Source organism: Mycobacterium sp. NPDC050041 (assembly GCF_049541695.1).
Lineage (GTDB): Bacteria > Actinomycetota > Actinomycetes > Mycobacteriales > Mycobacteriaceae > Mycobacterium.
Map to the genome: position 1 here is coordinate 679846 of NZ_JBMVDG010000003.1, position 57671 is coordinate 737516.

49 protein-coding genes and 2 pseudogenes (2 of these 51 only partly in view) are annotated in these 57671 nt (G+C 67.5%); 11 read left to right on the forward strand and 40 right to left on the reverse strand.

Translation table 11 applies throughout. The annotated features are described in order from the left end of the window. From rpsG to ACPCHZ_RS13730, 3 genes and pseudogenes are all read right to left on the reverse strand, one after another. Positions 1 to 235, reverse strand: the start of a protein-coding gene (gene rpsG / locus ACPCHZ_RS13720) for a 30S ribosomal protein S7 (RefSeq protein ID WP_077077601.1). The gene continues 236 nt to the left of window position 1, outside the view; the window shows 235 of its 471 coding nt (coding positions 1–235); its start codon is at positions 233 to 235; its stop codon lies off the left edge, out of view. Continuing rightward, positions 235 to 609 carry a 30S ribosomal protein S12 gene (gene rpsL, locus ACPCHZ_RS13725; RefSeq protein WP_135126427.1) on the reverse strand — a complete coding sequence of 125 codons (375 nt, stop codon included), beginning with the start codon at positions 607 to 609 and terminating at the stop codon, positions 235 to 237. The genes rpsG and rpsL overlap by 1 nt, the downstream gene beginning before the upstream one ends. Before the next feature lie 293 nt (positions 610 to 902). Then, positions 903 to 1058: pseudogene (locus ACPCHZ_RS13730) on the reverse strand (TetR/AcrR family transcriptional regulator); the annotation flags it as partial. 109 nt (positions 1059 to 1167) lie between these two features. Here ACPCHZ_RS13730 and ACPCHZ_RS13735 point away from each other — a divergent pair. Beyond that, positions 1168 to 2172 carry a hypothetical protein gene (locus ACPCHZ_RS13735; protein ID WP_423485217.1) on the forward strand — a complete coding sequence of 335 codons (1005 nt, stop codon included), beginning with the start codon at positions 1168 to 1170 and terminating at the stop codon, positions 2170 to 2172. 4 nt (positions 2173 to 2176) lie between these two features. Here the strand turns inward: ACPCHZ_RS13735 and ACPCHZ_RS13740 are convergent, their stop codons facing one another. The 16 genes from ACPCHZ_RS13740 to ACPCHZ_RS13815 all read right to left on the reverse strand — a co-directional run bounded on the left by ACPCHZ_RS13740 (position 2177) and on the right by ACPCHZ_RS13815 (position 21767). Next, complete coding sequence (locus ACPCHZ_RS13740) at positions 2177 to 2791, reverse strand: vWA domain-containing protein (protein ID WP_423485218.1); 615 nt, start codon at positions 2789 to 2791, stop codon at positions 2177 to 2179. 11 nt (positions 2792 to 2802) lie between these two features. Continuing rightward, the gene (locus ACPCHZ_RS13745) at positions 2803 to 3408 is read right to left on the reverse strand and encodes a vWA domain-containing protein (protein WP_423485219.1); all 606 of its coding nucleotides are present in this window, start codon (positions 3406 to 3408) and stop codon (positions 2803 to 2805) included. Next, a complete protein-coding gene (locus tag ACPCHZ_RS13750) occupies positions 3401 to 4969 on the reverse strand; it encodes an Hsp70 family protein (protein WP_423485220.1) in 1569 nt (522 codons plus the stop codon). Before ACPCHZ_RS13750 ends, ACPCHZ_RS13745 begins: the two co-directional genes overlap by 8 nt. Further along, complete coding sequence (locus ACPCHZ_RS13755) at positions 4966 to 7746, reverse strand: ATP-binding protein (RefSeq protein ID WP_423485221.1); 2781 nt, start codon at positions 7744 to 7746, stop codon at positions 4966 to 4968. Before ACPCHZ_RS13755 ends, ACPCHZ_RS13750 begins: the two co-directional genes overlap by 4 nt. A 49-nt stretch (positions 7747 to 7795) precedes the next feature. After that, the gene (locus tag ACPCHZ_RS13760; protein ID WP_423485222.1) at positions 7796 to 8125 is read right to left on the reverse strand and encodes a hypothetical protein; all 330 of its coding nucleotides are present in this window, start codon (positions 8123 to 8125) and stop codon (positions 7796 to 7798) included. Between the two features lie 19 nt (positions 8126 to 8144). Then, positions 8145 to 8648, reverse strand: a complete 504-nt coding sequence (locus tag ACPCHZ_RS13765) for a hypothetical protein (RefSeq protein ID WP_423485223.1) — start codon at positions 8646 to 8648, stop codon at positions 8145 to 8147. Positions 8649 to 8953: 305 nt separating this feature from the next. Then, positions 8954 to 9100, reverse strand: coding sequence for a hypothetical protein (locus ACPCHZ_RS13770; protein ID WP_423485224.1), 147 nt, complete (start codon positions 9098 to 9100; stop codon positions 8954 to 8956). Between the two features lie 53 nt (positions 9101 to 9153). Further along, entirely contained in the window at positions 9154 to 10851 is a 1698-nt protein-coding gene (locus ACPCHZ_RS13775; RefSeq protein WP_423485225.1) for a TRAFAC clade GTPase domain-containing protein, read from the reverse strand. A gap of 2 nt (positions 10852 to 10853) precedes the next feature. Next, the gene (locus ACPCHZ_RS13780) at positions 10854 to 13241 is read right to left on the reverse strand and encodes a hypothetical protein (protein WP_423485226.1); all 2388 of its coding nucleotides are present in this window, start codon (positions 13239 to 13241) and stop codon (positions 10854 to 10856) included. A gap of 1 nt (position 13242) precedes the next feature. Beyond that, entirely contained in the window at positions 13243 to 14160 is a 918-nt protein-coding gene (locus tag ACPCHZ_RS13785; RefSeq protein WP_423485227.1) for a TRAFAC clade GTPase domain-containing protein, read from the reverse strand. 277 nt (positions 14161 to 14437) lie between these two features. Next, a complete protein-coding gene (locus ACPCHZ_RS13790; RefSeq protein ID WP_423485228.1) occupies positions 14438 to 17239 on the reverse strand; it encodes a hypothetical protein in 2802 nt (933 codons plus the stop codon). Positions 17240 to 17277: 38 nt separating this feature from the next. After that, on the reverse strand, positions 17278 to 18897 hold the full coding sequence (locus tag ACPCHZ_RS13795) for an Hsp70 family protein (protein WP_423485229.1): 1620 nt from the start codon (positions 18895 to 18897) through the stop codon (positions 17278 to 17280). Beyond that, complete coding sequence (gene grpE / locus ACPCHZ_RS13800; RefSeq protein WP_423485230.1) at positions 18894 to 19745, reverse strand: nucleotide exchange factor GrpE; 852 nt, start codon at positions 19743 to 19745, stop codon at positions 18894 to 18896. Before grpE ends, ACPCHZ_RS13795 begins: the two co-directional genes overlap by 4 nt. A gap of 219 nt (positions 19746 to 19964) precedes the next feature. Beyond that, the gene (locus tag ACPCHZ_RS13805) at positions 19965 to 20600 is read right to left on the reverse strand and encodes a TetR/AcrR family transcriptional regulator (protein ID WP_364972819.1); all 636 of its coding nucleotides are present in this window, start codon (positions 20598 to 20600) and stop codon (positions 19965 to 19967) included. Positions 20601 to 20677: 77 nt separating this feature from the next. Next, positions 20678 to 21217, reverse strand: a complete 540-nt coding sequence (locus ACPCHZ_RS13810; RefSeq protein ID WP_423485231.1) for a DUF3558 domain-containing protein — start codon at positions 21215 to 21217, stop codon at positions 20678 to 20680. Positions 21218 to 21224: 7 nt separating this feature from the next. Further along, positions 21225 to 21767 (reverse strand): DUF3558 domain-containing protein, encoded by a 543-nt coding sequence (locus tag ACPCHZ_RS13815; protein WP_423485232.1) that lies wholly within the window; start codon positions 21765 to 21767, stop codon positions 21225 to 21227. A gap of 187 nt (positions 21768 to 21954) precedes the next feature. Between ACPCHZ_RS13815 and ACPCHZ_RS13820 the strand changes: the two genes are divergently transcribed. Beyond that, on the forward strand, positions 21955 to 22305 hold the full coding sequence (locus ACPCHZ_RS13820; protein ID WP_423485384.1) for a DUF3060 domain-containing protein: 351 nt from the start codon (positions 21955 to 21957) through the stop codon (positions 22303 to 22305). A gap of 37 nt (positions 22306 to 22342) precedes the next feature. Continuing rightward, positions 22343 to 22753, forward strand: coding sequence for a DUF3060 domain-containing protein (locus tag ACPCHZ_RS13825; protein ID WP_423485233.1), 411 nt, complete (start codon positions 22343 to 22345; stop codon positions 22751 to 22753). Between the two features lie 26 nt (positions 22754 to 22779). On the opposite strand, the gene ACPCHZ_RS13830 is transcribed toward ACPCHZ_RS13825, so the two are convergent. The 19 genes and pseudogenes from ACPCHZ_RS13830 to ACPCHZ_RS13920 all read right to left on the reverse strand — a co-directional run bounded on the left by ACPCHZ_RS13830 (position 22780) and on the right by ACPCHZ_RS13920 (position 49447). Further along, positions 22780 to 23544: a crotonase/enoyl-CoA hydratase family protein gene (locus ACPCHZ_RS13830; protein ID WP_423485385.1), complete on the reverse strand. Its 765-nt coding sequence runs from the start codon at positions 23542 to 23544 to the stop codon at positions 22780 to 22782. Positions 23545 to 23598: 54 nt separating this feature from the next. Next, positions 23599 to 24285, reverse strand: a pseudogene (locus ACPCHZ_RS13835) (PaaX family transcriptional regulator C-terminal domain-containing protein); the annotation flags it as partial. A 23-nt stretch (positions 24286 to 24308) separates the two neighbouring features. Beyond that, complete coding sequence (locus ACPCHZ_RS13840; protein WP_364972832.1) at positions 24309 to 25247, reverse strand: crotonase/enoyl-CoA hydratase family protein; 939 nt, start codon at positions 25245 to 25247, stop codon at positions 24309 to 24311. After that, the gene (locus ACPCHZ_RS13845) at positions 25244 to 26875 is read right to left on the reverse strand and encodes an acyl-CoA dehydrogenase family protein (protein ID WP_423485234.1); all 1632 of its coding nucleotides are present in this window, start codon (positions 26873 to 26875) and stop codon (positions 25244 to 25246) included. The genes ACPCHZ_RS13840 and ACPCHZ_RS13845 overlap by 4 nt, the downstream gene beginning before the upstream one ends. A gap of 48 nt (positions 26876 to 26923) precedes the next feature. Then, entirely contained in the window at positions 26924 to 28078 is a 1155-nt protein-coding gene (locus tag ACPCHZ_RS13850) for a hypothetical protein (RefSeq protein ID WP_423485235.1), read from the reverse strand. Positions 28079 to 28082: 4 nt separating this feature from the next. Beyond that, complete coding sequence (locus tag ACPCHZ_RS13855) at positions 28083 to 28541, reverse strand: peptidoglycan-binding domain-containing protein (RefSeq protein ID WP_423485236.1); 459 nt, start codon at positions 28539 to 28541, stop codon at positions 28083 to 28085. A gap of 76 nt (positions 28542 to 28617) precedes the next feature. Further along, positions 28618 to 29697, reverse strand: a complete 1080-nt coding sequence (locus ACPCHZ_RS13860) for a phosphatase PAP2 family protein (RefSeq protein WP_423485237.1) — start codon at positions 29695 to 29697, stop codon at positions 28618 to 28620. Positions 29698 to 29793: 96 nt separating this feature from the next. Continuing rightward, positions 29794 to 30546, reverse strand: a complete 753-nt coding sequence (locus ACPCHZ_RS13865; RefSeq protein ID WP_423485238.1) for a deoxyribonuclease IV — start codon at positions 30544 to 30546, stop codon at positions 29794 to 29796. A gap of 47 nt (positions 30547 to 30593) precedes the next feature. Then, complete coding sequence (locus ACPCHZ_RS13870; protein WP_423485239.1) at positions 30594 to 31343, reverse strand: alpha/beta fold hydrolase; 750 nt, start codon at positions 31341 to 31343, stop codon at positions 30594 to 30596. A gap of 91 nt (positions 31344 to 31434) precedes the next feature. Then, the gene (locus ACPCHZ_RS13875; protein ID WP_364972854.1) at positions 31435 to 35385 is read right to left on the reverse strand and encodes a DNA-directed RNA polymerase subunit beta'; all 3951 of its coding nucleotides are present in this window, start codon (positions 35383 to 35385) and stop codon (positions 31435 to 31437) included. Positions 35386 to 35429: 44 nt separating this feature from the next. Then, complete coding sequence (locus tag ACPCHZ_RS13880; RefSeq protein WP_423485240.1) at positions 35430 to 38939, reverse strand: DNA-directed RNA polymerase subunit beta; 3510 nt, start codon at positions 38937 to 38939, stop codon at positions 35430 to 35432. 500 nt (positions 38940 to 39439) lie between these two features. Continuing rightward, on the reverse strand, positions 39440 to 40522 hold the full coding sequence (locus tag ACPCHZ_RS13885; protein ID WP_364972862.1) for an ABC transporter ATP-binding protein: 1083 nt from the start codon (positions 40520 to 40522) through the stop codon (positions 39440 to 39442). Between the two features lie 228 nt (positions 40523 to 40750). Next, positions 40751 to 41137 (reverse strand): 50S ribosomal protein L7/L12, encoded by a 387-nt coding sequence (gene rplL / locus ACPCHZ_RS13890; RefSeq protein WP_264011666.1) that lies wholly within the window; start codon positions 41135 to 41137, stop codon positions 40751 to 40753. Between the two features lie 44 nt (positions 41138 to 41181). Next, entirely contained in the window at positions 41182 to 41712 is a 531-nt protein-coding gene (gene rplJ, locus ACPCHZ_RS13895; protein WP_264011667.1) for a 50S ribosomal protein L10, read from the reverse strand. Between the two features lie 305 nt (positions 41713 to 42017). Beyond that, the gene (locus ACPCHZ_RS13900) at positions 42018 to 42884 is read right to left on the reverse strand and encodes an LLM class F420-dependent oxidoreductase (protein WP_423485241.1); all 867 of its coding nucleotides are present in this window, start codon (positions 42882 to 42884) and stop codon (positions 42018 to 42020) included. Positions 42885 to 42961: 77 nt separating this feature from the next. Next, on the reverse strand, positions 42962 to 43870 hold the full coding sequence (locus tag ACPCHZ_RS13905; protein WP_423485242.1) for an ROK family protein: 909 nt from the start codon (positions 43868 to 43870) through the stop codon (positions 42962 to 42964). Further along, positions 43870 to 44478 carry a DUF7158 domain-containing protein gene (locus tag ACPCHZ_RS13910; RefSeq protein WP_423485243.1) on the reverse strand — a complete coding sequence of 203 codons (609 nt, stop codon included), beginning with the start codon at positions 44476 to 44478 and terminating at the stop codon, positions 43870 to 43872. The genes ACPCHZ_RS13905 and ACPCHZ_RS13910 overlap by 1 nt, the downstream gene beginning before the upstream one ends. Further along, on the reverse strand, positions 44475 to 48662 hold the full coding sequence (locus ACPCHZ_RS13915) for an NEW3 domain-containing protein (RefSeq protein ID WP_423485244.1): 4188 nt from the start codon (positions 48660 to 48662) through the stop codon (positions 44475 to 44477). Before ACPCHZ_RS13915 ends, ACPCHZ_RS13910 begins: the two co-directional genes overlap by 4 nt. Positions 48663 to 48679: 17 nt before the next feature. Further along, positions 48680 to 49447 carry an endonuclease/exonuclease/phosphatase family protein gene (locus ACPCHZ_RS13920; RefSeq protein WP_423485245.1) on the reverse strand — a complete coding sequence of 256 codons (768 nt, stop codon included), beginning with the start codon at positions 49445 to 49447 and terminating at the stop codon, positions 48680 to 48682. A gap of 50 nt (positions 49448 to 49497) precedes the next feature. Between ACPCHZ_RS13920 and ACPCHZ_RS13925 the strand changes: the two genes are divergently transcribed. After that, positions 49498 to 50046, forward strand: coding sequence for a nucleotidyltransferase (locus ACPCHZ_RS13925; RefSeq protein ID WP_423485246.1), 549 nt, complete (start codon positions 49498 to 49500; stop codon positions 50044 to 50046). Here the strand turns inward: ACPCHZ_RS13925 and ACPCHZ_RS13930 are convergent. Further along, complete coding sequence (locus tag ACPCHZ_RS13930) at positions 50039 to 51001, reverse strand: helix-turn-helix transcriptional regulator (protein ID WP_423485247.1); 963 nt, start codon at positions 50999 to 51001, stop codon at positions 50039 to 50041. The two genes, ACPCHZ_RS13925 and ACPCHZ_RS13930, sit on opposite strands and share 8 nt — an antisense overlap. 62 nt (positions 51002 to 51063) lie before the next feature. On the opposite strand from ACPCHZ_RS13930, the gene ACPCHZ_RS13935 reads away from it, so the two are divergent. Together ACPCHZ_RS13935 and ACPCHZ_RS13940 are read left to right on the forward strand one after the other, a co-directional pair. Next, positions 51064 to 51603, forward strand: coding sequence for a DinB family protein (locus ACPCHZ_RS13935; RefSeq protein WP_423485248.1), 540 nt, complete (start codon positions 51064 to 51066; stop codon positions 51601 to 51603). Between the two features lie 4 nt (positions 51604 to 51607). Then, entirely contained in the window at positions 51608 to 52210 is a 603-nt protein-coding gene (locus ACPCHZ_RS13940; protein ID WP_423485249.1) for a DinB family protein, read from the forward strand. A 3-nt stretch (positions 52211 to 52213) separates the two neighbouring features. Here ACPCHZ_RS13940 and ACPCHZ_RS13945 read toward each other — a convergent pair whose 3' ends face one another. Continuing rightward, positions 52214 to 52813 (reverse strand): TetR/AcrR family transcriptional regulator, encoded by a 600-nt coding sequence (locus ACPCHZ_RS13945; protein WP_423485250.1) that lies wholly within the window; start codon positions 52811 to 52813, stop codon positions 52214 to 52216. Between the two features lie 93 nt (positions 52814 to 52906). Here ACPCHZ_RS13945 and ACPCHZ_RS13950 point away from each other — a divergent pair, with 93 nt between their 5' ends. From ACPCHZ_RS13950 to ACPCHZ_RS13970, 5 genes are all read left to right on the forward strand, one after another. After that, positions 52907 to 53908 carry an oxygenase MpaB family protein gene (locus ACPCHZ_RS13950; protein ID WP_423485386.1) on the forward strand — a complete coding sequence of 334 codons (1002 nt, stop codon included), beginning with the start codon at positions 52907 to 52909 and terminating at the stop codon, positions 53906 to 53908. 120 nt (positions 53909 to 54028) lie between these two features. After that, on the forward strand, positions 54029 to 55426 hold the full coding sequence (locus ACPCHZ_RS13955) for an ABC1 kinase family protein (RefSeq protein WP_423485251.1): 1398 nt from the start codon (positions 54029 to 54031) through the stop codon (positions 55424 to 55426). Beyond that, positions 55426 to 56331, forward strand: coding sequence for an alpha/beta fold hydrolase (locus ACPCHZ_RS13960; protein WP_423485252.1), 906 nt, complete (start codon positions 55426 to 55428; stop codon positions 56329 to 56331). The genes ACPCHZ_RS13955 and ACPCHZ_RS13960 overlap by 1 nt, the downstream gene beginning before the upstream one ends. Positions 56332 to 56460: 129 nt before the next feature. Further along, a complete protein-coding gene (locus tag ACPCHZ_RS13965) occupies positions 56461 to 57330 on the forward strand; it encodes a cyclopropane mycolic acid synthase family methyltransferase (RefSeq protein WP_423485387.1) in 870 nt (289 codons plus the stop codon). A 187-nt stretch (positions 57331 to 57517) separates the two neighbouring features. After that, positions 57518 to 57671, forward strand: the beginning of a protein-coding gene (locus ACPCHZ_RS13970; protein ID WP_423485253.1) for a cyclopropane mycolic acid synthase family methyltransferase. It continues 743 nt past the right edge of the window; only the first 154 of its 897 coding nucleotides appear in the window; it begins with the start codon at positions 57518 to 57520; its stop codon lies beyond the right edge, outside the window.

Below are 57671 nucleotides of genomic sequence, written 5' to 3' on the forward strand. Positions count from 1 at the left end.
GACGGCTGCGAACCTCGAGTGCGGGCTTCACGTTGTCCATCGCCCGCTTGAGCGTGACCACGGGGTCGGTGCCGGTCTTGTCGCGGGCCTGTTCGAGCGCACCATAAACAATGCGTTCTGCCAGCGATTTCTTCCCGTCCAGCAGCACCTTGTTGACCAGCTGGGTGACCAGCTGCGACCCGTAGACCGGGTCGTTGACCAACGGACGCTTGGGCGCGGGTCCCTTGCGTGGCATCAGCTCTTCTCCTTCTTGGCGCCGTAACGGCTGCGGGCCTGCTTGCGGTTCTTCACGCCCTGGGTGTCGAGCGAGCCGCGGATGATCTTGTAACGCACACCGGGCAGGTCCTTCACACGACCGCCGCGCACCAGCACCATCGAGTGCTCCTGCAGGTTGTGGCCCTCGCCCGGGATGTAGGCGGTGACCTCGACCGCGCTGGTCAGCTTGACGCGCGCGACCTTCCGAAGCGCCGAGTTCGGCTTCTTCGGGGTGGTCGTGTACACGCGGGTGCACACGCCGCGGCGCTGCGGGCTGCCCTTGAGGGCCGCGGTCTTGACCTTGGCGATCTTGTCGCGGCGACCCTTGCGGACCAGCTGGTTGATGGTTGGCATGTACCGGCTTCCTGTGTTCGTTCTCGGTTCGTTCTCGATACTTCGTTTTCAAGTCTCTGTACTGCAGTTTCGCCGCGTCCGCCCACCCCGCGACCGGGCGTGTCGCACGCGCTCGCACCGGTGGGATTCCGATGCGTGTTAGACATGCGAATTGGCCCGGCGTGCGGGCATGCGGACACCGCATGCGCCTCTATGGGCCAGGCACGGTCTCCCACGATACCAGGGTGGCCCGCGCCGAACCAAAACGTGTCCGGAGCCCCCGCGAGAGCCGGATCTGCGCGAACGCCTCGGCCTTACCGCAGGTCAGCGCCCACCCCGGAGCGGAGCTCCATTCCGGAGGCCAGCCGCAGCACCATGTCGGTGAACACGGTGTCGGTGTCGATGCCGCGCATGACGCCCGTCATCTCCAACAGTACGAACCCGTGCATCGCCGACCAGAACTCCAGGCTCTTCACGGCCCAGCTAGCGTTCGCTCGATCCCTTTCGCGAAAGCTCTTCGCACTGGTGCAAAGCTAAGCAAAATGTACTGACCGACCAGTGATCACGATTGTGGGGGCAATGACCACCGGCCATGCATCAGCCTCGTCCGCGGCATCACGGGTCCAACCGCGCCACCTCCTCATGACGTCCGTCTGCACCTCCGTCCTTATCGTGGGTGCCATGGTGGGCGCTCTGCTGAGCGCGGGGTCCGACACGAACGCAGCGGACCGCCGGCCGGGTGGCCGCACGAGCGACTGGACGAGCCAGTCCGACCAGTCCCCCGAGTACGTCGGCGACATCAGTCCCTGCACCACGCCGGTCAACGTCCAGATCCAATCCGCGAACCAGGAGTCGAGCGGCCTCGTCGTCACGACGACCCTGTTGTCCACGTGCGCGTCGGGCGACCTGATCGCTAACGATCGCTTCCGGTTGACGGCGGTCGACGATGCGGGCCGTGACGTCGCAGCCGGAGTTTTCGACCTGTCGTCGACTCCGATCGTCGTGCCAGGCGACGACGTGTCAACGACAGTCACATTCACATTCCCGGCGGGAACCTACTGGCGGACGCCCGGCGCGACGAACGGGGCGCTCACCTTCGCTGCGCACCGCGAGGGTGCCGCCTCATCGCCGTCCGCAGGCACCACCGGCGCTTCAGCGGTCACCGCGATCGACGTCGGCGCACCCGAGCACGGAAGCCTCGACGCGGCGGCGTTCTCCGCGCTCGTCGATATCGTCGCATCCGACCTGCAGTACATCGATTCCAACCTTCTGGAGGTCTGGCAACCTCAATTGAGTTCGAAGCGCCCCGGTTTGTACTACGAAGGAGTCACCTGGCAGGCCAACGACATCGTGCGCGAGCACATGCAACTGCGTCAGCGTTATCCCGATGCCAAATTGGTGTGGTCGGGCGATTGGCCCGTGTACCGCATCAAGGACTGGTGGATCACCGTTTCGGGGATTCCGATGAGTAGCGGTGCGGCGGCCAATGACTGGTGCGCCTCCGAGGGTTGGGACGCCGACCACTGCTTCGCGAAGATGCTGAGCCACCGACTCGGCGAGTCGGGTACGACCATGAATCGTTGATCCGCTAGGTGGACGACCTCTTGAGAACCTTGGCCAGAGCTGCGATGCCGTTGGCGAGTTCGCCGGAGTCGACGACGCGCGGCGCGTCGAGTCGCTCGCTGCTGATGACGTTGAGCGCCGTGGCCGCCCCCTCGCCGAGCCCAAGCGTCAGGATGCGGATCCCATTCGAATGAAGGTCGGCGGCTTTGGTCTGCGCCGACGAAGCGTTGCCGAGGTCACCGTCGCCGAAGATCGCCACCACACGGTCACCGCGGTACGTGCCCAACTCGCGCTCGCACAGTTCGAGCGTCGGGACGATGTCGTTGCCCCCGGAGGCATGCAGCCCGGTCATGAGAATTCGGTCGAGTTCCACAAGACCGGTGTTGAAACCGTAGTAGCCACTGACGCCGTGATGCCACTCGAGCAGTGCGACCCGATAACCGTTTTGGGCAGCGTCCGCCAGGAACCTGCGAGCACCGTCGCACGCCTGCCTGATCGGTGAGCCCCACATCGATCCGCTCACGTCGATGCACAGCACGACCCAGCCCGACGCCAGCTCCTGAATCTTCGCGAGGTGCGGACCAGCGGCGTGCTGAGTCAGCCCATGCGAGTCGAAGGACTCCCGTACCCAGGTGGCCACTCGCGGCCCCCCTACTTCTTCAGAACGCGGGCGAGCCCCGCGATACCGGACGAGATGTTGGATTCGTCGACGACGCGTGGCGGTTCGCCCCGCTCGGTCGAAATGGCATCGAGTGCGGCTGCGGCGCCGTGTCCGAGACCGAGCGTGATGATGCGGATGCCTTCGGCGTGCATCGCTCCGGCTCGACCCTTGGCCCCCGACTCGTCGCCCAGATCGCCGTCGCCGAATACTGCAACCACACGGTCACCCCGCAGCCCAGCGAGAATCTTATGCGAATGCTCGAGTGCAGGAACGATATTTGTGCCACCACCGTTGCGCAGACCACGCTTCAGTACAGCGTCGACCGCGCCAGCGCCCGCGTCGAATCCGTAGGACTCGATCACGGAGGTGTCCCAAGACACCAGCGCGACCTTGTAGCCGTTGGCGGTAGCTTCGGCGAGGAACTTGCGGGCGCCGGCACAGGCCTCGGTCAACCTGTTTCCTGCCATCGAGCCGCTTACGTCGATGCAGAGGACGACCAATCCCGAGGCCAGGTCCTGAATCTTGCTCAGATGGGGTCCCGGCGCATGCTGGGTGAGCCCGTGCGAGTCGAAAGTCTTGCGAACCCAGCTAGCCATGGAGGATCGTGATCCTTCCGACGACATCAGCTTGGCGCGAAGCTTCCGCCGAATCGGCGACGCCCTCGATGTAGGACTCGAGAACCAATTGGCGTCGGCTCTTCGGCTCAGTGGCCGTCACGGTGATCCGGCCGTCTCGGTCGACCCCGATCTCGACGTCGATCGGTGAACCACCCTTGAGCGATGGGAGGCCACTGAGTTCGCCATCCAGCACGCGGCGGTTGTGTTCGACCTCCGGTGACGCAGTCGCACCCGCCTGCTCGTAAACCTCGATCCGGATCTTCTCCTGGTTGTCCAGGCACGTCGAGAATCGCTTGGCTACGGGTCGCACGGGGAGCGGCGTGTTGGCTGTCACGATGTGGTCGACGATCCGTCGAGTACCCGACGGATCAAAACTGTCGAGGATCAGAATGCCCAAGCCCCTTGGGAGCACCGAACTCACCTGCGCGAGCATCAGTCCGCGCTGCGCCTTCTGGCTGAGCGGGCCACCTGCTATCCGCGTCATGCGCCCCGCCAATGCGTGCGCGTGAAGCGCGGCGCCCTTGGCGACCGCGAGATCGGGGTCGGCGAGCACCGTCTCCATCCCGTAGCGCATGGTGAGCTCACGGGCCACGGCGGGCATGCGACTGGACCCGCCCACCAGCAGGGCCTTGGTCGGAGTCGACGCACCTGCAGCACGCGCGGCGGCCAGCGCGCGGTCGACGATGTCGAACGTGCGGTCCAGGAGGTCCCTGGTCGCAACCTCGACTTCGTCGCGAGTGACTTCGACCTTGGCCGACGCGTCCTCGTGGCGGATCACGATGGGTTTCGACGTAACCGCGGTGAGACTCTTCTTGAGCTGCTCGGCGCGCAGCGATAGGTCTTGAAGCCAGGACTCGTCCTCCGGCGGATCGTCGATCCCGTTGAGCGCACAGAACCGGTCGATCAGGTGCGCGAGAATGCGCTCGTCCCAGTCCGCGCCGCCGAGTTCGTGATCCCCGTCGGTGACGAGCACCCTGGGACCGCTAGAGGTCAGCGAGATGACGGTGGTGTCGAACGTCCCGCCCCCGAGGTCGTATACGAGGACCGTGCCCGTGCCGCCCTTGTCGATGCCGTAGGCGACAGCCGCCGCAACCGGTTCAGCGATGAGTTCCAGTACGTCGATGCCTGCGATCTCCGCAGCCTGCGCTGTGGCTTCGCGCTCCGACACCCCGAAGTAAGCGGGCACGGTGATGACGGCTTTCACATCGCCGGTCCCACCCAGCGTGCGTTTGGCGGCGTCGACCAACCCGCGCAGGATCAGCGCTGAGACTCCCTCGGGCCCGACGACGTTGCCGCGAACGCAGATGTCGAAGCGTTCACCCATGCGGCGTTTGATGTGGGTCACGGTGTTCTCGGCGTCGACCGCCGCATATTCCTTCGCCTGCTGGCCGACGATCGCGGAGCCCTGTGCGTCGAAGTACACCGCCGACGGCGTGGTGAGCACACCCTCGGCGTTGGCGATTACCTCGGCCTCCCCGGAAGCATTTACATGAGCGACTGCGGAATACGTTGTTCCCAAATCGATTCCGATTACAGTCACGGCGTGGCACCTCCAGCTGAGGATAGTAGTTTCTTGACGTTGTCTTCGATTTCGACCCGGACCGAACGGTCGAGTTGAGCGTGGTGGACGGCTTGCGCGATCTGGCAGCGCTGCAGCCGCCAGGCGGCGTCCGGACCCAGCAGCACGGTGAGTACATCCAGCTCCCTGGCCACTGCGTGCTCGATGGCCGGCAGAGCCTCCCGCCTGGTGATCGTGCTCAACGAACGCAAACCCGTGCGCGTCCGCCCGGCGAGCCACAGCTGGGCAGGAACACGGACTCCACACATTTCATCGCACATATCGCAGCGGGCCAGATAGCCGCCTGCGTCGAGGCGGACCTCCCTTGCAAGCGTCGCCGCAGCGGGCTCCTTGGACGCCCATGCCGCATACGAGCTGTCCACCGATGCCTCGAAGGCGTTGGGAGATTTAAAGAACCCGAGTGCCCGCTCCGCCGAGAGCACGTGCCGTATCCCCGCCCACGCCAGGCACTCCCGGTTGAGGTCGCGGATGGACGTCTGACGCAACAGCGACTGAAAAACATACTGTCGCAGCTTGGCCCCGTCCCCGTCGCCGAACCGTACGCCCACCAGAAACAGGGCGAGGTACTGCGCTGCAGCGCCCGCCTTCTGCCACGCCAGGAAGTGGCTGGCAGGTACGCCGGCCGGGGTACAGCAGGGCCATGGCACCGGCGGTTGACTCTGCTCCGTGGCGCCCCGCACGCCGAGCGGCGGCGCCAGCCCGATTCGCGCGAGTTGCGGCGCGGGCTCGGTCCTCGTCGAGACGACCACCTGCCCGCGTTGTAGGGACCCGAGTGCGGAGTAGTCGTCCTCGTCCAGGCCGATCGAGCCGCCGAGTTGCTGTTGATCCTCGGGGTGCACGATGCGGTGTACGACCTTCAGATTCGTATTTCGCACCACGTCGGAAGCCACCTTTGCGGGACTCTGGTCGACGATGAGCACTTGCTCTCCGAAGCTTCGCACCTCGGCCAGCATCGACACCAAGAGCCCGGAAGATTCTCTTCTTGCACTTCCATTTTCGTCATTTGGAAGGCCAGGCCCGACCTCAGGGATGACGCGATGGGCCTCCTCGAGCACCAGCAGGTGCTCGATCGGCGCGGGCGACGGCCTGCACTTCGCAGCCGACCAGACCGCCATCGCGAGTAGCAGAACCACGAACGAGCGCTCTTCGTCGTCACCGAGATCGGACAGCGTGACGACCGTGGGCTTGGTCATCAGATCGAGCAGATAAGTGGAATCGGGCCAGACGAACCGGTGGGCGCGGTGCGGTGCGAGCAGCAGATTGAGCCGTGTCATCACGGCAGCGCGGATGTTCGCCGTGTTCTCGGCGGCGTAGCCGAGCTGTTGTACCAGGCCATCCAGTGAATCCCTCAGATCCGAGAGATTCGCCGCGTCGCCGACTCCGCCCCGCGCAGTAAGCAGCGAGTCGAACATCTGCATAACGACGTATGGCGCGGGCGACGGCATGGAGAAGGATCCGCGAAACGCCTGCGACACGCGCGAAACATGAACTTCGGCAGCAGTTCCCGGCCACGGCGCCAGCATGTTCATGCAGAGCGTCGAGCCCCGGACCACGGTGAGACCGCCGCGAAAGCACTTGGCGGACTGGGCGTAGTCATCCTTAACGGGATCGAGGATGAGACACGGGATGCCGTGCCGGTTCCACGCTTCAGCGAGGATGCGGGTGACGGTCGCGGTCTTGCCCGCTCCGGTGGTGCCCGCGATGAAGGCGTGGCCTTCCAAATCGTCGAGTGCGAGCTCGCAGGGGATGTCAGTGCCCCAGAACTGACCGATGGGCAGGACCGCTCCGCGCACCATACGTCGCCCGGAAGGCATCGACTTGTGCACCCGCAGACCGGGAATGGTCGTGGCGGGCGACGCCAGAATCGAGGCGACTTCGGCGGTGGTGAGAACGGACGTCGGCGCGGGATCGGCTGAGGAACCCACACCGCACACGTCGGTGGCGAAGATGCGCGCCGCCGTGACAGGCAGTGCCGCCCGACATGCCGCGATCACCGACTCGAGCGCGGGGGTATCGGGGCTGAGCGCGTGCGTCGTCACCTGCCAGAGCCCGATGCTGCGCCCCAGCGCGAGATGGTCGTGGAGCTGCGAGAGCCACCGTTCGATGCGCGACCACGAGCTCGAACTTGCCGAGGTCGACGAGGTGGTCGACGTCTGACGAGTGGAGGTCTTGCGTTGCGCGGCAAGCTCTTCAACGTGCTCGATCCGCCCCGTCACATCGTCGAGGTCACCCAGATTTGATCCGGTCAGGCGCCACGTCAGACGCCATCGCCCGTCGAGCGCACCGAGCCGCTGAAGCAGTCGTGTACCGCCGGTCCGCGGATGGTGCGCTGCGGAGTTGTCGTTGAGTAACCGGAAGACCAAACCCAGCTCGTGCCAGCCAGTCATTGGGGGCGGCGCGGTGCACGGCTGCGGGTCAACACCGGGGGCGATAATCCGACGGCCGCGTTTGACCACGTCAGCCTCGCTGCCGAGATACACCGCGAGGCCGTCGTCGTCGTGGTCGAGCACCACTTCCACGGTCGTCGACGCGTTGATCACGGCGGTCAAGAGGTTCTCGAAGGGCCCGGACTCGTCGTCGTCCACGGCGGGTAGCGCATCGAGACGAACCCAGCGCGTGCTCGCGAAGCGAGTGGCCGGCGCGCAGCGCCCCTCCGCCCAGGCGCCGTACCTCAGCAGGTAGAGCAACTCGCTGGGGTCGGAGTTCTGCGTTCGAGCCAATGACTCGACGGCGTCCATGCGGAAGAAGGACGCCAATGGCGCCGTCATATCGCGGCCGTGCGGATACTCAACGTCCGAAGTTCCTCAGGTTGATACTGCCGCTGGTCTCGTTGCGGCGATCCCAGATGTCGTAGACCTCGCCCTCCGCGTCGGTCTCGGCGCGGGCTTCGCCGGCTTCGGCGGACTCGGTCGACTCGCCCGGCACATCGGTGTACCCGTGCAGGGCGGCCTCACCGACCTCGGACTCGAGGTGGGGACGGTCGGTGTTGGCCTCGGCGCCGTGATAGACCTCGTCACCCTGCTCACGGGATTCGGCGGACAGTGGGGCGCGTTCGACCGAGTCGAAGCTCGGTGCGGCTTCGGCGCGCGCTTCCCTGGTGCCGTCCATTTCGTTCATGTTCCCTCTGTCCCCTCGATCATCGGATGACTCCACACATGGTCAGCAGTACCAGCAGGATGCAACAGCCGACCGCCAATTTGGCGACCGCGAGCGGAAGCGCGTACCGAACCCCGAACGGGACATGCGGTCGAATCACGGTACCGGTGTCGAGATTCACGACCCGCGTCACGTTGATGAGGTTGCCCGCACGAAACGAGCGTCGGCCGTGAACGCGCACGCGGTCACCCAATGCGACTTCACCACTTCGGTTCTCACCGCGCAGTACGCACTCGACGACGTCCCCCGCCGAGAGGCGCGTGCGAAACGACTGAATCTCCATTTCCGCCTCGGCTCGCTTGCGGTTCCCACCGAGCGCGCCCATCATGTTGAGTCCGGCCAGAATCCTCAGCGGCGCGAAGAACACGCCGAGGGCGATGCCGAAGGCGCGCGGTACCGCACCGGCGAGTCCGCCGCCGAGACTGGCGATCGAGTTGGCGGCGGCCTGACTTCGCGAAGTCACGCGCCGGTCCCCGACGTGCACCACCTCGCCGTCGAACGGCGGACGCAGCCGCGGCGGTGGTGGTGGCGCCCCCGCCGACGGCGCCGGCCGGACCGGCCTTCGCGGATCGCCGGCGGGCGGAACCAACGGCGGAGTCCGGGGCGGACTGGGCGGTATCGGCGCGGCCGGTGTCGACGTGGCCGGTGCCGGGGTACCAGGACGTCGAGGCCTGGTGTCGCCGGCCATCGGACTACCGCTACCGGTCGACGTGGTCGGCGGCTCTTTGAATCCGCACACCAGGCATCGTCGGCCGACCTTCGGCCGTCCGCAGTTCGGGCACAGCGGTGCTAGCCCCACGGCCACTTCCAGGCGTAGTACAGCGAGTAGAAGAGATTCTCCTGTTCGTACCGGAACTGGTTGAACCACATGGCGACGTCACCGCCCAACACTTTCGAGATCAGGAACCAGATGATCACGATGGCAACGGTGGTCAACAGGGCGATGAAGGCGAGTCGGCGCGCGAGTAGGTGACCCGTAGGTAGCTGATTCACGGTCTGCCCCAATCGGCGTTGGTGCCCGTCGCTGCCGCCGGGCTGGTTACGGATTGCTCCGCCTCCGGACGCAGCACGTTCGCCTTCACCTCGCGTAACAGCCAGGCCAAAGGACGGAACGGGCTGACCGGCGACGACGGCTGCGTCGAGTTCAACGAGTCGGCGACGAAGTACTTCACCGACTTGAAGTCGAGCCGGGTGCGATCCATCAACGCGTCGAGGTCGTGGTCGGTCAACCACTGGTGTATAGACGACTCGTCACCCGCTTGAAGGTCACCGGCGACGGGCAGGGTCAGGAGTACGTCGGCCTTCGTCAGAACGACCGCCAGGGTCTTATTCTTCAGATCGGCGTTGGCCGCGCGTAGATACTCGATGGCGCTGTCGTACGAATCGGCGGGGCTGCCACTTCCGACGGGCACGGCTTCACCTCCCACTCGGTTCAGCGAAGCCTTCGCTGCTTGGGTACTGAGCGGGTCGATGACGAAGACCATGGCCTCGGCGGACTCGAGGTAGCGGAGGTTGGCGCTGGTATTCCACTTGTCGAACAGTTCACCGGCCGCGTCGAACAGGTGCAGTTCGACCGGCCGCCCCTCGGCCGGCGTGGCCAACAGCCCGAAGGCCTGGGGAAGCGCGGCGTCGGTCCTCACGGTGTTGGCGCGCTGCGCGATGAGCCGGCTTGCATCCTCGAGCTTGCTCTGCGAGGTAGGGGTGGTGCCTGCGAGTGAACCGCCTTGCTCACTGAGGGTTTGGGCGAGCCCGACGGTGGCGGCGAGCATGAAACGGGTCTTGCCCGAGTTGGTGGTGCCGAACACCGGAACCTGGATCGTGCGGCGGCTGCCCGCTCCGGCGCTGAGGTACGCGTCGCAGTAGGGGCAGCGGGCTCTTAGTTTGGCCAGCGACGCCCTCACCACCGTCGTGGGAAGCGCGGTCCCACAGCCGCATCGCCGGACGACGACGCCGAGACGCCCCGGCCTGATGTCCCGGTGAACGTGGCCGCACTTCGCGTCGGGGCACTCGAAGCTGGGCAACGTCGTCGGTTCGTAGCACTCCGGGCATTTGGCCGAACTGCGCCGCACCGTCCGGTAGGCCGCGTCGAGACCGCGCAACCCGTAAATGGCTGACCACCGAACCAGCATGGCGACCGCGAACAGAATCGACATGGCGATCGCTGTCAATGCAGACGTGATCGCCACACCGACCCAGAAGCACGCGAAAGCGAAGCCCGCGCCGACGAATCCGACGACTCTGATTGCAGCCATTTTGATCCCGGACGTGACGGCGCCGGCAGCGTTGATCCTCACCGTGGCTGCGCGCCAGTAGCCCGCGATGAGACCGATCTGGGTGGCGTAGACCGCCTTGGCGTCCTCGGAAATCTGATACGGCAGGTAGGACGGCCACGCCCAATCCCAGCCGTAGGCCTTCGATGGCCCGGTCGGTTCACGCCGGAACACCTCTTTCGCCACGACTTTGTTCGGGTCCCTGACGAGTGGAAGTGGTGAGCCGCCTCCCCAGAGCACCCAACTCGTCGTCAACAATGAGAAGACGGCCCCCGCCACCACGGCGACGGCGGCCACGACCGGAATCACGTAGACGAGTAGTGACAAGAGCTTGAGTAATGCCACAGCAGCTGTCCACACGGCATAGACCGCAATGGCGATGCCGATAACGATCAGAACGAATACGACAAAAGGCACGCCTAACGTCCTTTCTCACGATTGAACAGTCGTCCAACCTTTTTGACGGTCGATTCGTGCTTGCGTTCGAACTCCGCTTCCATCTCGTCCCATTGGGGCCATGCCTCGCCGAGTTCGACGCCCATCTGCGCGCGGGCCTCGTCCGAGGCAGACTCGTACCACTGCAGCGGAAAGGCCTTCAACGCCTTGCCCGTCGACTTCGGCAGCTTGTGGTCCGCCAGCAGGAACACGTACTTCAGCGCTGCGGCGGGATGAAGCTTCGCGAGGGCATCAAGCTTCGCGATCAGGGTCTCCGTCGCGTCGATGCTGCAGTGCTCCAGGAACGCCGCGGTATCGTCAGTCTTGGCGTTGCCAATTAACGCCTCGATCACCTCGCCCAACCGGATTCGCAGGATTTGCGGGTCAACGCCGGCCAGTCGGCGTCCGATATCGGGTTTGTCGCGGCGGGCGATGACGCTTTGCACATCGCGGGTCAGCTCCACGTTCTGCCGCCCGAGCCGAGCCACGTTCGGAGGCAGCTTGTCCGGAGCAGCTGTGTAGATATCGCGGATGAGGCGTAACACCTGACCGCGGATCCGGCCCGCGTCGATCACGCGACCCACACCCGGTCCAATGGCCACGGCGAAGCGCGGATCCCAGACGTCCATCGGACGCACCGCAAGCCAGAACATCGCCTCGTCGAGATCGGGACTCCGGTTGCGCCACAGGGGTACCCAGCCGCCGGCGCCGGTAGCGCTGGCGATCCGGGTGATCAGGTACTCCCGCTTTCGCGGTTCCGCCTTCAGGAGCGACCGGCTGGCGATCTCCGCGGCCAATGGCCCGCCACTGCGCAGCACCCAGTCGACGTCCAGCAGCCAGTCCCACTGCCCCTGCTCGATAGCCGCGTTCACGGCGGGTGTCGGGCCCGTGGCGACGTCGCGCTGCAGGCTCTGCACCATCAGTTGCAGAATCGTTTCCGGGTGGATCCACGATGGGTGTCGATCCACCAGTTCGGGATGAGTTACCCAGTGATCGGCGAGTCGCCGGGCCGAATCCCGCACGTCCTCGGGGGTGGTCGAGACGCCGGTGCGGAGCGCGAACGCGAACACCGCGGACAGCTCGCCGTCCTCGGCTGCTGCGATGGTCGCCAACAGTGATCTCGCCGCCGTCGAATCCGCTGCGGGCGGCCGTTGCCACGCCCAGTCCAGCGAAGCGTCATCGACCAGCCTGACCGCGAAATCCCTTGCCGTCGAGGCACGTAGAAGCACATTGCTCTGTACCCGATCCGACAGCTCCGAGGTCGCACCACCGTGGCGCACGATGGCACGGCGGATGCTCGCGAACGGTTCTGGCGTGAGATCGCCCTGCTGCTCGGCGAGTTCCAATGCGTCGACGAGCGGCCCCGCGAACTCTTCGTACTCCTCGGCGTCGAAGGACTCGAAGGCCTCCGCCACCGCGTTGACGGTGTCCGCGTTCGTTAACGATTCGGAGAGCATGACCAAGCCGGCCACGGTGCGGTTCGTCGGCTCGCTCGCGGACAACCTCCCCGCCAGTTCGATGGCGTCGATGACCTCGTACGGATCACCGGCCGTGAACTTGCCCGCCCAGTACGCCGCCCGCTCGGTGACGTCGATGCGGCCCGTACGTTTGCCGTCCAGGTCGATGCCGCTGACGAACTGCAGGGTCGTGACGTCAGGCGGCCGGTTCATCGACGGCGGATGGACGGCGACGATGTGGGCGCCCGCCGTTACGGGATCTGGGACGAACACCCGAATGCTGAGCCCGAGAGCCTGCGGGGTGGGCAGCAGCATCGTGCCGAGCGCAATCCACTGCATCACGGTCTCTGGATTTCCGGACGAGATGACGACCTTGACCCAGGCTTCGGCTGTGGCGTGTTCGAACGCCGAAAGAACTTTGGCCAGAAACCCTTCCGCATCGGCACCTTGAGTCGCTATCTCGTGGAGCGCCTCGAGATCGAATTCCTCGCGGTAGATCAACGGCGCCTCGATCGTGGGCAACTGCTTGGACGGCTGCTTCTCAGCCGTCCAGAAGTCGGCGCCGAAGAGCTGTGCGGGTCGGGTCGTAGATAAATCCTCAAGGTCACTGGTGAACACCCCGTGCGTGATCTGGTTGCCCTGGCGGGCATCTCCCGACACCCGGCCCAGATACACCCCCGCCCCGACCGCGTAGCCGTCGTCGGTCTTGGCGTACGCGAAAGACGGCGGGTACTCGGTCACCGGCGCTTCGCGCGCCATCAGATCCGGGGAGGGCCGGTACATCAAGTCCTGCAGCATCACGGTCTCATCGGCCGGCTGCACATCGGAGGACGCGGCCTGAAACTGGTAACCCGTTCCACCGCTCAGGGATTCATCGGCGCGGCAATCCGTGTAGAGCAAGCTTCGAAAGGCCATCTCAGTCCTGCTTCTCGATGATCTTGTCGTTCGCCATCAGCCACAGCAGCGGTTCGGCGACCCGGTGCGGGCGCAGCCCCTGGCTATCAGCACGAGCGGTCTGATAGTCGGGCGGGGCGCCAAGCGCGGACATCGCGAAGAACCGGTACTTCGAGAAGTTCGTCCGCAACAGACTCAGCACGTCATCGCCGCCCCACGAATCGACGAGTGCCTCGACGTGATTGTGGAGATCAGCCGACTCGGCCTCGTCGAAGAGCGGAAGCTTGGAAGGCGCCTTTCGGATCGCGTGGTCGGGAGGCACGTCGTTGAAGAACGCGTCGATCTTCGAGACCACCACTGCCAGTGGCCGATCGATCTTCCTGCCCACCTTCACCGAGTCCGCGCTGCGGAGCAGTTCGGTGATGCGCGACATCACATCGATTGCCGGTCGATCTAGCGCGTCACCGTCGATGCCCAGACTGAGGCCGCGTCGCGTATTCTCCGGGAACTGGAAGGGGTCGAGCAGGACGATCAGCCCATCTGCCGCGGCGAGATAGGCCAGGCTGCTGGTGGTGTTCTGAGTGTTCAGATCTTCGCCCGCAGTGTCGTAGAACGACAGAATCGTGGACGACACGCTTGAGCGGCCGAGGAAACCGTCCTTCTCCACCTGCCACTCCAGCACGATGGGGTACTGACGTACGTCGCCCGCCTGAGCGGTCGAGGGCGGCAGCACGCCTCCGCTGTTGATGGTCTCTCGGATCTGCTCCACGGCGGCGTTCATGGGTGACTCGCCAAGGGACCGAACCGACGCTCCGAAGCGGCGGCGGACCGATGATTTTAGTTCGTGGATCAACACCGTCAGGTAAACGGTCTTCCCCGAACCCTTGACCCCGACCATGCCGAACATCGGACTCTTCGCGTGACCGAACGTACTGGGCATCACCGAATGGCACACCGAGCAGACGCGAATCTTTGTCGGTCCGCCGCATTGCGGGCAGTCCGCCTCCTGTCGCTCCGCGTAGACCTTGGCCTTGCTCGGGAAGCTCGGCGGAACGGCGGGCCCCTGGCCGAGGTGCAGTCTGGTTCGCTCGTCGACGATGGGCTTGCACGGCGTCCTGCCGGGGGCCTGGCGACCGGAGCACCGAAACTCCAGCGAGGTGAGCTTGACCTTGTGATAGCAGTACGGGCAGGTGGCCTCAGCGAGAAACTTCAACGGGTCATCGTCCTTTGAGGTCGTCGGTCGGTGGGTCGATCAGGCGGACGCCGTCGGCGCTTTCCAGGAAGCAGCGAACCCAGTAGTGCTTGGGCATCTTTGGGAGCGCCACCGTGATGGTGACCGGCTCACCGCCGTCCAGCGTCAGGGTCTCTCGCCGAAGCTCCTCGATTTGTCTCAGGAGACTCGGCATCACCCTGTCCGCGCGGTAGCCGATAATTAGGTCCGCGGCGATGACGTCGACATCGGAGACGATCTGCACGTCGAAACCGCTGGCGCTGCTGAACATTCGGGTCTGCCAGGTGACGCCGTACGTGATAGTGGCCGACGACGCCTCCACCGACAGCGTCCTGACCGGCGACTGCCAGCTGCTCCCCGCGTGGTCGATGAAGCTGGCCAGCCGGATGTCGGACCGTCCTGAACCGACCCGGATGCGCATGCCACCGTCCTTGTCGTAGGTGGGCTTGCTGATGACCTGCTCGCCGGATGTGCTGGGACCCGACCACACCGCACGAACCGAGTAATCAGCGTCCGGCCAGTCCCAGCTCAGTACGGCTTCGTCGCCGAAGCGCTGGACCTTCGGATTGCCGACGGGCTCGCAGATACCCAGCTGATCGACCTGTCCGACGACTCGCTCGGCGTCGTCGACGGTGATGGCGAGATAGTGCATGAGGCCGGACGGGACATCCGCGACCAATGTCGATACCGATGCTTTGGACCCACCCTGGCCGTGAAGCTGCCTCCCCTTGTCGCTCAAAGCCTTCGGAGTCACACGACTCCCATAGGCCAGGGGCGGTTCCTGCGGGAAACACCACAACTGCACCTCGTGGTGCGGCTGCCGACTCCACTGCGCCTCGATGCGGCACGCGCCGTCGGCAGTGGTGACCGGCTTCACCGTCAACGTCGGCACTGGCCGTGCCTCGGCCCGCGGAACGGCGTCCTTCACCACCGGTTGCGAGGCTGCGGCGGCACCGGTGCGGGACCGGTAGTGCGCGGTCACCTCGAACTGGTAGCGCTGGCCTTGCACGAGGTGGTCACTGACGAAGCTTGCACTGCTGGACAACGGAATTCGCGTGCGTGTTCCGTCGGGCGCCACCTGGACAACGGTGGCCTCGATGGCCTGCGGCGGGTTCGACCAGTGGCCGCCGACGCCGGTCGGAGTGGCCGTGAGCGTCAGTCCGCTGATGGTGGGCACGACCGTGATCGAACCCGCCCCTGGAAGCGAGAAGCCCTTGCCGCGGAAGGCGAAGACGGCGTAGTGCGTCGTGTCGACGAACTCGGGCTGATCATCGTTGATCGTCGTCGCTGCGACCTCACCGATGACCGTCCCGTCGCCGACGTGGACCGGTGGCGAACCCACCTTGCGCACAACGCGGAAGCGGGTCTCGTCGTCGGAACCCAGTCCCGCCTGCCATGCCACGCGAACGGTGGTATCGCCCGATGTCGTCACCGCAGACGCGACGCTGACGTTGATCGGGGGATCGGGCGGCAGGCTCGCCAGATCCCTGGCGATATCCTCGCTGTCGCGGTCCAGGCGGAGGGCGGCGTCCAACGCGGCACGGGCGGCGGCGATGTCATTCGCGCGAATCGCCGATGCAGCGCTGTCGCGCAGCTGTTGAACTCTGGCCCGCTGAGCTTCGAACGCGGCACGCACGGCTTCCGTTTCCGCTTTGCCCTGGTCGTCCTTGACGATCGCCTCGAGCTTGAGGAGAGCCGCCTCGGCCGCGTCGAGTGCACCTTCGGCGAGGTTGGCGTGCACCAGTTCCGGAGTGATCGCCACGCCCCTGGTTTCCGTGCCGGTTTTGACGGACAACACGATCCGGGCCGCCTCGACCGGGTCGAGGCCCGTGTCCATGAGAGCCAAGTACGCAATCTGCAGGATGCCGCCCTCAGATTTCCGCCTGGCGATGTCCGCGAGATGGAATACCGCCAGCGCGTCCAGGTCAGCGCCCCGTGCGGCCGCCTCCTTGAGCATGCTGAGCGCCCTTGTCCGCGCAGTCGCCTCCCTGCTGGCGCTTTTGGTGCTCGCCACGAGCGCCGCGCCGGTGGACGAGGCGTCCAGCCTGAGTCCCCCTGCCACGCTCAACCCGAACGGAGTCCCGTCCGCGCCGGAGCCTAGGATGTTAAAAGACGTCGGGGGGTTAACGAAGAACACGGCGTGCACGATGGTGCCGTCGGTCGCGTCGTCGAGCGCACCAACTAGCGAGTCATACGTGGCGATTCCAGAGTCAGCGGGTAGCGCGACTGGCGCTACCACAGTCAAACCGGCTTCCTTCGCCGCGGCTTCGAGGTCGCTTTCAGCTAGGACCGAGAAGCTCGCATCGTTACCCGCGATGACCGCGATGCGCTCAGGGGTAATGTACTTCAACCCTGCGTAGGGCGAGTGCTCGAGCACGCTGGCCAGCTTGGAGATAGTGCCCAGCTTGGCCGTCTGCTTCTCGGCCATCGACTTCGACCACCACTTCTCGGTGATGAAGTCGGTCTTGTTGGTGGTGACGTCGACGTTGTTTTTGTGCAGCAACTCGTGCAGTTGGCGCACGAAGTCTGCGGCAGCCCTGATCTTCGGGTTTCTGGTCTTCTGATATTCGTTGTTCCATTGCAGTTCAACGTCTTTGATTCGCGCCGCGATATCGGCGTCGGACATACCCGGCGTGACCTGGTAGACGAAAGTGAGGTCCAGGGCCGACGGACGACGTGTCCCCGGTACCTTCATCTCCGACAACGCCTCGCGCAGCGCTCTGTCGTACTTGCGCGCCATCGGCATGATGACGTCGTCCTTATAGACCTTCGGGTCGAGCGCGACCACTTACCTCACCACCCTTAACCTGGCGTGACGATCCCGCGTCATCCCACTGTGATTCGGCTGATCACCTGCTTGGCTCTGTCGACATCCTCCTGCTGCATTACGCCAAGCGAGATGGCGAACTTCAACTCCTTGCCCGAGGTGACATCCTTGGCGGCCAGGTCGGCTTCACCCTGCCGGTTGATCGCGAGCTGGATCTCGATCGGCGAATTCTTCGGAAGCGAGAGGCCCGTGATTACGGCGCCGCCCTCATGAGCAAGTCGACGGTTGTCCTCGATCGCCTCAGACTCAGTATCACCGGCCTGCTCGTAAACCTCGATGGCGACCTGCGTCTGACCGTCCGCCACGGTGTAGAAGGTGTTCGCTCCGCTAAAGGGCAGGGATTCGTTCTTAGTGATTAAGAACGAAACCGTCTGCTTGTTTGTGTGCGCACACGGCTCGTTGTCCTCGTGGCCGCACCACACGGCGATGCCGATCGCCCTGGGAATGACGGTCTTGATCTCGCGAGCCGGTCCCGCCGCCTGGTTGACGGTGTCACCGAGCCCGACTCCTTGTGGCACGGCAACTTCGAAGCCCTCAACGGGCTCGGTTTGCTTCACCGGTGTGGCGCCATAGATTGCGGCGCCCTTGGCGACCGACTGGTTGGGATCGCTGAGCTTGGGCTCCCACCCGAACCTGGCCTTGAGCGTCTCGGCCACCGCGGGCATGAACGACGACCCGCCCACCAACAACACCTCGTCGACCGTGATGCCGGGGTCCTTAACCTTGGCGGCCTCCAGGGTGCGCTCGACGATGTCGATGGTCTGGCCCAGCAGATCGGCGGTCAGTGCCTCGAACTGTTCGCGCGTCACAGTGATCTTCGCCGAACTCGACCCGTACTTCAGCGGGACCTGCCGGGACTCGAGCTTGGACAGGTTCTTTTTGAGCTCTTCGGCCTTGATCGCCATGTCCTGCAGAAAGTTCTCGTCCTCGAGATCCTCGTCGGGCAGCCCGGTTTGGGCCTGAAACTCCGAGATCAGGTACATCATCAACTTGGCGTCCCAGTCCGCACCACCGAGCTCGCGATTGCCGTCGATGACTACCACCTCGAGCAACTCGGGGCTGATCTTGAGGATCGTCGTATCGAACGTGCCACCACCAAGGTCGTAGACGAAGATCGTCTTCGTCGCATCGGTCTGCTTCATGCCGTAGGCCAGCGCCGCAGCCACCGGCTCGGCGATGATGTCGACCACCTCCAAGCCGGCGATCTCGCCGGCCTTGCGGGTCGAGTCCTTTTCGTTGGCACCGAAGTAGGCGGGCACCGTAATGACCACGCGATTGGTGTCCACGCCCGACTGCGCGACCGCATCCTGCATCAGCTGCTTGAGGACCAACGCCGAGATCGACTCCGGCGTGTACTCGGTCCCGTGATAGGTGACCTTGAAGTCCTCACCCATGCGCCGCTTGATCAGCGTCACCACGTTCTCGGCATCGATGACCGCCGAGTTCTTGGCGGTCTGCCCGACCGCGACGTTGTCCGGGGTCTCGAAGTACACGGCGGAGGGGGTCGTCGGCTGATCCTCGGCATTGGGAATCACCACCGGCATACCGAACTCGTCGATACGGGCCACCGCGGAATACGTGGTACCCAGATCGATTCCGAAGATCTCCGTGTTGGTCACTGCGCTCCTGCTTGATCTGTCGAAGGGGTGGAACTGCCTGGAGGGGCGGCATCGCCGGATACCGATTCCCCTGTGAAGCGGTAGACCGACACGCGACTGGGCACCATCGGCTTGGCCTCACCCGGTTCGATGAAGCCCTGCCGGAGTACGGCGACGATCTTGCGATCGGACGCGGGATCGGTGGTGTCGATCTTCTTGACCGCCTGGTGCAGTCGCGGCTCGAAAGTCTCGCCCGGCGCGGTTTCCAGCGGCGACAACCCGAGGTTGTCAAGGATTTGCTCGACGGCCAGTGAAAAATTCGAGAGCAGGCCGGTGAACTGTTCGACCGTGGCGTCTGGGCCGAGCGCGGACGTCGTGTCTTCGATATCCGAGTACAGCGTCACCAGCTGCGTTGACACCGGTTTAAGCCATTTCTTGGCCTCGCCTTGCTGAAGCAGCTCGATGCGACCATGCATCTTGCCAATCAGCGCTTCCTGGGCTGCCGCGCGGTCGTGGAAGGCACCGAGTTCCGCCGTGACAAGTTCGAGCGCGGCGTCCAGTCGTGTACTCACTTCCCGAATGGCGGCAAGCTCGGCCGATACCAGGCCGCCTGCGTCGGACGGCGGTTGGACCTGATGCTCATCAGCGGTCTCATCGTCGCCATGGTCATCGAACTCGGCCGCATGGTCGGGCAGCGTCTGCCTCGGCCCGGAGTTGAACGGTGAATCCATCGAGTCAAGCGGTGCGGCCGGCGAGCTCGCCCCGCGATTGCTTGCCGGCAAATTTGACCCGGAGCGCTCCGCATATTCATTGCCAGCTAAATCATGGTCATCTGTCAAATTTGCATGAAAGTGCGACGACTCGGTCATTGCGTGACCCCCACCTAGATTTCCCACCCGCACCGACGGCGGTCCGGCCATCGATGCGGCAAATATAACTGCTCCATCCGTAACTGTCTGTCGATCACCTGACCTACAGGCATTGTCGTGAGTGGCGCACGCATCGAAGCGTGGAGAAGCAGCAACTAACTACCGGCAGACGGGCTCGGTGAGCACCCAACAAAACACGCCTTCGCGAACGCCGCGGCCTTACCGCAGGTCAGCGCCCACCCCGGAGCGGAGCTCCATTCCGGAGGCCAGCCGCAGCACCATGTCGGTGAACACGGTGTCGGTGTCGATGCCGCGCATGACGCCCGTCATCTCGAGCAGTACGAACCCGTGCATCGCCGACCAGAACTCCAGTGCGGCGTAGAACGCGTCCTCGCCTTCGAGGCCGTAGGACGCCAGCACCTCGATCACCGGGGCGGCGGCCGCCCTGGTCGCCTCGGTGAACTCCGGGTCGTCGCCGCCGAGCGGCATCCGGGTGAACGCCGAGTACCGGCCGGGATGGTGATGGGCGTAGCTGCGGTAGGAACTCGCCATCGCCATCACGGCGTCGTCGCGCGTGCGGCCCTGACCGACGGTGTTGAGCATGTCGATGATGTCGCCGACGACCCGCATCCGGACCGTGCGTCGCAGGTCGTCGAGGCTGTGCACATGGTTGTACAGCGACGGGCCCTTGGTGCCGAGCTGGGTGGCGAGCGCGTTGATGGTCAGCGAGTCCCAGCCGTCACGGTCGAGGAACGTCAGCGCCGCGTTGACGATCGCGTCGCGGCTCAGCCGCGCGGTGCGGGCCGGCGGGCGCGATCGGCCGCCCGCCGATTGCGGTTCCGGCCGACCTGCCATCTGTGGAATTCCCTCCGGCTCGCGTGCGGCCCCGCAAAAGGGGGCAGCGCGAAACTAACACCTCTAGTTTCGACTGGTCAGTTGACCCGCTGCTGGCTGAGCTCGGCGAGGCGCTCGGTGATCTCGCACAGATCGGGCAGCGTGGCCGGGTTCATGGTCTGGATCGACCAGGTGATGACGTCCCTGCCCTTGGCGACGTAGATGCTGCAGGCGTTGTCGTCGGCGGCCCGGAAGCCCTTGTTGCCGTCGAGCGTCAGTTCGGTCAGGGTTCGGCCGGCGCGCTGTTCGAGGGTGCGCTCGATGTCCATGTCGCTGCCCCGGTACCACCAGGTGGAGATGCCCATGCCGGCGCCGAACGTGCCGATCAGCGAGTTCTCCTGCCAGAAACAGCCGGCATCGCCCTCGACGACCTTGGTGAACAACGACGCCCCGGTGGCCTCGGTCACGTCGGCGTCGGTGACGCCGTTGCACGCACCGCCGCGAAAGCCGCCGTCGACCGACGTCGGGGGCGCGGCGGGCGGCTCGGACTGCTCCTCCGCCCCGCACCCGGTCAGCACGGCTGCGCCGAGCACGGCGATGACCGCCGGTACCGCCCACAGCTCGGAGATCGGTTTCATGGCCGTCTCACATGTCCGACGACAGCGTGGCCGTCAGGAGTTTCTGTGCATCCCCGCAGGGGTCGCCGCCGGTCTGGTCGCGCAACTGCACCCACCAGCTCAGGACACCGGTGCCCGCGGCCGCGGTCGCGGAGCACGCCGCACCGGTGATGTCACGGCGCGCCAGGAACGCCTGGTGCCGTTCCACCAGCACGTCGGTGATCTCCGCGTCGCGCTGCTCGGCCACCTGACGCTCGCGGTCCAGCGTGCCGGTCTCGAACCACGAGTAGGTGACGTCCACCATCGCCGAGCCGCGGGACAGCACGTACTGGCACACCGCGCCGCTGTAGGGCCGCGACACGTTCTCGGCGCCGAGGGTCTCCTGGATGGACGTGTCCAGCAGCAGTCCGCACCGGTCCTCGACGTAGCCGTAGCTGCGGTCGGGGTCGGGGACGCCGGGCTGGGCCCGCTCGGCGGAGCCCGAGACGGTCTGGGCGCACCCGGCGGCAACCGTCATCGCGGTGACCGCCGCAGCCGTCGCCGCCACAACAGGATTGACACGCCGTCGCATCGCACCAACACGCTACCCAGCGCGGACGCCGCACGCGACTCGTGCCGCGGCCGCCCGGTCGCACCGAAGCGGCGAAGCACTGCCGCGAACCACGGGGTGCGACGTACGCTTCCCCAATCGGGGGTTCGGACAGCGGTGGTGTCGAGCGAAGGGGACGGGCGTGGGAGCAGTCGCGGTGGGCCGGGTACTGGCGTCATGCCTGGTCGCGATCCCGCTCACGGTGGCGGCCGGTGGCGGCGTCGCACAGGCCAAGAACGGCGACACCCATATCAACGGGATAGGCGTCGAGCGGACACTGGACTGCAACGACTCGACGCTGCACGTGATGGGCAGCGGCCACAAGATCACCGCGCTGGGCACCTGCTGGGCGGTGACCGTGCAGGGTTCGGGCAACATCGTGGTCGCCGACAACGTCGTCAACGACATCACCGTCTACGGCTGGGACCAGACGGTGTTCTTCAAGAACGGGGAGCCGGTGCTCTGGGACCGCGGGCGCGAACTGGGGATGACCAACCGCCTCAGCCGCGTGCCTGCCTGACACTCTCCCTCACCTTCGACGGATCAAGCGAGGACTCATGCGCGCGTATTTCACCGGGCCGACGCTGGCCACCGTCGCCGTGGCGGCGGCACTCGGATTGGCCGGCTGTGGTTCGGAGAGCTCGGACACCACCACCCCGACGGCGACGGCGGGCAGTTCGGGCGCACAGGTCGAGATCGGCAACACCATCAACTACGGCTCGATCGGCACCACGGCCGACGTCGACTGCGCGGACGGGAAGTCACTCAACGTCGGCGGATCGAACAACACCCTGACGGTGGTAGGCACCTGCTCGAACGTGAACATCGGCGGCACCGACAACACGATCAACTTCGACCGGGTCGACAAGGAGCTCAGTGTCGTCGGGCTGAACAACACGATCACCTATAAGGACGGCGATCCGAAGATCAACGACACCGGATCGAACAACAAGATCGACAAGGGCTGACCCCGGGCCGGTCTCCTCGCGGCAGCTCAGGCGCCCGCGCCGTGGCGCCCGGCGCCCGCGGCGAACCGGCTGGCGCCCTCCAGCGCCTCGTGTTTCACCCGGGAGATGCTGGCGAATTCGAAATCGATTGCAGCGGGCTCGGATACGCCCCACTGGTGCAGCGCCGAGAGCCGGTCCGACCGCATGCACTGCTGTGGCAGCGCCGCGAGTTCGGCCGCGAGTTCCTCGGCCCTCCTGCGCCCCTCGCCGGTCGGCACCACCCGGTTGGCGAGTCCGATCGCGTACGCCTCGTCGGCATCGACGGCACGCCCCGTGAGGATGAGGTCCATCGCCCGGCTGTGGCCGATCAGCCGGGGCAGCCGGACGGTGCCGCCGTCGATCAGCGGCACTCCCCAGCGCCGGCAGAAAACGCCCATCACGGCATCTTGTTCGACCACCCGCAGGTCGCACCACAACGCGAGTTCGAGCCCGCCCGCGACGGCGTGACCGCTGACCGCCGCGATCACCGGCTTGCTCAGCTCCATCCGGGTCGGCCCCATCGGCCCCGGTCCGGTGCGGTGCACGGGATTGGCGTCCGGAGTGCCGAACGCCTTGAGATCGGCGCCCGCGCAGAATGTTCCGTTGTCGCCGCAGAGCACCGCGACCGAGGCGGAGTCGTCGCGATCGAATTCGTCGAAGGCCGCGAACAGCGCCTCGGCGGTGGGCCGGTTGACCGCGTTGCGCGCCTTCGGCCGGTCGATGATCACGGTGGTGACCGGGCCGTTGCGTTCGACCCGTACCGGTGCTGTCATGGTTCCTCCGTCAGTTCGGCGTTGCTTCGGTCCTTGCGACGTCACCCCGGCGTCGTCACGCCGCGCGGCGAGTTCGGCGGCGAATTCCCGGTAAGCCGCCCTCAGCGAGGGGCCCGGCCAGCCCGCGGGCAGCAGTTCCTCGGGCAGCACCGGATCGGTGAGCAGATGCCGCACGATCGCGGCGGCCGCCAGGAACCGGGCGGGAACGTCGACCGCCGAATCGATCTCGTCGACCAACCGCCGCCCGGTCGCCGACCAGGCGGGCAGGTCCCACAGCAGCGCCGCGAGGCCACCGGAGTCGTCGTCACGGGCATGCAGCACGCGGGTGCGGTCCCGTACCTCGGCGGGCAGGTCGGCGTCGAGGTTGGCAGGACGGAGCCACACGCCTTCGCGTAGCTCGCCGAATCGATTGTCGTGCAGCGTGTTCCGCAGTGCAGCGCGGGTGCGGGCATCGGTGCCGACACTCGTCACCACCAGTGTGGTCCATGCGCCGTCCCACGGTCGCAGCCGCGGATCGATCGCGGCGTCCTGGCGGCGCTGCCGGGCCAGCAGCCGGTCCGACAGCCGGTAGCCGTCCTCTGAGCGCACCAGGTCGCCCGCGGTGACCATCCGGGTGAGGGCGACCCGCACCGTGGCCTCGCGAATGTCGAAATCCGCGGTGAGCCGGACGAGTTCGGCCGCGGTGGCCCAGGCCGGGTGGGCACCCAGCAGCACGCTGAGCACCACCGACCGGGCCGTCATCCGGGACAGACCGTCCGGCACGGTCACACCCCGGAGGCCTTGCGGCCGTGATCGCCGAACGGTTCGTCGCGGTGGCGGACCGCCTCGCGGAATCCGTTGTCGCGAGCATCGGCGACGAAAGCGTGACCCTCGGGGGTGTGCCGGGCGATGCCGTCGAACACCGTGCTGACCATCCTGCTGGTGGCGATCCCCTGTTGCAGCAGCGCGCTGTTCATCGCGAGCTTGACCATGATGAGCTGGTTGACCGGGACCGCGGCGATCCGCTCGACGAGACGTTCGGTGCGCTCGTCGAGATCCTGCGGATCGGGCGCCTCCACGGCGAGGCCCCACTCGGCCGCCTGGGCGCCTGTGATGCAGTCCCCGGTCAGCAGAAGGCGTTTGGCGCGCTGATCGCCGAGCCGGTGCGCCCACATCCCGGCGGCCGGCACACCCCACACCCGGGTCGGCGGGTAGCCGATCTTGGCATCGGACGCGGTGATCACCTGGTCAGCGTGCAGCGCGATGTCGGTGCCGCCCGCCACGCAGTAGCCGTGGATCTTCACCACGGTCGGCTTGTCGCAGTGCAGCAGGCTGGCGAACCCGCGGACGAAGCGGCTCATCATCTGGTAGTCGACCATCGGGTCCCAGGGCTGGTCCGGCAGGTGGTTGACGGCCTGCGTCTTACCCGAGAGCACCGTGTCGCGGTACGGGCTGCCGCCACCGGCCGACGACGAGCCTTCGGCATAGGCGCTGAGATCGAAACCGGCGCAGAAGCCTTCGCCGCGCCCGGACACCAGGATCACGTGCACGGCGGGGTCGAGGTCGGCCCGCTCGACGAGCGCGGAGAGTTCGAGCGGGGTGTCCGCGACGATCGCGTTGCCCTTCTCGGGCCGGTTGAAGGTGATGCGCGCGACCCGTCCGGTCACCTCATAGGTCATCGTCTTGAGGTTGTCGAAGTCGACGGGCCTGATCGCGTGCGTCATGCGGACTTGACCATCGCACGCTCGAGGATCGGCGCGAGATCCAGCCCGGTGGGCAGGGTGCCGAAGGCGCCGCCCCACTGTCCGCCGAGTCTGCTGGCGAGGAACGCCTCGGCCACGGCGGGATGGCCGTGCCGGACCAGCAGCGCGCCCTGGAGCGCCAGCGCGATGTCCTCGGTGACCTTGCGGCCGCGGTACTGGATGCTCTCGAGATCGCCGAGGTCCTGGTGCAGCGCGGCGACGTGCCGGTCAAGACGCGGGTCGTGGCCTGCGGTGCGGGCGAGTTCGTCGAACAGCACCTCGACGCTCTCGGGCCGGGTCGCCATGGCGCGCAACGTGTCCAGTGCGCTGACGTTGCCCGAGCCCTCCCAGATGCCCATCAACGGCGCCTCGCGGTAGAGCCGCGGCATACCGGATTCCTCGACGTAGCCGTTGCCGCCGAGGCACTCCATGGCCTCCGCGGCGTGCGGGGTCGCGCGCTTGCACACCCAGTACTTCGCGGCGGCCAGACCGATACGCCGAAGCAGCGTCTCGCGCTGGTCGCCACGCACCGCGTGATCGGTGGCGCCGGCCATCCGCATGGCCAGCATGGTCGCGGCCTCGGCCTCGACAGCCAGGTCGGCGAGCACGTTGCGCATCAGCGGCTGGTCGATCAGGTACGCGCCGAACGCCTTCCGGTGCTGGGCATGGTGAATGGCGCGGGTCAGGCCGGTGCGCATGCTGGTGGCGCTGCCCAGCGTGCAGTCCAGCCGGGTCAGGTTCACCATCTCGATGATGGTGGGCACGCCGCGGCCCTCCTCGCCCACCAGCCAAGCGGTCGCACCGTCGTACTCGACCTCGCTCGAGGCGTTGGCGTGGTTACCGAGCTTGTCCTTGAGCCGTTGCAGGAACATCCGGTTGCGGGAGCCGTCGGGCAGGATCCGCGGCAGGAAGAAACAGGACAACCCGCCAGGGGCCTGGGCCAGCACCAGGAAGACGTCGCACATCGGCGCGGAGGTGAACCACTTGTGGCCGCGCAGCGCGTACGTGCCGTCACCGTTGGGCGTCGCCTCGGTGGTGCCGGCACGCACGTCGGAGCCGCCCTGCTTCTCGGTCATCGACATGCCCGCGGTGATGCCGGCCTTGGCGGTCGGCAGTGTGAGCTCGGGGTCGTAGACCCGGCTGGTCAGCAGCGGCTCGTAGACCGCGGCCAGTTCCGGGTTGAACCGCAGGGCGGGCACCACGGCGTAGGTCATCGAGATCGGGCAGATGTGACCGGGTTCGGGCGTCCACACCGAGGTCTTCGCCGCGCGGACCACGTGTGCGCCGGGGCGGTCGTCCGCCCAGGGCGCGGCGTGCAGGCCGTGGCCGACCGCGACGGTCATCAGCTCGTGGTAGGCGGGGTCGTACTCGACGTCGTCGACCCGGTGGCCGTAGCGGTCATGGGTGTGCAGCACCGGGCGGTGGCGGTCGGCCAGCTCACCCCAGCGCTGCGCCCGGACGCTGCCCGAGAGCGCGCCGAGTTCGGTCACCTCGTCGACGCCCCACTCGCCGCCCTCGCGGATCAGCGCCTCCTGGAGCACCGGCGCACCGGCGGGATTGTGGTCGAGCAGGGGCGGCACCTGATTGGTGACGACGTGCGTGTCTGCCATGGCTCGATATTACAGTTTCACGACAGTCGCACAATAGTCGTAACAGACTCAGGTGCCGCGACCCTGCGCCTTCGCGGGCTGGTCGGCCGACCGCACACTGTTGAGCACCGACTGGCCCTGCTGGTCGATGAGCCGGGTGAAGATCTGCTGGGCGTAACCGAACACCAGCCCCCACGCCAGGATCTGCGCGGACGTGTCGAGTGCGTTGAGTCCCGGCACGAACTGCCCGCGCATCAGCAGCAGGCCGAGGAACGCGGTCAGCGCGCCGGTCGGCAGCTTGAGCGCCGCCAGCGCCACCGGGATGCCGTACCGCTCGGACGAGCCCTTCACCCGGCTGATCGCGGCCGCGGACGCGATCGCGGCGGCCGTCAGACCGATGAGTTCGACGACGATCAGATCCCAGCGGGTGGTGGTTCTCGCCACCATGACGTCGATGTCCTCGCCGTTGGGCACACCGGGCTTCTGCGCGGTGAACGGTGGCGACTGATTGGTGGGACACACCACCGTGACCTCATTGGTCTCCTCGGGCGAGAAGCACAGCGGGATCAGGTTCTGGGCGAAGACCCCGATGACCGCCACCCCGATCGCCAGCAGCGTCAACAGCACCGTCGTGACGACCACGATGTTGCGGAAACTGCGCAGCCGCAGATCTTCTCGCAGCGCCTCGGAGCTGGCCGCCCGGACCGTGGTGACGATCTTGTTGCGGTCCTCGCTGAACGGCTCGGGCCGGTCCTTCCCGCCGTCGGCACGCGCGGCGCTCAATTGCCCGGCGATCCGCTCGACCTCCCGACGCCCCGGGTCGGTCGACCGGAGATGGCGTTGCACGTGCCGCAGCAGCGATGGCATCTGGCCGGCGACGTAGCTCGCCGGCGCGAGGTTGAGCAACTGCGCCTCCGCCGCGTCGAGGTTGCTCATCGCCCGCTCGAGCAAGGGGCCGTTGCGGCGCGGCCGCCACCGCTTGCCGTCGTCCGGTGGTTTGCCCTCCGCGGCGTCGCGCGCCGCGCGCAGATGGCACTTGATGGCCTCGGCGAGCAGTCCTTCGACCGGCCCCGCGGAGTTCAGCATCATCCAGTCGCACAGCGTCTCGAGTTCGTAGGCCCGGGTCAGCGTGCCCTCACGCCAGCTGACCCGGACCGGGCCGCCCACCGGCCTCAGCACCGCGATGTCCGGCGCCGGGATCGGCAGACTCGAGATGGCGGTCATCGCGTCACGGCAGGAACGAGACGACGGCGTTGTTTCCGCCGCGGCAGGTGATGACGCCGTCGCGGGACTGCACACACGCCATGGTGTACGTCTGGTGCGTCACCGGGCTGAAGGCCTGGATCTCGCCTTCGACGAACGGCGCACTGAACCACGCCGCCCGCACATTGGCGGCGAATTCACACGAGGTGCTCGGGCTGACGAACAGCCCGTCGCCGCACGTCTTGTCCTCGCCGTTGCGCAGGGTGAGGCCCAGCCGGATCAGCACCTCGGGGCCGGCGACGCCGTCGTCGTCCAGCCCGGACCGGCGCTCGAACTCGCGCACCACAGCCTCGGTCTTCGGGCCGAAGTCGCCGTCCGTCGAGAGCTTCGAATACGCCGGGTAATCGCGGTTGAATCGCGCCTGCATCTGCCGGACGTCTTCGCCCCGGTCGCCGATGCGCAGAACTGTCGCCGTGATGGTCATGATGTGCTCCCCCTGTGGTGTCGAACCGTATGCAGGGAGCGTATTTTCGGCGCGGCAGATGATCGCGGGTAGTCGGCTACCCCTTCGGCGACGAATTCATCTCGCGTGCGGCCCGCCGCGCGTCATACCGGTTCAGGCCGACGACGATCAGCGCCGCGAACAGCCAGCCGAGCAGGATGTCCACCACGTAGTGCTCGGCGGTGTACACCAGCGTGAACGCCATGATGAGCGGATAGGCCACCAGCACGGGCCGCCACGCGCGGTGAACGCGACGCCACAGGAAGTAGGCGAGCGCCGCGGACATGCCCGCGTGCAGTGACGGGATCGCCGCCACGAGGTTGACGCTGGCCTGTCCCTGGTCGAGAAGCGCGGTGGCCGAATGCAGATTCAGCTTCCCCCAGCCGCGTCCGACGATGCGTTCGACCCACTGGTTGGCGCCGTCCTGGCTGTCCTGCATCGCACCGAGGACGCCGCCGTCGGGCACACCGCGGGCGGACCGGAACATGCACCGCGGGCCGGACGGGCCGCCTTCCACATCGGTCGCCGTGCACCTGGCGGCCGCCCACGGCGGTGCGGCGGGAAGCAGCGCGTAGATGACCAGCGCCGCCACGTTGAGTCCGACGAACAGCCGGACGAAGCCCTTCCACTCGTCGCGGTTGCGCAGCCACAGCGCCCCTGCCACGACGTACGGCAGGATGAAGAACGACATGTAGACGCTGCTGATGACCACCTCCCACCAGGGCGGCTGCGGCAGTTTGAGCCGCTCCTGCAGCCACACCGTCGGCATCGTCCCGAAGAACAGCCAGCGGTCCATGTCGGCCTGCCAGTGCCAGAGTGTGGGGCGGCCGATCAGGGTGGCCGCGCCGCGGCTGAGGTCGTAGGCGAGCAACAGCAGCGCGAACGGCAGCCAGTCGCGCAGGACGTAGAGCATCTTCCTGCCCTGGCCGATGCTCGCCGCGAGCAGACCGGTGGCGATGTAGAGCAGCAGCAGTTCCCGGTTGAACGCCAGTCCGTCGGTGGCCGTGCGGTACACCACGACGGCGGCCCATGCGGCGATCGCGGTCCGCCGCAGGAACCGGAGTCGCCGCACGCGCGTGTCGGCGGAGTCGTCGTCGACGTGCGTCAGCGCAATCGACGACTGGTCGGTCGCGGTCACATAGGCCTTTCTGACGCCGGTCGGATTCCCGGCGACAGCCTAGTTAACCTTCGCGCCACCCGGCGTTCGAGACGGGTTCGCTCACCGAAGTGTGATTCAGCCGACGTGTTCGCGCAGGAACGCGATGTCGTCCTTGCGGCCCTCGTCGGAGGTCTCGCAGATCACCGGCGCATCGGCGGCCTTGACCACCGCGGCCAGCAGTTGCGGGTCGATCTGGCCGGTGCCGAAGTTGGCGTGCCGGTCGGCGCCGGAGCCCGCGGCGTCGCGCGAGTCGTTGCAGTGCACCAGGTCGATGTGTCCGGTGATGGCCTTGATCCGGTCGACGGCGTCGATCAGGGCCTCGCCGGCGGCCCAGGCGTGGCAGGTGTCGAGGCAGAAGCCGATGCCCTTGTCGCCGATCCGGTCCCACAGCCGGGCGATGGTGTCGAAGTGGCGGGCCATCGCGTGGTCGCCGCCCGCGGTGTTCTCCAGGTACACCGCGACATCGGTCTCGAGGTAGTCCAGCGCCTTGGCCCAGCGCTCGAAGCCCGCCTCCATGTCGTTGTCGTCGGCATGGCCGCCGTGCACGATGACCGCGGTCGCGTTGATCTCGGCGGCCGCGTCGCAGGTGTCCTGCAGGATCTTGCGGGACGGGATCCGCACCCGGTTGTTCGCCGATGCCACGTTGATCAGGTACGGCGCGTGCACGTACAGCGGAATGGTCGACGCCTTGAGCACGTCGGCATCCTCGCGCGGCTTCGGCTTCTTCCAGCTCTGCGGATTGCCGAGGAAGAACTGCACAGCGTCGGCGCCGTCAGCCTGAGCGTCTGCGAGCGGATCGTCACCGTGGACATGAGAACCGATAAGCACGGAGGCCAGTCTAGGCGCGGGGTCCGACGCTCCCGCGGCGGCGGGACCTAGCCCAGCCGTGCCGTCACCGCCGACAGCACCTGCTCCGCCGCGCCGTAGAACGCGCTCAGGTGCGTCTGCCCCGGGATCTCGTCGAGCGTCGCGCCCAGCGCCGCGACGTCGGCGCGCACGTGCGGCACGATCCAGTCCCGCGACCCGACGTAGTAGATCGCCGGACAGGTGACCGATGCGGGGTCGACGTAGCGGGTGGGCGCCATCGATCCCGTGACCGCCGCGGCGACCGCCTGCGGGTCGTTGTCCGCCTCCATCATCGCCGCGAAGGCGGTGTCGGACACCCCGAAGGCCCGCCACACCGCGGCCCAGTCGCCCACGCGCAGGTTCTCCGCCAGCGGGGTCAGCGTGCGGGTGACCTCGTCGCGGTAGGCGTGCATCGCGAAGCCGCCGACCACCAGCTGCTCCACCCGCCGGGGATGGCGGCTCGCCATGCTGCAGGCCAGCCAGCCGCCGCGCGAATAACCCCAGACCGTGGCCCGCTCAATGCCTTCGGCGTCGAGCACCGCGACCAGATCCGCGGTCACGCCGTCCGCTCGGTAGGCGTCGGGATCGTGTGGCCAGTCGCTGCCGCCGTGTCCCAGCGGGTCGACGTTGATCACCCGCCGGCTGCCTGCCAACGCGTCGACGTAACCGGTGTCCGCCCAGTGCCGGGCGGCCATCATCGTCCCCGCCACGAGCATCATCGGCGGCCCGTCGCCGGTCACGGTGTAGTGGATCCCGAATCCGCGCGACGTGGTCCGCATACCGTCGAGTGTCACCGCGTCGCTGCCGATCCGGGGCCGGACACGCACACGAAAAAGCCCCCGCCGATGGCGGGGGCTTCTCCGTGTGGAACTAGCGGTAGTCGCTGTATCCGTAATCGTCCAGCGGCACCGCGGCGCCGGTGGCCTGGCCGAAGTCCGGGCTGTAATACTGATCCTCGTAGGACGGGATCGTGTACGCGGCAGCCCGCGCCTCCTCGGTCGGCTGAACCTGGATGTTGCGGTACCGGTTGATGCCGGTACCCGCCGGGATCAACTTGCCGATGATCACGTTCTCCTTCAGACCCTGCAGCTTGTCGCTGCGGCAGTTGATCGCCGCATCGGTCAGCACGCGGGTGGTCTCCTGGAACGACGCCGCCGACAGCCACGAGTCCGTGGCCAGCGATGCCTTCGTGATGCCCATCAGCACCGGACGGCCTGCCGCGGGCTCAGCACCCTCGGCCACGACCCGACGGTTCGCCGACTCGAACTCGGCACGCTCGGTGAGCGAACCGGGCAGGAACTCCGTGGCTCCCGAGTCGATGATGGTCACGCGACGCAGCATCTGGCGGACGATCACCTCGATGTGCTTGTCGTGGATCGACACACCCTGTGCGCGGTACACCTCCTGCACCTCGTTGACGAGGTGGACCTGCACCGCACGCGGGCCTTCGACACGAAGCACCTCGTGCGGATCGGCCGAACCCTCCATCAGCTGCTGGCCGACCTCGACGTGGTCGCCGTCGGACAGCGGACGCTCGGAGCCGTCCTCGTGCTTGAACACCCGCAGGCGCTGGCGACGCGGCAACTTCTCGTAGACCACTTCCTCGCTGCCGTCGTCCGGCACGACCGTGATCTTGTAGAACTTGTCGGTCTCCTCGAGCTGCACCCGGCCGGTGACGTCCGCGATCGGCGCCTTGTTGCGCGGCACGCGGGCCTCGAACAGCTCCTGGACACGCGGCAGACCACCGGTGATGTCGCCACCGACACCACCCTGGTGGAACGTGCGCATCGTCAGCTGCGTGCCGGGCTCACCGATGGACTGCGCGGCCACGATGCCGACGGCCTCGCCGATGTCCACCAGCTTGCCGGTGGCCATGGAGCGGCCGTAGCAGGTCGCACACACGCCGGTACCGGTGCCACAGGTCAGCACGGAGCGGACCTTGACGTCGGTGATGCCCGCCGCGAGCAGCGCGTCGATCGCCGGATCGCCCAGATCGTGCCCACGCTCGACGACCACGTTGCCGTTCTCGTCGACCGCGTCGGTGGCCAGCGTCCGTGCGAAGGCACTGGTCTCGACGTGCGCGTCGCGCACCAGCGAGCCGTCGGCCAGCCGCTCGGCGATCGTGACGTTGATGCCACGCTCCGTGCCGCAGTCCTCCTCACGCACGATGACGTCCTGGCTGACGTCCACCAGACGACGGGTCAGGTAACCCGAGTCGGCGGTACGAAGAGCGGTGTCCGCCAGACCCTTACGGGCGCCGTGGGTGTTGATGAAGTACTCCAGCACCGTCAGGCCCTCGCGGAACGAGGACTTGATCGGCCGCGGGATGAACTCACCCTTCGGGTTGGTCACCAGACCCTTCATGCCGGCCAGGTTGCGCACCTGCGTCATGTTGCCGGTGGCACCCGACTTGGGCAGCAGCGTGATGGGGTTGTCGTCTGGATAGTGCTCCTCCAGCGCCTTACCCACCTCGTCGGTGGCCTCCTGCCAGATGCGCACCAGCGATTCGCGCCGCTCCTCGGGGTTGAGCGCACCGCGCTGGTACTTCTTCTCGATCCCGTCGGCTTCCTTCTCGTACCGGTCGAGGATCTCGGCCTTCTGCGGCGGGACCAGCACGTCGGCCATCGACACGGTGACACCCGAACGGGTGGCCCAGTAGAAGCCGGCGTCCTTGAGCTTGTCGACGGTCTGCGCGACCACGATCATCGGGTAGCGCTCGGCCAGATCGTTGACGATGCGGGCCTGGACCTTCTTGTGCATCTGCTCGTTGACGAACGGATAGCCAAGCGGCAGCAGCTCGTTGAACAGCACCCGGCCCAGCGTGGTCTCCGCCGTCCAGGCGTCACCGGGCTTCCACCCGGCGTCGCCGAACAGCTCGGCCTCGACCTCGGCCGCCGGACGCTGCTGCGTCAGCCGGACGCGGATCTTGGCCCGCACGCTAAGCGCGCCGCGGTCGAGCGCCATGATGGCCTCGGCCGGCGAGCTGTACACACCGAACTCCGGCTGATCCTTGGCGGCCGCGACGTATTCGCCGGTGTCGCCGGGGATCTCGGTGGTCAGGAAGTACAGACCGGTCACCATGTCCAGACGCGGCATGGCCAGCGGCCGTCCCGACGCCGGCGACAGGATGTTGTTCGAGGACAGCATCAGGATGCGGGCCTCGGCCTGCGCCTCCGCCGACAGCGGAAGGTGCACGGCCATCTGGTCGCCGTCGAAGTCGGCGTTGAACGCCTCACAGACCAGCGGGTGCAGCTGGATGGCCTTGCCCTCCACCAGCTGCGGCTCGAAGGCCTGGATACCGAGGCGGTGCAGCGTCGGTGCGCGGTTCAGCAGCACCGGGTGCTCGCCGATGACCTCTTCGAGGACATCCCACACCTGGGGACGCTGACGCTCGACCATCCGCTTGGCGCTCTTGATGTTCTGCGCGTGGTTCAGGTCGACCAGACGCTTCATCACGAACGGCTTGAACAGCTCGAGTGCCATCAGCTTCGGCAGACCGCACTGGTGCAGCTTGAGCTGCGGGCCGACCACGATGACCGAACGGCCCGAGTAGTCGACGCGCTTGCCGAGCAGGTTCTGACGGAACCGGCCCTGCTTGCCCTTGAGCAGATCGGACAGCGACTTGAGCGGACGGTTGCCGGGCCCGGTGACCGGGCGGCCACGCCGACCGTTGTCGAACAGCGCGTCCACCGACTCCTGGAGCATCCGCTTCTCGTTGTTGACGATGATCTCGGGGGCGCCGAGGTCGATCAGTCGCTTCAACCGGTTGTTGCGGTTGATCACGCGGCGGTACAGGTCGTTGAGGTCCGAGGTGGCGAAGCGGCCACCGTCGAGCTGCACCATCGGGCGCAGCTCCGGCGGGATCACCGGGACGGCGTCGAGCACCATGCCCAGCGGCGAGTTCCGGTTGGACTGGAACGCCGCCACCACCTTGAGCCTCTTGAGGGCGCGAAGCTTCTTCTGCCCCTTGCCGTTCTTGATGGTGTCGCGCAGCGAGTCGGCCTCGGCGTCGATGTCGAAGTTCTCGATGAGCTTCTTGATCGACTCCGCACCCATGGCGCCCTGGAAGTACTCGCCGTAGCGGTCGACGATCTCGCGGTAGAGGTTCTCGTCGACGATCAGCTGCTTGGGCGCCAGCTTGGTGAAGGTGGTCCAGATCTCGTCGAGCCGGTCCAGCTCACGCTGGGCCCGGTCACGCAGCTGACGCATCTCGCGCTCGCCGCCGTCGCGCACCTTGCGGCGCACGTCGGACTTGGCACCTTCCTTCTCCAACTCGGCCAGGTCGGCTTCGAGCTTCTGCGCCCGGGCCTCCAGGTCGGCGTCACGCTGATCCTCGACGGACTTCTTCTCGACGACCATCTCGGCCTCGAGCGTCGAGAGCTCGTTGTGGCGCATCTCGGTGTCCACCGCGGTGATGACGTAGGCCGCGAAGTAGATGATCTTCTCGAGATCCTTCGGGGCCAGGTCCAGCAGGTAGCCCAAGCGCGACGGAACGCCCTTGAAGTACCAGATGTGCGTGACCGGTGCGGCCAGCTCGATGTGGCCCATCCGCTCGCGGCGCACCTTGGCACGGGTCACCTCGACACCGCACCGCTCACAGATGATGCCCTTGAAGCGGACGCGCTTGTACTTACCGCAGTAGCACTCCCAGTCGCGAGTAGGTCCGAAGATCTTCTCGCAGAACAGGCCGTCCTTTTCAGGCTTCAGCGTGCGGTAGTTGATGGTCTCCGGCTTCTTGACCTCGCCGTAGGACCACTGACGGATGTCGTCGGCGGTGGCAAGGCCGATGCGGAGCTCATCGAAGAAGTTGACGTCTAGCACGTAACTCCCTTTCCCCTTTCGGGACTAGAAAAAATGACCAGCTGTTAAGCGAGATCCTCGACGGAGGCGGATTCGTTGCGCGACAAGTTGATTCCCAGATTCGCCGCAGCGCGTTCCAGATCCTCGTCGTCGCTGTCGCGCATCTCGATCGCAGTGCCCTCGCTGGAGAGCACCTCGACGTTGAGGCACAGCGACTGCAGTTCCTTGAGAAGCACCTTGAACGACTCCGGAATGCCCGGCTCGGGGATGTTCTCGCCCTTGACGATCGCCTCGTAGACCTTGACCCGGCCGACGGTGTCGTCGGACTTGATGGTCAAGAGCTCCTGCAGCGTGTACGCCGCGCCGTAGGCCTGCATGGCCCAGCACTCCATCTCGCCGAACCGCTGCCCACCGAACTGCGCCTTACCACCCAGCGGCTGCTGGGTGATCATCGAGTACGGACCGGTGGAACGGGCGTGGATCTTGTCGTCCACGAGGTGGTGCAGCTTGAGGATGTACATGTAGCCGACCGTGACCGGATACGGGAACGGCTCGCCGCTGCGGCCGTCGTACAGCACGGCCTTGCCCTGTCCGTCGACCATCACGTCGCCGTCCCGGTTGGGTAGCGTCGAGGCCAGCAGACCCTCGAGCTCGTTCTCGCGGGCACCGTCGAACACCGGGGTGGCGACGATGCTGTCCGCGGGAGCCGAGCGCAGCTCCTCGGGCAGCTTGCTCGCCCAGTCCGGCACCGTGCCGCCGGAGCCGTCGGCGACCTGGATGTTCCAGCCCGCCTTGGCGACCCAGCCCAGGTGCGTCTCGAGGATCTGGCCGATGTTCATCCGTCGCGGCACACCGTGCGTGTTCAGGATGATGTCGACCGGCGTGCCGTCCGGGAGGAACGGCATGTCCTCGATCGGCAGGATCTTGCCGATGACGCCCTTGTTGCCGTGGCGTCCGGCGAGCTTGTCGCCGTCGGAGATCTTGCGCTTCTGGGCCACGTAGACGCGGACCAGCTCGTTGACGCCAGCGGGCAGCTCGTCGTCGTCCTCGCGCGAGAACACGCGGATACCGATGACCTTGCCGGACTCACCGTGCGGCACCTTGAGCGACGTGTCGCGGACCTCGCGCGCCTTCTCACCGAAGATCGCGCGGAGCAGCCGCTCCTCCGGGGTCAGCTCGGTCTCGCCCTTCGGCGTGACCTTGCCGACCAGGATGTCGCCGTCACGGACCTCGGCGCCGATGCGGACGATGCCGCGCTCGTCGAGATCGGCCAGCACCTCGTCGGAGACGTTCGGGATGTCCCGGGTGATCTCCTCGGCGCCCAGCTTGGTGTCGCGGGCATCGATCTCGTGCTCTTCGATGTGAATCGAGGTGAGCACGTCCTCTTCGACCAGACGGTTCGAGAGGATGATCGCGTCCTCGTAGTTGTGGCCCTCCCACGGCATGACGGCGACGAGCAGGTTCTTGCCCAGCGCCATCTCACCGTTCTGGGTGCAGGGACCGTCGGCGACCACCTGGCCGGACTCGACCCGCTGCCCGGCGTCCACGATCGGACGCTGGTTGGCGCACGTGCCGTGGTTGGACCGCGCGAACTTGCGCATCCGGTAGGTCTTGCGGCTGCCGTCGTCCGCCATCACGGTGATGTAGTCGGCCGACACCTCCTCGACCACGCCCGCCTTCTCGCTGACGACCACGTCGCCGGCATCGATGGCGGCACGCAACTCCATACCGGTGCCCACCAGCGGTGCCTCGCTGCGCACCAGCGGAACCGCCTGGCGCTGCATGTTGGCACCCATCAGGGCACGGTTGGCGTCGTCGTGCTCGAGGAAAGGGATCATGGCCGTGGCCACCGACACCATCTGGCGCGGCGAGACGTCCATGTAGTCGACCTCGGTCGCCGAGACGAACTCGACCTCGCCGCCCTTCCGGCGGACCAGGACGCGCTCCTCGGTGAAGCGGCCGCCGTCGTCGGTCGGCGAGTTGGCCTGCGCCACGACGTGGCGGTCCTCCTCGTCGGCGGTCAGGTAGTCGATCTGGTCGGTGACCACACCGTCGGAGACCTTGCGGTACGGCGTCTCGATGAAGCCGAACGGGTTGACCCGCGCGTACACCGACAGCGAACCGATCAGGCCGATGTTCGGACCCTCAGGAGTCTCGATCGGGCACATCCGGCCGTAGTGGCTGGAGTGCACGTCGCGGACCTCGAGGCCGGCGCGCTCACGGGACAGACCACCCGGGCCCAGCGCCGAAAGGCGGCGCTTGTGGGTCAGACCCGACAGCGGGTTGTTCTGGTCCATGAACTGCGACAGCTGCGACGTTCCGAAGAACTCCTTGATCGCCGCCACGACCGGGCGGATGTTGATCAGGGTCTGCGGCGTGATCGCCTCGACGTCCTGCGTGGTCATCCGCTCGCGGACGACACGCTCCATGCGGGACAGGCCGACCCGGATCTGGTTCTGGATCAGCTCGCCCACGGTGCGCAGCCGGCGGTTGCCGAAGTGGTCGATGTCGTCGACCTCGACGGGCACCTCGACGCCACCGGGCACCGTCATCGTGGTCTGGCCCTCGTGCAGCCGGACCAGGTACTCGATGGTCGCGACGACGTCTTCTTCGGTCAGCGTCGTCGACGACGGCGCACTCGGATTCGCCGTGATGCCGAGCTTCTTGTTGACCTTGTAGCGGCCGACGCGGGCCAGGTCGTAGCGCTTCTCCTTGAAGAACAGGTTCTCCAGCAGGGTCTGCGCGGACTCCTTGGTGGGCGGCTCGCCCGGGCGCAGCTTCCGGTAGATGTCGAGCAGCGCCTCGTCGGTGCCTGCGGTGTTGTCCTTCTCCAGCGTGCTCATCATGATCTCGCTGAAGCCGAACCGCTCGGTGATCTGCTCGTTGGTCCAGCCCAGTGCCTTGAGCAGCACGGTGACGGGCTGACGGCGCTTGCGGTCGATGCGGACACCGACGGTGTCGCGCTTGTCGACGTCGAACTCCAGCCACGCGCCGCGGCCGGGGATCACCTTGACGCTGTGCAGCGTCTTCTCGGTGGACTTGTCGATGGTGTCGTCGAAGTACACACCCGGCGAGCGGACCAGCTGGCTCACCACGACACGCTCGGTGCCGTTGATGATGAAGGTGCCCTTCTCCGTCATCATCGGGAAGTCACCCATGAACACCGTCTGGCTCTTGATCTCGCCGGTGTTGTTGTTGATGAACTCGGCCGTGACGAACAGCGGGGCCGCGTACGTCATGTCCTTGTCTTTGCACTCGTCGACCGGCGCCTTGACCTCGTCGAAGCGCGGGTCGGAGAACGACAGCGACATGGAGCCGGAGAAGTCCTCGATCGGTGAGAGTTCGGTCAGCACCTCTTCGAGGCCGCCGGACGGATTGGCGTCGCCACGCGCCTTGGCGGTCTCCCGCCACCGGTCGGACCCGATGAGCCATTCGAAGGAGTCCGTCTGCACGTCGAGCAGCCCCGGAACCTCGAGAGGCTCGCGGAGCTTGGCGAAGGAAATGCGGTTTGGGGCTCCGGGAACGGAGTTATTGGTGATAGCTTCTGCTGACTTGCTCTGGCTAGAGACTGCCAAGATGCATTCCTTCCAGCACCTCATGCGACGCCCGAGAGCCGGTGTGCCGGTTCTGTTGGCCGCGATATCTGCGTTGGTCCGGCTGACTTCAGCCTGTCCGTGCCCCTGAAGGGCACTCTCCGACGCAGGGCACGCGACTAGATCACTGAGCTAAACGGGGCTCAGGCCAGGCGGGTGTCAGGTGCAGGTGAGGTGGGCAGGATGCAGCCAGCGCAACGTCCAACAATAGCGCAGGACGGCGCATTCCTCAACAAGCCCATATCCGTCGCACGCTGGGGCTGGCTGGGCGCTGGCTGGCGTCCTCGACCCGTACAACATGCTGCCCAACACATTGGCCCGTCGGGGCCGTTCCGTCAAGGGTTCACACGCCGTTTCCTGCGTCGAATCCGGTGGTGAGCAGCAACCGGCGGGCGACGCCGGCCCCGGCGGGTCGACGATGTCCGCACAATGCAATCGCCGCGCGGTCCGACGGACCGCGCGGCGACTGCGTGAAACAGGTTCTAGCGCTCCCGGGCGACCGGGATGGAGGCGGTCGGGGCGTCGTCCTCGTGGCTCCGGTGATGGCGCGACGTCGGTTCGTCGCCGAACTCGCTCCGGCCCTGGTTCGTGCCCTCGAGATCCTCGCGGATGGCCTCCTGCGCGGCCTCGGGCAGCGAACCCATGATCTCGCGCACGCGGGCCTGACGCCGGCCGACGGCCTTGCGCTCGGGCATACCCGGGGTGGCGGACACCTGCGGCGGGACGCCGACGATCTCCTCGACACCACCGTCGTGGTGACCGGCGTCGACCATGGCCTGCTCCTCGGCCATCGTCGACTCGTCCTTCTCCTCCGACATGCCGATCGGGCCGAGGCGACGACCGTTGAGGAACTGACGCACCACCGGCTCGTCGCTGGTCAGCAACACCTCACGCGGGCCGAACATGACCAGCTTGCGGCGGAACAGCATGCCGATGTTGTCGGGCACCGTGCGGGCGATGTTGATGTTGTGCGTCACGATCAGGATCGTGCAGTCGATCTGGGCGTTGATGTCGATCAGCAACTGGCTCAGGTAGGCCGTACGCACCGGGTCCAGACCGGAGTCCGGCTCGTCGCACAGGATGATCTGCGGGTCGAGCACCAGCGAGCGGGCCAGCCCGGCGCGCTTGCGCATACCACCGGAGATCTCGCCGGGGAACTTGGTCTCGTCGCCGGCCAGGCCGACGAGCTCCAGCTTCTCCATGACGATGTTGCGGATCTCGCTCTCCTTCTTCTTCGTGTGCTCACGAAGCGGGAAAGCGGTGTTGTCGTAGAGGCTCATCGAGCCGAAGAGCGCGCCGTCCTGGAACATCACGCCGAACAGCGTGCGGATCTCGTAGAGCTCCTTGGAGGTGCACTCGATGATGTTCGTGCCGTCGACGATGATCCGGCCGCGCTCGGGCCGCAGCAGCCCGATCAGCGACTTCAGGAACACCGACTTACCGGTACCCGACGGGCCGAGCAGCACGCTCACCTCACCGGGCGGGAGGTCGAACGTGACGTCCTCCCAGATTCGCTGGGGCCCGAAGGACTTCGTCAGTCCCTCAACCTGAATGCCAATGCCCACCTGCGATCCTTCCGCCAGACCTAGTCATCGCCACGCGCTCCCCGCCTGTGGCTTGAGTCACTGTAGCGCACGCCGGAGCAGCCTACCGCGTTTGTATCCGCACAGTTACCGGCACCGACAACGCCCTCCCGGCGACATTCGCGGAGTTCGCACCGGCGGGTCAACCGGCCGTGGAAACGACTGCGGGGCCGCCCCGAAAATCGGGACGGCCCCACAGACGAAACGGTCTTACTTGACGGTGACCGAAGCGCCGGCGGCCTCGAGCTTGCCCTTGGCTTCCTCGGCGGCCTCCTTGGTGACCTTCTCGAGCAGCGGCTTGGGAGCGCTGTCGACCAGATCCTTGGCCTCCTTGAGGCCCAGGCCGGACACGATCTCGCGGACGACCTTGATGACGCCGATCTTCTTCTCGCCGGCACCCTCGAGGATGACGTCGAACTCCGACTGCTCCTCGGCGGCCTCGGCCGGGGCGGCAGCGCCACCGGCGGCGGCGACGGCGACCGGCGCGGCCGCGGTGACCTCGAAGGTCTCTTCGAACTGCTTGACGAACTCCGAGAGCTCCAGCAGCGTCATTTCCTTGAACGCGTCGAGCAACTCGTCGGTGGAGAGCTTGGCCATGGTGGTTCCTTCCTGATTTCTTTACTGGCTGGTGGGGTTGGTGGTCAGGCGGCGGACTCTTCGGCCGCTTTCTTCTCTTGTAGTGCTGCGGCGAGCCGGGCGACCTGCGATGCGGGCGCATTGAACAGGCCGGCGGCCTTGGCGAGGTTGCCCTTCATCGCGCCGGCCAGCTTGGCCAGCAGCACCTCGCGCGACTCGAGGTCCGCGATGCGGTTGACCTCGTCGACGGAAAGCGCGCGGCCTTCCATGTAGCCGCCCTTGATGACCAACGCCTTGTGATCCTTGGCGAAGTTCTTGATCGCCTTGGCGGCATCGACCGGTTCGCCCTTGACGAACGCGATCGCCGTCGGCCCGGCGAACAGCTCGTCGAGACCGGCGACGCCGGCTTCGCTCGCGGCGCGCTTGACCAGGGTGTTCTTCGCGACGGTGTAGGTGGCGGACTCCCCGAGCGAGCGACGCAGCTCGGCGAGGTGGGCCACCGTGAGGCCGCGGTACTCGGTGACGACGGTGGCCGTCGCCTCCTTGAACTGCTCGGCGATGTCGGCAACCGCCGTGGCCTTCTCAGCCTTGGCCATGCATGCCTCCTTGTGGTGGGTGTCGGGTGTTCACCCGCATACCGCCGGAGGGCCGGAAACGACGAACGCCCCGACGCAGACAGGTCGGGGCGCAGAAAGTACTGGTGCCTCGTCCTCCTGCGTGGGCCGCCGGGGGTCTGATGAACCGCTTGCGCGAGATCAACAGATCCGTCCGGACCTTCAACCGATTGCTCGGTGACCGACGGTCTTCGGTGGAACGCCGCCAAGAATAGCGCGCCGCCCGCCGATCAGCCAAAACGCCGTCTCCGCTCCCTCGGCGAGCGCCCGGACCGGTGGCGGGTGCCTCAGGCCGGGGCGTGCAGCGTCGCGAATTCGGCCAGCACCGCCAGGTGGTCGTCGACGGTGCGCAGGCCGGCGCCCATGGTGTTCACCGACAGATGGCTGGCGCCCGCCTCGGCCCAGGCCGCCAACTGCGCGCCGGCCCTGTCGGCGTCGCCGGTCCAGTTGACCCGTCCCTCCATCCCGATCGTCGAGGGGTCGCGGCCGGCCGCGATGGCGGCGTCGACGACGATGCCGAGCGCCTCGTCGAGTCGCGGCCCCGGCGCGACCATCGGGAACCAGCCGTCCGCGATACGGCCGGCCCGTTCGTAGCCGCGCTCGGACGCCGTTCCGATCCACACCGGGATCGGTTGCTGCACCGGCAGTGGCGCCAGCCCGGCGCCCGTCACCCGGTGGTGTCGGCCGTCGAACGTGACGCTGCGTTCCGTCCACAGCCGGCGCATCAGCTCGATCTGCTCCTCGGAACGCTTGCCGCGGTTTCCGAAGTCCTCGCCGAGGGCCTCGTACTCGACGGCGTTCCAGCCGATGCCGACGCCGAGCCGGAACTTCCCCTGCGTCAGGAGGTCGACCTCGGCGGCCTGCTTGGCGACGAGCGCGGTCTGCCGCTGCGCAACGATGATCACGCCGGTGACGAGTTCCAGGGCGGGCGCGACGCCGGCCAGGAACCCGAACATCACGAAGGGTTCGTGGAACGTGGTGTCGATGTCGTACGGGCCGTTCCAGTCGGTGTGCACGGCGGGATCGGCGCCTACCACGTGGTCGTACACCAGCAGGTGTCTGTAGCCGAGTTCCTCGACCGCTTGACCGTAGGCGCGCACCGCGCCGACGTCCCCGCCCAGTTCCGTCTGGGGAAACACCACTCCGACACGCATGTGAGCCCTTTCGCCGCCGCCTCTATGACACCCGCGGGAGCGGCTCTATTCCGCGTGAGGCCCCGGTGGCAGGCATCTCAGGCGTCCCGCAGCAGAGCGGCCGCGCCCACCAGCCCCGCGTCGCCGCCGAGCTGCGCGGGCAGCACCCGGACTGCGCGCAGGAAGTCCAGGCCGGCGTAGTGGGTCAGCGCCTCGCGCACCGGGTCGAAGAGCAGCGGACCGGACTTGGCGACGCCACCGCCGATGACGACGAGGTCGAGATCGCACACCGCGGCCACCGACGCGATCATCGCCGCGACGGCGGTCGCGCCGCGTCGGAAGGCCCGTTGGGCCACGGGATCGCCCGCGACGACGGCGTCGGCGAGTTCCTTCGCGTCGGCTTCGGGCGGCGCATCCCAGCCGTGCTCGCGGGCCCACCGGGCCATCCGCGGACCGGCGGCGACGGTCTCCACACAGCCGTGTCCCCCGCACGAGCACAGCGCGCCCTCCGGATCCACGACCACGTGGCCGACGTGCCCGGCGTTGCCGCTGCGACCGTCGTAGGGCGCTCCGTCGAGCACGAGCCCGCCGCCCACCCCGGTCGACACCACCATGCCGAGCAGGAACTGCGCGCCCTGGCCCGCGCCGCGCCACCGTTCCCCCATCGCCATGCAGAGGCCGTCACCTCCGAGACGCACCGGGGCGCCGGTGACGGCGGCGACCCGCTCGACGATCGGAAAGCGTTGCCACAGCGTGATGTTGATGGGGCTGACGGTGCCGGCAGGCAGGTCGATCGGACCGGCCGAGGCGACGCCGACGCCGCGGACACCGCCGCCCGCCGCAGCGAGTGCGCCGTCGATCAGTTCGTCCACGACGTTCCAGATCGCCTCGGCGTCGGTGCGTGGCGTCGGGAGCTTCGCCTGGTGCACCAGCGTGCCCTCGTCGTCGACGAGGCCCGCGGCGATCTTCGTGCCGCCGATGTCGAGCGCCATCGTCAGAGGTCCCATCAGTGGCGGTGGGTGTTGTCGGGTTGGCGGGGGTCACCGGGGTGCTCGTATCCCGGTGCGAGGCGGACGAGTTCGGCGCGCCGGGCGTCGAGCCAGTGCCGGAACGCCCTGCGCCGGGCGGCGGCCAGCAGATGCGCCTCGATCGCCGGCCTGACCGCGGACAGCGCCGGCGCCGCCGCGGGGCGGGAATGCCAGCCGGGCCCGCCCGCGGAGTCCGCGAAGCGCATCGGGTTGCGCACGTGGTAATCCGCCACCTCCGCGGGCGAAACGACGATTCCAGCGGTGACGTCGGCGAACACCGCCCGCGCCAGCGGGTCGGCCAGCACGGCCGCGGCCACGCTGCCGATGTCGAGGCGGGCCGCGTTGTCCGGCAACACATCCGCCTCGCCGGGGGCCCGGTCTGCGGTCAGCCCGCGCGCCTGCGCCTCGGCCGCCACCACCCGCTCGGTCACCAGCAGCTGGGTGAGCCAGCGGCGCAGTTGGCGGCCTTCACTCGTGCCGGGCCTCGGCAGGGCCGACGCGGGCGTGCGGGCGCGCAGCAGGGCTTCGCGCTCGTCGATCTCCTCGGTGCGCACGGTGCCGCCACCGACGGTCGCGGCGACGCTCATCGGATCACCACCTTCACCGCGGGTGTGTACAGCAGCCGACCCGCACCCGCGACGCGGATCAGCGCCCACCACCCGCCCGGGTCGACCCAGACCGGCGGTCGCACGTCGAACGACAGCTCTACCGAGCCCGACGCAGGCACGTCGGCGCCCAGCGCGGCAGGCCCCATCCACTCCCACGTCCCCCACGGACTGATCAGGTGCGCCTCGACGGACAGCCCCGCGAGCGCATTCGACCCCACGGTCACCGACAGCGTCGCGAATTCCCCCGCGACGATGTCGACCGGCGACGGTTCGACGACCAGTCGCAGCAGGCCGGTGTCCGGGACCGGGCCGACTTCGACGATGCAGACGTCTTCGACTGTCTGGCGCCATGATTCGGGTATGTGACCGACGTCCGCGCCGGTGACGGCCAGCTCGGCGCGCACCGGGTACACACCGGGCCCGGCCTCGGTGGGCACACGCACGACGACGTCGGCGGCCAGGTGCTCGCCCGCCGGGAGCACGAACGGCAACTCGGCGGGCTCGGCCGTCCAGCCGGTGGGCATGACGAGCCGGACGTGGCCGTGCAGCGCTGCGTCGGTGCAGTCGCTGGCGGCGGTGAGCCGCAGCCGCACCGCGGAGCCCGGTTCGCCGATAATGCGGTCGGGGTGCAGGTGGGCGACGGCAGGCAGCCCGCCGAGCGGAGCGGGCCCGCGGTTGTGCAGCCAGTACCTCGCGAACAGCGGCTGGGCGGCCTCGGCTTCCGACACCAGCGCCGTCGGCTCGCCGTCCAGCACCCGCGGCAGGTTGAGCCGCGTCGAGACCGTCGCGATCTCGAACCCGTGCAACCGCAGCCGGTCGCTGTCGGACGACGGGCCGAGGGGCTCTTCGAGCAGGTCGACGCGGGTGGCGTCCGACACCGTGCGCAGCCCCGAGTGCAACACCACATCCGCGGTGCCGCCGCGTGTTTCGACGAGCCGGAGCACCACACCCGTCGACGGGTCGGCAGGCCGCACGCTGCCTGCGGCCAGCGGGTTGCCCGCCGCCTTGAGCGCCCCGAGGGTCACCGAGGCTGCGGGTTCGACCGTCAGCAGCGACCCCCACGGCGGCAGTCCGCCGTCGGGCTCGCCGTGACCGGCGACGGCGAGCAGCGGGTGCGAGAACGCGGCGCTGCGAGCGGGTATGCCCGCATCGCGCCAGTCGCCGGCTCCGGATACGAGGGCGTAGTCGAACGTGTGCGTCCAGTGCTGCAGCTGGAAGTTCGAACCGTCGGGCGCGGTGCGCCGCGGCGGGTCGATCCAGGTGCCCGACGGCCAGCCGGTGCACGACCGCATCAGCGAGGTGTGCAGGGTGCCGTCGGTGTCGACGGCGAAGCCGGGAACACCGCGGTTGAGCACCGCCACGGTGTGCGACTCGAAGGGCGCCGCAGTGACGGCGGCCTGTTGCTCGACGGTGATCTCGGCGTCGTCCAGGTCGTCGACCAGTGCGGCGACGGCGCCCGGGCCCGCGACGACCAGCACCGGTAGCGCCTGCACGGCGCGCAGGTCGGCGCCGGGCACCCAGGCGGTCGTCAGCGGTTCGGCGGCGGGCACCCACACGCGCGCCGCACCCGTCGCCCGCAGCTGTCGCTCGAACTCCTCGCTGTAGGACGGGTCGGCGGCATTCAGAACCGTTGCGGTGAAAGCATTCTCGTCCGGGCCGCCGAGTGCGATCCGGGTGTCGGGCAGATTCGAGTCGACGGCCAGGTCGCCGTAGCGGGGCTTGTCGGCGCCGCTGCAGGTCGCGGTCACACCGGCGCGGGCCAGCGCGACGATCAGGTCGCGGGCGGTCCGGCCGCTGGCAGACTCGGCCGGGGTGACCACCTCGGCGACCCCGACCGGGTACACCTGCGCGCCGATCCGCACCCGTACCGCCGACGACAGGCCGAACCAGCCGTATGCCGGGTTGTCCAGCGTCCACGGATGCCGCGCGGAGTCGACGGCGGTGTCGGCGCCGCGGTCGTGCAGCAGTCCGAAGCCGCGGCCGATCACCGCGTCGGCCACCTCGCTGACCGGCAGCGCTCCGGGCACCGGGCACGGCCAGCGCAGCCGCAGCAGCTTGTCGGCACCGGTGAACTCGTCGATCGTGGTGCGGCAGTCCACCCGGGCGACACCGCGCCACAGGGTCAGCGTCTGGGTGTAGCGGAGTACACCGGGCACGTTGCCGCGCACCATGATCCGCTCACCCAGGGCACTGCGCAGCGTGGTCACCTCGGCGGACGACGCCGACGATCCGGCCACCGGTCCGCTGGGCAGCAGATGCCACGGTCCCTCACCCGATTTCGGATGCGCGGGATACTCGTCGTAGACGGCGAGTTCGTTGCCGACCGCGCCCGCCGCGATGAGTTCCCGCCCCGATTCCGTCTCGACGAGGGACGTCACCCCTCCGCCGCGCGCGGGGTCGACCCGTACCCGGTAGTGCTCGTTGCCGATGGTGTTGTCCGGCATCGCCTCCCACGTCGCGGTTGGCGCGGCGTCCGCCAGCCGGTAGGACCGCCATCCCAGCGACGGCATGTCCCGGGCGAGCCAGCTGACCGTGTGACCGCCGTCCTCGACGAGTGCCTGCACGTCGGCGCCGTCGGTGTCGAGCACGCGCACACCGGCACCGACTGGCTCGGTGAGTCGCACCGTGACCACGTCATCCCGGTTGTGGGTCAACGTGTTCCACACCACGACCGACCGCCCGTCGGGTCCGGTGTGATCGCTGACGGTCTGCGAGAGCAGCATCAGCGCGTTGTCACGCACGGTGGTGCCGAGTTGCCACGCATCGCGCCAGCCCGTCAGCAGGTCGAGGTAGACCTGGTCGGATTCCGAGCCGGTGATGGCGTCGTGGTGGGCGCCGTAGGCCAGCTGCACCCAGGCCTTGGCCAGCGCCGCCTCGGGGTAGGTCGCGCCGCCCACCAGCCCGGCGAACACCGCGAAGCGTTCGGCGTCGAGCACGGCGTCCTCGGCGGCGCGGTTGGCCTGCTTCGTGTCGATGTACGACACGTCCTTGCCGGTGTAGATCGGGTTCATGTCGCGGGTCTGCGGCGACGGTTCGACCCCGCGATCGCTCAGTTCGGCACGGACGGCGGCGAAGAACTCGCTGGGCAGGGCGCAGACGAACCGCGGCCAGCAGTAGCGGGCCGCCCAGTCGCGGTGGATCTGGGTGACCCACTTGTTGGGCGGGGTGTAGTCGGTGCCGACGGGCAGTAACACGTTGCGGGTCAACGCGACCCGTTTCAGCTTCGTGAACAGGTCGAGTGTGGCGGCCTCCGCCTCGGCCAGCGACGGGGCGGAGTCCATCCACCAGCCGGCCGCGTAGTGGGCCGGCATGTAGTGCGTGAGCAGTCCCCGCCCGGACGGCGCGATCCATTCGAACTCACTGCTGAACTGCATGCGTTCGGGATCGCCGTCGTCGGCCATCGGACCCCACTGGTGGTGCGGGCCGCGCGCCCAGGAACTCGACGTCAGGCCGGCGTCGGCGGCCATGCCGGGGAACTGCGGATCGTGGCCGAACGCGTCGAGCTGCCATGCGGTGGCGGGGCCGGCGCCGAGCACATCGCGCTGAAAACCGGTACCACACACGAAGTTACGGATCGTCGTCTCGGCGCTGGTGAGGTTGGTGTTCGGCTCGTTGTAGGTTCCGCCCATCACCTCGACGCGGCCGTCGGCGATCATCGCGCGCAGGTCGGCGCGGTCCTCGGGGTGGGTGTCCCAGTACGGCTTGAGGTAGTCGACCTCCGCGAGGACGAACTTGTACTCCGGTTCACGACGCGCCATCTCCAGGTGGGCGGCGACCAGGTCGAAACTGTGCGTCTGCCTGCATCGCCCCGGCGGGTCCTCGGTCCACTGACTGGTGTAGGCGGCCTGGGTGTTCCACCACACCGGGTCGTAGTGGAAGTGGCTGATCATGTGCATCGTCCAGCCGGGTTCGGCGACGGTGAAGACGAATTCGGTGTCCCCCGCCTTCGCGGCGCGCTGCTCGCCGGGCACCGGATCCTCAACCGCGACCGGTACCTCGGCGGTGCCGTCGGTGGACGCGACGTGCACCTCGCCGGCCAACCGGTCGCCCTCGACGGCGATCAGTCCAGCGCCGCCGCCGGTGTAGCTCACACGGACGATCTGCAGCGGCGCGCCGGGCGGCCCGGCGAACAGCTCCGTCGACTCCGCGGAGGTGACGTGCACCACCGCACCCTACGGCGTCAGCCTCGGGAAATGTCGACGACAAGCGCGCGGTGATCCGATATCGGCAGTGCGACATCGAAGGCGCGGTCGACGCGCAGTGTGTGGTCGTCAGTCAGGATGTGGTCGAGCTGGCGGTCGGGCTGTTCAACCGGGAATGTCAGCGCCGCGCCGAGCGGCCGGAATCCCGACCAGCGGCTCGGGGTGGGCGGGGTCATGTTGAGGTCACCCATCAGCACCCGCGGCCCGTCGAACCCACGCAGGTCGCGCACCAGCCGCCGCATCTGCGCCCGGTTCCAGCCCGGCACGAACGACAGGTGGGTGTTGGCGACGGTGAGCGGTCCGAGCGGCGTGTCGAGCCTGCCGATCATCGCCGCGCGCGGTTCCTCGTTGACGATCTGCACGCGGTTGGGGCCGGGCAGGTACATCGGGAACCGCACCGGAATCCGCGGCAGCCGGACCACCTGCCATGTCTCGGCCGGAAACCGGGACAGCAGCGCGATGCCGTAGGCCGCCGTGCCGGGCTGTTCGCGGCCGGTGGCCGCCATCCAGGTCGCGCCGGGGGTACCGGCGATGGCGGCGACGAACCGGTGGCTGACCGCACGCATCGCCTCGGCCGCGACGGCGGTCAGGTCGGCCTTTCCCGACCGCGGCTGGTCGAAATCCACCTCCTGCAGCGCAAGGATGTCGGGGTCGAGTTCCCGCACGGCATCGGCCAGCCGTCCGAGGTCGACGTCGCCGTGACGCAAACTGCGTCCGTGCAGAATGTTGAAGGTGGCCATCCGCATGGGTACTTGTTACCCGCACCGGCTGACCGCAGACACCTGAAAGTAGATCCTTGGCTGCACGAAACGACGACCTACGCGACGCGCTACGGCGCGCGGCGTCCGCACTGCGGGCGGACGGACCCGACTTCGCGCTGGCAGGCAGCTATGCGCTGTGGGCGTACGGCGGGCCCGAACCCGTCCACGATGTGGACTTCGTGGTCGCCGAACCGGACACCGAGGCCGCGGCGTCGACACTGGAGAAAGCCGGATTCCGGATCGAACGCACGCCCGAGGACTGGTTGTTCAAGGCCTGCGTCGGCAGCGACTTCGTCATCGACGTGTTGCACGCGCTCAACGGCGTCCCGGTCAAGCACCACACCGTCGAGGCCGGAGAGGAACTCGACGTGCTCGCGATCAGGATGCGCGTGCTGCCACCCACCCATGTGCTGATCGAGAAACTCAACTCGCTCAACGAACACCGCTGCGACTTCGCCGCGTTGCTGCCCGCGGTGCGTGCGGTCCGCGAGCAGGTCGACTGGGACCGCGTGCGCGCCGACACCGCCGACAGCCCGTTCGCCGCCTCGTTCCTGTATCTCATCGAGCGGCTGGACCTCATCTGACTCCTCCGGCGGCGCGGCGCAACCGGTCGGCGACCACCGCCGCCGCCTCGGCCACCTCCGGCGGCTCCAGCACCTCGAAGTCGACACCCACCATCGCGAAGTACACCGCCATGCGCGCGGGGTCGTCGGCGCCCGCCGTGACGATGCAGGCGTCCGGCCCGTCGGCCTCGACGACCGCCGATGCATCCGAGAAATGTTGTCGCAGAGTCTCTTCGGATGCCGCGAAGCGGATCCGGGCGACGTAGCGGTAGGGCGATGTGCTGATCGCCCGTCGCACGTAGTCGGCGGCGTCGGGCGCGTCACGCGCGGCGAACGTGCTGCCGAGCGCGCGGACGTCGGCCATCCGGTCCAGCCGCAGGCTGCGCCAGTCCTGCCGGTCGCGGTCGAAGGCGAGCAGATACCAGCGCCGCCCGGTGGTGACCAGTTGGTAGGGCTCGAGCCTGCGTGAGGTGGCGGTGCCCGCCCGGTCGACGTAGCCGGCGGTGACGTGCTCGCGGTCCCGGCAGGCCCTCGCGAGCGTCATCAGCACGTCGGGTTCGACCGGGGTGTCCGAGGTGCCCGACGTCAGCGTCACCGTCGCCTCGTGCACCGCCGACACCTGCGAGCGCAGCCGCGCCGGCATCACCTGATCCAGCTTGCTCAGCGCGCGCAGCGCCGACTCGCCGACACCGGCGACACTGCCGCCCGCGGCCAACCGCAGGCAGACCGCCATCGCGACGGCCTCTTCGGGATCGAGCAGCAGCGGCGGCAACGCCGCCCCGGCGCCCAGTTGGTATCCGCCGCCGTGGCCCTTGCTGGCGTGCACCGGGTAGCCGAGCTCCCGCAGCCGGTCGACGTCGCGGCGCACGCACCGGGCTGTCACTCCCAGCCGGTCGGCGAGCTCGTCGCCGGTCCACACCCGCCGGCCCTGCAACAGGCCCAGGAGTTGGAGCACTCGGCTCGTCGTTTCCGCCATGTTCACCATCGTGCCGCACTCTTAGGACCGAAACAGTCCTATAACGCTGCGAGGCTGATGCCATGGATACGCGAACCAGCCTGAACTCGGTCCTGACCGATCAGCTCGAATACCACTGGACCAACGCACTGCGCCCGCGCCTCGACCGACTCACCGACGACGAGTACTTCTGGGAGCCGGTACCCGGCTGCTGGACGGTGCACCGCGACGGCGGCATCGACTTCAGCTATCCGCCCCCACAGCCGGAGCCGTTCACCACGATCGCCTGGCGGCTGGCCCACGTCATCGTCGGTGTGTTCGCCGTGCGCAACCACAATCACTTCGGCGGTCCGCCCGCCGACTACGAATCCTGGGCCTACGCCACCGATGCCGCCACGGCGCTGCGCCAACTCGACGAGGCCTACCGGAATTGGATCGACGGGGTGCGCACACTCGGCGACGATGGTCTCGACCGGCCGTGCGGCCCCGCCGAAGGGCCCTACGCTGAACGCTCGATGGCGGAATTGGTGCTGCACATCAACCGGGAGGTCATCCACCACGGCGCCGAAATCGCCTGCATCCGCGATCTTTACGCACACTCCACCCAGACGAAAGAGGCCTGACCCGATGCCCGGAATGCCACCGCCCGTTGCCGACGAACGACAGGCTCTGATCGAATTCCTCGCGTTCCAGCAGAACGCCTTCCTGTCCGCGGCGTACGGCCTGACCGACGAGCAGGCCCGCGCCACGCCGTCGGTCAGTGCGCTGTCGATCGGCGGGCTGGTCAAACACGCCGCCGGGGTGCAGAAGGGCTGGACCGAGCGCGCCACCCATGCTCCCGATTTCCCGCCGCCCGACCCGCGGCCGATGGAGGAGCAGATGGCCGAGTACCAGGATCAATACGTGATGCGTGAGGACGAGACGCTGGAGGAACTGCTCGACGAGTTGAAGGCGCAGAACGCCGAGATCCTGCGGGTCTTCGGGGAGAAGGACCTCGACGCCCTCGTGCCCGTACCGCGCAATGTCCCGTGGTTTCCGCAGGACATCGATCACTGGTCGGTGCGCTGGGTGGCGATGCACCTCATCGAGGAACTCGCCCGGCACGCGGGCCACGCCGACATCATCCGTGAATCCGTTGACGGCGCAACGATGTACGAGTTGATGGCCGCTCGCGAAGAGTGGCCGGAGACCGACTGGGCGCCGCGGTGGCGCCCGCCGACGGTGGCCTGACCCCTACCGGTCGAGGACCAGGCGCAGGGCCTGGTCCACCACGGCGTCGAGGTCGTCGCCGAGGCGGCCGGTCAGCCACTGCTGGGCGAGTTCGGCCATCGCCCCGGTGTACATCGCCGCACCGACGCGCGCGGCCACCGGGTCGGTGCCGGGCTGCAACCGCCAGCCCTCGGTCAGCACGAGTTCGAGGAGCAGGTCGACGGCCGCCTCCCGTCGGGCGGCCAGCACCGGGTTGGCCCGCGCGTCGGTGAACAGCACACGGCCGCGGCGCGGGTCGGCCGAACCGAAACCCAGCACCGCGGCGATGCCGGCGCGGGTGCGGTCGCGCAGCGAATCACCGGCGCGCGCCATCGCGGCTGCCACGTCGGCGGTGAGCTGTTCACTCACCTTGTCGTAGACGGCACCGAGCAGGTCGTCGACGTCGGGGAAGCTCTCGTAGAAGTAGCGGGTGTTCAGCCCGCACTCGCGGCACACCGACCGCACCGACACGGCCGACTCACCGCCGTCGCCGAACAGCCGGAACGCCGCATCGACCAGCAGGCCGCGGCGCTCGACGCGCCGGTCGGTGAGCGGCACACCGGCCCAGCGGGTGGGGCTCGACATCGGACCAGCCTACGACCGATCCGGCAAATCTGGTCACAACCGTGCCCAGACGCTAATCTGGTCACACTCGTGACCAGACCCGGAGGGCCGACCATGGACCTGCTTCCCCAACAGATCGTCGAGAACCGGCTCAAGCGCCAGTTCAACCAGGACGTCCGGAGGCACTTCTTCCGCGGGATGGAATTCGCCGGGCCTGCGGGCGACCCCGGCTGGTTCGGGCCCGGCAGCGCGGTGTGGCACGTGCACTCCCACCTCGAGGCGATGATCTTCGGCCTGCAGTGCGCGGCGTACATGGAGCGCCTCGACCCGTCGATCTACTGGATGGGGATGCACCATTCCCGTCTGGTGAAGCGCGACGCCGACGGGGTGGCGCGGCCCGAGATCGACCCGAAGGGCGCCTCGGTGCGGCTCGGCCACTCGGTGGCCTTCTTCATCGGCACCGCCTACGGCTCCACCGACACCGCAGAACGGCTGGCCACCACGGTGCGGTCCATGCACCACACCATCAAGGGCGTGCGGCCCGACGGTCTCCCCTACGACGCCGACGATCCCGACTGGCTGCGCTGGAACTACGCAACCGTGGTCTGGGGCATCGCCACCGCACACCAGCTCTACCATCCGAACCCGTTGCGCGGCAGGGCGATCGACCGCTACTACGGCGAGTTCGTCCGCGTCGGGCACGCGCTCGGCGGCACCGATCTGCCGTCGACGAAGGCCGACACACTCGAGTGCCTGAAGTCTTATCTGCCCCGGCTCGCGGTCACCCATGGCGCGGCACTGGCCACCGGCCCGAACCTGCCGATGCCGCAGAGCGCGCTGAACTGGGCGGTGCGCGACACCATGCCGCGGTGGGGGAAAGAGCTGATCCAGCACCGCAACCCCCACCCCGTGGAACGGGCCGCGCGGCGCGCGATGGTGTGGACGGCGATCAACGGCCTGCACACCGCCGCCGGCCCGGCGCCGGAGTTCGAGCAGGCCAAGGCGCGGCTCGCCGGCGGCGTCGACCCCGCGCTGGCGCCGCACACCGAGCCGGCGTATGTGCTGGGCAGCGACCCTCGGCGCAGCCGAGCCGAGATCGAGCGCACCTTCGCCTGAACTCCGCGGGAGCCCCCGGGCTCCCCCGAGCCTTCCGTGCACAAGACGGCTGCGTGTCGGCGCTGTGACCCGCTGCACACGCTTTTTCGCCTGCTCGCCGATTTTGAGACACTGGCGGTTATGAGTGTCACGCGAAAGACCCAGCACCGCGAGGTCGCCAAGCTGGACCGGGTGCCGCTGCCCATGGAGGCCGCCCGCGTCGGCGTCACCGGTTGGCAGATCACCCGCACCGGCGCACGCGTCGTCAGCAAGCTGGCGGGCCGCGGGTCCCTGCAAGAGAAGGTCGTCAAGCAGATTCCCCAGACGTTCGCCGACCTCGGACCCACCTACGTCAAGTTCGGCCAGATCATCGCGTCGAGTCCCGGCGCCTTCGGCGAACCGCTGTCCCGGGAGTTCCGCAGCCTGCTCGACCGGGTGCCTCCGGCGAACGCCGACGAGGTGGCCAAGCTGCTGCGCGAGGAACTCGGAGGCGATCCGGCAACGCTGTTCAAGTCCTTCGACACCACCCCCTTCGCCTCCGCGTCGATCGCTCAGGTGCACTACGCGACGCTGCACACCGGCGAGGAGGTCGTGGTCAAGGTGCAGCGGCCAGGGATCCGCCGCCGCGTCGCCGCCGACCTGCAGATCCTCAAGCGCGGCGCCCGCCTGGTCGAGTTCGCCAAGCTCGGCCAGCGGCTCAGCGCCCAGGACGTGGTCGCCGACTTCGCCGACAACCTCGCCGAGGAGCTCGACTTCCGGCTCGAGGCGCAGTCGATGGACGCGTGGGTGTCGCACATGCACACCTCCCCCCTCGGCGAGAACATTCGGGTGCCGCAGGTCTACTGGGACCTGACCAGCGAGCGGGTGCTGACCATGGAGCGCGTGACGGGCGTGCGCATCGACGACGCCGCCGCGATCCGCAAGCAGGGCTTCGATGGCACCGAATTGGTCAAGGCACTGCTGTTCAGCGTCTTCGAGGGCGGCCTCAAGCACGGGCTGTTCCACGGCGACCTGCACGCGGGCAATCTCTTCGTCGACGACGAGGGCAAGATCGTGTTCCTCGACTTCGGCATCATGGGCCGCATCGACCCGCGGACACGCTGGCTGCTGCGCGAGCTCGTCTACGCGCTGCTGGTCACGAAGGACCACGCCGCGGCGGGCAAGATCGTCGTGCTGATGGGCGCCGTCGGCACCATGAAGCCGGAGGCCGAGGCCGCCAAGGACCTGGAGAAGTTCGCCACGCCGCTGACCATGAAGTCACTCGGCGACATGAGCTACGCCGAGATCGGCAAGCAGCTCTCCACCCTGGCCGACGCCTACGACGTCAAGCTGCCCCGTGAGCTGGTGCTGATCGGCAAGCAGTTCCTCTACGTCGAGCGCTACATGAAGCTGCTCGCACCGAAGTGGCAGATGATGAGCGACCCGCAGCTGACCGGGTATTTCGCCAACTTCATGGTGGACATCAGCCGCGAGCACAAAGAGAAGACCGTCGACGAGCGCTCGCGCGAGGAGCAGACAACAGAAGAGGTCGAGGCGTGATGGAGATCCGATCCGGCAAGGCGTCCTCAGGTGAGGTCGAGATCTTCTACGAGGACATGGGCGACCCGAACGATCCGGCAGTCCTGCTGGTCATGGGCCTGGGCGCGCAGCTGATCTTCTGGCGCGAGGGTTTCTGCCAGAAGCTCGTCGACCAGGGCCTTCGGGTGATCCGGTTCGACAACCGCGACGTCGGGCTGTCCACCCACCTCGACGGCCGCCGGACCAAGGGTTCGCAGGTCGGCAACATGGTGCGGTCCTTCCTGGGGCTCCGCAGCCCGTCGGTCTACACGCTCGAGGACATGGCCGACGACGCCGCCGCGCTTCTGGACCACCTGGGCATCGACCGGGCACACATCGTGGGCGCCTCGATGGGCGGCATGATCGCGCAGATCTTCGCCGCCCGCCACGCGGAGCGCACCAAGACGTTGGCCGTCATCTTCTCCAGCAACAACCAAGCGTGCCTGCCGCCGCCCGGTCCGCGGCAGCTGCTCGCGGTGATCACGGGCCCGTCGCCGAACTCTCCGCGCGACGTCATCATCGAGAACTCGATCCGGGTGAGCAAGATCATAGGCAGCCCCGGCTACCGCTCCTCCGACGAGGATCTGCGCGCCGACGCCGTCGCGTTCTACGACCGAGCGTTCTATCCGCAGGGCATCGCCCGGCAGTTCAATGCGATCACCGGAAGCGGCAGCCTGCGCCACTACGATCGGCAGATCACCGCGCCGACAGTGGTCATGCACGGTAAGGCCGACAAATTGATGCGCCCCTCAGGCGGACGGATCATCGCGCGGACCATTCCGGGGGCGCGTCTGGTGCTGTTCGACGGCATGGGTCACGAGCTCCCCAAAGAACTCTGGGACGACGTGGTCGGCGAGTTGAAGACCACTTTCGCCGAGCGTGCCTGAGCAGCGGCGGCACTTCTCGATTCGGCCCGCGACGGGCGAATCGGATACGATCCGCTGTCGAGCGCAGGGGCTCGTTGCAGCGTCATCGAAGACGCCGGCGAAGCCCAGAACGGCCAGAAAGGCATGACCATGGCCCCTTCGGGCAAACTGAAGCCGCACTTCGAGGACGTCCAGGCACACTACGACCTGTCCGACGACTTCTTCCGGCTTTTCCTCGACCCTTCGCAGACCTACAGCTGCGCCTACTTCGAGCGTGACGACATGACGCTCGAGGAGGCCCAGCGGGCCAAAGTCGATCTGGCACTGGGCAAGCTGGGCCTGCAGCCCGGGATGACGCTGCTCGACGTCGGCTGCGGCTGGGGCGCCACGATGATGCGCGCGGTCGAGAAGTACGACGTCAACGTCATCGGCCTCACCCTGAGCAAGAACCAGCACTCGCACGTCGAGCGGGTGTTCGCCGAGTCCGACAGCCCGCGGTCGAAAACCGTGCTGCTGCAGGGCTGGGAGGAGTTCGACCAGCCGGTGGACCGCATCGTGTCGATCGGCGCGTTCGAGCACTTCGGCAAGGACCGCTGGGACGACTTCTTCGCCATGGCCTACCGGGCGCTGCCCGACGACGGCGTGATGCTGCTGCACACGATCACCGCGCTGACCATTCCGCAGATGGTGGAACGCAAGATCCCGCTGACGTTCTCGGTCGCGCGGTTCATCAAGTTCATCATCACCGAGATCTTCCCGGGCGGTTACCTGCCGACCATCGAACTCGTCGGCGAGCACGGCGCCAAGGCCGGCTTCAACCTCACCCGCACCCAGTCGTTGCAGCCGCACTACGCCAAGACGCTGGACTGCTGGGCCGACGCGCTCGAGGCCCGCCGGGACCAGGCGATCGCCATCCAGTCCGAAGAGGTCTACGACCGCTACATGCACTATCTGACCGGCTGCGCGGACGCGTTCCGGAAGGGTTACGTCGACGTTTGCCAGTTCACGCTGGAGAAGTGATCTTCAACAACCAGCAAACTCCTGATTACTAGCTGGTCGACGACTCCAGACACCGGGTCGTCGCCGGGTGTGCGACACGCTGTAGGTTCGCAGGTCGACGCCCAGAAACGGGGGTAGCGTGCGGTCACAACACGACCGACGCGGGAGCACTGCAGACGACCTGTCGCGAGGAAGGCCACCCACGAACATGCCAGAGAAAACAAATACCGAAACAGAGTTGCGGCCGCACTTCGAGGACATCCAGGCCCACTACGACCTGTCCGACGACTTCTTCGGCGTCTTCCAGGACCCCACACGCAAGTACAGTTGCGCGTACTTCACGGGTCCCGAGGTGTCGCTGT

Bases quoted from the DNA above. Each gene is read 5' to 3' on its own strand.
- rpsL (WP_135126427.1), bottom strand. From the start codon at position 609: ATGCCAACCATCAACCAGCTGGTCCGCAAGGGTCGCCGCGACAAGATC.
- ACPCHZ_RS13735 (WP_423485217.1), top strand. From the start codon at position 1,168: ATGACCACCGGCCATGCATCAGCCTCGTCCGCGGCATCACGGGTCCAA.
- ACPCHZ_RS13745 (WP_423485219.1), bottom strand. From the start codon at position 3,408: ATGGCTAGCTGGGTTCGCAAGACTTTCGACTCGCACGGGCTCACCCAG.
- ACPCHZ_RS13755 (WP_423485221.1), bottom strand. From the start codon at position 7,746: ATGGACGCCGTCGAGTCATTGGCTCGAACGCAGAACTCCGACCCCAGC.
- ACPCHZ_RS13760 (WP_423485222.1), bottom strand. From the start codon at position 8,125: ATGAACGAAATGGACGGCACCAGGGAAGCGCGCGCCGAAGCCGCACCG.
- ACPCHZ_RS13780 (WP_423485226.1), bottom strand. From the start codon at position 13,241: ATGGCCTTTCGAAGCTTGCTCTACACGGATTGCCGCGCCGATGAATCC.
- ACPCHZ_RS13785 (WP_423485227.1), bottom strand. From the start codon at position 14,160: ATGCCCAGTACGTTCGGTCACGCGAAGAGTCCGATGTTCGGCATGGTC.
- grpE (WP_423485230.1), bottom strand. From the start codon at position 19,745: ATGACCGAGTCGTCGCACTTTCATGCAAATTTGACAGATGACCATGAT.
- ACPCHZ_RS13805 (WP_364972819.1), bottom strand. From the start codon at position 20,600: ATGGCAGGTCGGCCGGAACCGCAATCGGCGGGCGGCCGATCGCGCCCG.
- ACPCHZ_RS13810 (WP_423485231.1), bottom strand. From the start codon at position 21,217: ATGAAACCGATCTCCGAGCTGTGGGCGGTACCGGCGGTCATCGCCGTG.
- ACPCHZ_RS13815 (WP_423485232.1), bottom strand. From the start codon at position 21,767: ATGCGACGGCGTGTCAATCCTGTTGTGGCGGCGACGGCTGCGGCGGTC.
- ACPCHZ_RS13825 (WP_423485233.1), top strand. From the start codon at position 22,343: ATGCGCGCGTATTTCACCGGGCCGACGCTGGCCACCGTCGCCGTGGCG.
- ACPCHZ_RS13830 (WP_423485385.1), bottom strand. From the start codon at position 23,544: ATGACAGCACCGGTACGGGTCGAACGCAACGGCCCGGTCACCACCGTG.
- ACPCHZ_RS13840 (WP_364972832.1), bottom strand. From the start codon at position 25,247: ATGACGCACGCGATCAGGCCCGTCGACTTCGACAACCTCAAGACGATG.
- ACPCHZ_RS13845 (WP_423485234.1), bottom strand. From the start codon at position 26,875: ATGGCAGACACGCACGTCGTCACCAATCAGGTGCCGCCCCTGCTCGAC.
- ACPCHZ_RS13850 (WP_423485235.1), bottom strand. From the start codon at position 28,078: ATGACCGCCATCTCGAGTCTGCCGATCCCGGCGCCGGACATCGCGGTG.
- ACPCHZ_RS13855 (WP_423485236.1), bottom strand. From the start codon at position 28,541: ATGACCATCACGGCGACAGTTCTGCGCATCGGCGACCGGGGCGAAGAC.
- ACPCHZ_RS13870 (WP_423485239.1), bottom strand. From the start codon at position 31,343: ATGCGGACCACGTCGCGCGGATTCGGGATCCACTACACCGTGACCGGC.
- rplL (WP_264011666.1), bottom strand. From the start codon at position 41,137: ATGGCCAAGCTCTCCACCGACGAGTTGCTCGACGCGTTCAAGGAAATG.
- rplJ (WP_264011667.1), bottom strand. From the start codon at position 41,712: ATGGCCAAGGCTGAGAAGGCCACGGCGGTTGCCGACATCGCCGAGCAG.
- ACPCHZ_RS13900 (WP_423485241.1), bottom strand. From the start codon at position 42,884: ATGCGTGTCGGAGTGGTGTTTCCCCAGACGGAACTGGGCGGGGACGTC.
- ACPCHZ_RS13905 (WP_423485242.1), bottom strand. From the start codon at position 43,870: ATGGGACCTCTGACGATGGCGCTCGACATCGGCGGCACGAAGATCGCC.
- ACPCHZ_RS13910 (WP_423485243.1), bottom strand. From the start codon at position 44,478: ATGAGCGTCGCCGCGACCGTCGGTGGCGGCACCGTGCGCACCGAGGAG.
- ACPCHZ_RS13920 (WP_423485245.1), bottom strand. From the start codon at position 49,447: ATGCGGATGGCCACCTTCAACATTCTGCACGGACGCAGTTTGCGTCAC.
- ACPCHZ_RS13930 (WP_423485247.1), bottom strand. From the start codon at position 51,001: ATGGCGGAAACGACGAGCCGAGTGCTCCAACTCCTGGGCCTGTTGCAG.
- ACPCHZ_RS13935 (WP_423485248.1), top strand. From the start codon at position 51,064: ATGGATACGCGAACCAGCCTGAACTCGGTCCTGACCGATCAGCTCGAA.
- ACPCHZ_RS13940 (WP_423485249.1), top strand. From the start codon at position 51,608: ATGCCCGGAATGCCACCGCCCGTTGCCGACGAACGACAGGCTCTGATC.
- ACPCHZ_RS13945 (WP_423485250.1), bottom strand. From the start codon at position 52,813: ATGTCGAGCCCCACCCGCTGGGCCGGTGTGCCGCTCACCGACCGGCGC.
- ACPCHZ_RS13950 (WP_423485386.1), top strand. From the start codon at position 52,907: ATGGACCTGCTTCCCCAACAGATCGTCGAGAACCGGCTCAAGCGCCAG.
- ACPCHZ_RS13955 (WP_423485251.1), top strand. From the start codon at position 54,029: ATGAGTGTCACGCGAAAGACCCAGCACCGCGAGGTCGCCAAGCTGGAC.
- ACPCHZ_RS13960 (WP_423485252.1), top strand. From the start codon at position 55,426: ATGGAGATCCGATCCGGCAAGGCGTCCTCAGGTGAGGTCGAGATCTTC.
- ACPCHZ_RS13965 (WP_423485387.1), top strand. From the start codon at position 56,461: ATGGCCCCTTCGGGCAAACTGAAGCCGCACTTCGAGGACGTCCAGGCA.